Below are 53,153 nucleotides of genomic sequence, written 5' to 3'. Positions count from 1 at the left end.
GTTTTTCACGGCTGATTGCGTTTATGAATTACTTTCCCGGTGCAGTTCCTATACTTCTACAAACGCAAGATTTCCTATTTTCTGTTACCTAGAGTGACAGAAGAGCGCTAGAGTGACAGAAGAGCGATAGGAAGACAACAAGCTGGGGCTTATGCGTAATGCATCGTTCAGAACATCGTTCTGAACAAAGGCGGCGGAAGTTGTGAGAGCTTTTATCAAAACAAAGCCAGCGGAGGCAGGCTAAATTGAGTTTCTGAAGCGCGAAGCGATTCCCAAAGAGTTGGGTGGACTTGGTTGGGAAAGCCTTATTCAAGCCTGTAGGCAATTTACTCTCATTGGGAAGCGTCTACAGAAACCTTTCGACGCTTTTAGACAAATCCAAGCTGAGTATTTATACTTGGCAGATAGCCGAAGGGGGGCTAACCAAGGATCGATACAATCGTCTGTTAGGCTGCAAGATATCAGAATAGTTTAAGGGCGAAAATCCGACAATGGAAAGAGGTCTGTTGTGGCTGCCCCTACTGGCAGCGTTTATCTGGCTGGCTTGGCAAGGCTGGAATGAGTATCAAAAAGTTGAAGCTTATCGCGTCTGGGCACAGCAGTTTAAGCGATCTAAGTACGATATCTATGCAGTGTTGGCTGAAAATGACAGCACTTTAACCTGGGGAAAACCGACGCGCAAAGGGCCTGTGGAGGTGCAAACGTTGTCTTTAAAAGATGTAAAAGCGATTCGGCTGCTAGTAGATGACAAGCCCGTTGATTTAGAAGCACTGCCCAGTAAAGGTCGTGTCGCTTCGCTGGAATTTGTCTTTGCACCAGCCGTTTCGGTGAAAATCCCTTTTACTGAAATCCCCCTCGCAGCGGAATGGGGAAAGTTTCTACAGCAGGAATTACAAAACTTGGTAGAGGGGAAAGTGTAAGAATTCTCTGATAAAGAGGAAACGCAGGTTTTGGACTTGTATCGGAAGGCGATCGCTTATTTCTACGATGTATGGAATACTACCGAAAAAAAACCCGTGTTAACGGGTTAATCAGCGATCGCACTATTTAAAAGGGAAAAACTAAACGATTAAAGAACTCTTTTTATGGACTTGAAATCATAGACGGGTTGCGATGCATAGATTTTTCTTGAGAAATTTGCTTTTTCAGCTTCTGGCAACCCGTCAAACAGAAGCGTGCTAGTAAAGGAGAAATAAAAAAATTGGCTATTTAACTTTCAGATTGTTGCAGCGTCCTCGTTCTTCTTTTTGTATTTTAAATTACAATTGCTTCAGCTCGTTTCTGCAAATCTTCTTGCGAACATTCGTAGGGAATTTTAAACCGAGGAATTCCCAGTTGACAACCTTGCCATCCACTTTGAACAGTTACGCCAAGAGTTTGACAACAGCCGCCACGTCGTCCCGTTGGGTTATAAAATTGACAATAGCGACAGGCTGAAACTGGTGAATTTAAGGGTTGCATAAAGTATTTCCTTTGAGGAACCATTTCAAAAGCAAGATTTATCTGTCTTTATAAAGTATGCGATCTGATTTTTACAATGAGCTATAACTTGTACGATATCCACTTAAAACATTGCATTTCATCATAAAAAGTTATGAAGTCGCTTAACATAAACAAGAGTGTCAACTATCCATAGATTAAGCAATTGCAACATTGCTCAAAACTATCGGCTGTCAAGCGTTTTAGAAACTAGATGAAATCCTTCCGTTCCCAAACAAACGGTTATCGATGGGTGAGAGGACATTTATCAAGGAAATTTCAATCCCTCAACCTACATTTTTGGTAGGGACAGCCAGATTTCAGGTTCTTTTTTTAAGGGGGACTAGGGGGAAAATGCGTCTAGAGTAAAGATTTTCACAATTAATATTTATTTAATAAATTACCTGTTATAAAAATCCTAAATTATGAGTGAAGGCGAAATCCCAGCTAAGAAGTGTGTGATTCTGAACCGTCGGCATCACACAACTCAAATAGGACTGCTATAGGTGTCACTTTATAGAGCGGTGCTTACTCTCGCGTGCAATATACTTGTAACCTTGCCGCTCTCTGCTTTTCGATGAGGTGCAGGGGTGGTGTTCAATAGTGCATCAAAACGAGAATCGCGATAAATCAGCTCTAACAGCTTCTTTCCTCTAATTCTTGTGACTCCTCTGCACGTCAGGAGTTCGTTTTTTATCGATTCTTCTTTTCAACAGCAACACGAGCATTGCACCCATCGCTAACCCGACACCATGCGCCCAATACCCGACGCCCACAGGATTAACGCCACCCGAAATATTTAAGCTGCCAATTCCATAAAACATCTGCTGAATAAACCACCAGAATAGATAAAACAAAGCTGGTAGTTCAATCGGAATAAACACAATTACCAGAGGCAGAATGGTATCAATTTTTGCCTGGGGAAAACTCAGAAAATAGGCTCCCAGGACAGATGCGATCGCGCCATTCGCTCCAATTAATGGCATCGTCAAAGTAGAGTCTAACCAAACTTGTACGATGCCCGTCAAAATGCCGCCCAGCAAGTAAAGTAGCAGAAACCGCCAATGTCCGAGAAGATTCTCCACACTCTTACCAAAAACAAATAAGAATAGGAGATTCCCTAAAATTTGACCAAAGCTGCTGTGGAGAAACATCGCCCACAGCAAGGAACTGGAAAACATTAGCAAGGCAACCCAGGCGGCTGGATTTTCCCCACTGAGGGCATCTGAAATCACCGCACTGATTCGGGCAGGAACGATACCCCAGTGTTGGATAAAATCGCTCAGTTTACCTGCAAACTCTAGTCTTAGCTCCCACAGAAACAAAGCAACATTGATTCCGATCAGGGCGTAATTAACAATCGGCTTGCTGCGACTGGGGATGTTATCAGCAATAGGAATCATGAGGGTTTTAGATTTTAGATTTTAGGTGAATCATCAATCCACACGCTATGCCCTCAAACTTATCCTAGTTCGCTAAACAGATCCGCCAAAATTACATTGGAAAATAAAAACCCTTCCGGATCGGTTAATCTTAATCGTCCCTTTGGTGGGAGTTTCTGGGCGTCAAGCGCGATCGCTTCCCCGCTTTCTCCAACAATTTCTACCCAACCTTGCTGGTAGTAGGGTTGCAAACACGTCCAAATTTGTTGCAGCGTTTGTTTGCCAAATTGCTCAGCTAAGGTTGATAAACGGAGACCTTCTGCTAGACGTAACCCCAGCATCAATGTTTCTAACAACACTTCAGATGCCAATGTTTGAGGACAATCCCACTCACCCCCAGCTTTGACTATCTGTTGTTGTACCCATTCGTAATATTCCCGTGTTTTGCGGGGACGGGTGAACCGGCACCCTTGCAAATGACTGGCGGCACCCATGCCAAAGGCATAGTAGGGGCGATTTTCCCAGTAAACTCGGTTGTGGCGGCATTGATGACCGGGTTTGGCATAATTAGAAATCTCATAATGCTCGTAACCGGCACTGGTGAGAACTTGCTGCGCCAGTCGGTACATCTCGGCAGCCATTTCATCAGTGGGAAGAGGTTTGGCACCAGGTTGATATTGACGCCCAAAGGCAGTAACGGGTTCGACTTGGAGATCGTAAATCGAAATATGAGTGGGCGCGATCGCAACTGCTGCTTCTAGAGATTCCTGCCACTGTTCCAAGGTCTGATGTGGCAAACCAGAAATCAAATCTAAGCTAAATTCGGGAACCCCCACTTTGCGGACTAGCTCCACAGCTGCAAAAATATCAGAGACAGAGTGCGATCGCCCGCACACTTCCAACAGTTCCGGCTGAAACGCCTGTACCCCCAGACTGATTCGATTCACTCCCGCTGAGCGGTAGCCTTGAAGTTGTTCCGTGTCAAAGGTGCCGGGGTCCATCTCCATCGAAATCTCAGCATCGGTGGCAATGCCAAAGCAAGCATCAAGTTGAGCCAAAATTTGATTGAGTTGTTGCACCGATAACAGCGAAGGAGTGCCGCCTCCAAAAAAAACTGTTTTTAGGGGATTTCCCTGTGCTGGTGTAACTTCAATTTCTTGGCACAATACCTCAACATACTGTCCGATTGTGCCAGAGTTCTTTCCAGTCTTGTGATCCCCAACCACGGACACTGGAAAATCACAGTAAAAGCAGCGGCGTCTACAAAATGGAATGTGGAGATAAGCCGAGCTGGGAATCCCCAAATCAATATTTTTAGTGTCCGGGATTAAATAATTCAATACCATGTTTGTATCAATACTCAATATAGCGATGAAATACTTAAATATTTGATTAACAGTTGTTACTTTACTGAAGGGTTGCCAGGTCTTTTTTGTCTTAGCAAGAATCTGTTAAGCCTATACCTATTATAGGTTTAAGCCTTCTAGAAGCAATACAGTTTGCTGATTTTTTGAGGTTGTTCTTTTTAATAAAAAAGAAGTGGCTTCATCAAAATAACTCAAATTGGATTGAATGGTGATGTTCAATCAATTGTCATTCGCAAGGGTGAAGGCAATAACACAAAAGATATAATAAAACAAATGTAAATTTGTATCAGTTCCAGAGAGCCGCTTTCAGGAATTGAAGCAATCATCCCAAACAACTGGAAACAATGCTTGACGCAATCATTATTCTTTTATTCATCCTAGCAGCGGCGGGAATTGGGTTCGACGCCATCGAATTACTGCCCAGCGGTGCCCTACATCAAGTCAGCAATCAGGAAGCTTTACGCTGGGTGTTCGCTGGGTTTGCCGCTCTGCTCGGAGGTGCCGCTGGTTTATTCGTGCAGACGGCTTATCGACGCTTGGAAAAGCGAGTCCGGGAAATGCCGATCGAGGTCATTTTGACTAGAGCCGTTGGCTTGGTGATTGGCTTATTAGTCGCCAACTTGATGCTGGCACCCGTTTTCTTGCTACCAATGCCCTTCGATTTTGCTTTTATTAAGCCTCTGGTTGCCATTTTAGGCAGTGTCATGTTTTCCTACTTGGGAGTGACTTTAGCGGATACCCACGGTCGTTCTTTCTTGAGGCTGATTAGCCCCCACAGCGTAGAAACAATGTTGGTGGCGGAAGGAACCCTCAAACCTGCTTCAACCAAGGTTTTAGACACCAGCTGCATCATCGATGGTCGCATTGAAGAACTTCTAAACACTGGCTTTATCGAAGGTCAAATCCTCGTACCCCAGTTTGTCTTGCAGGAACTGCAACAACTGGCAGATGGTTCCAACGATCTGAAGCGAGTCCGGGGACGGAGAGGGCTAGATATCCTGAACCAGATGAAGGATGCTTACTCAGAGCGGATCGTGATTCACTCCGCCGACTACGACGAAATTCCCAAGGTGGATGCGAAGTTAGTCCGGTTGACCCAAGAAATCAATGGCACTTTGCTAACTAACGACTACAACTTGAGTAAGGTTGCCACTTTGCAGAAAGTGCCGGTGCTGAATATTAATGATTTGGCTCAGGCAATTCGGGCAATTTATCTGCCTGGTGATAGCCTAGACATCAAAATTCTCAAGGGTGGCAAGGAACCGGCTCAGGGCGTCGGCTACCTGGACGATGGCACAATGGTGGTGGTGGAAGACGGGCGTGAGTACATGGGTGGTGAAATCCGAGTGGTCGTAACCAGCGCCTTGCAGACTTCGGCGGGAAGAATGATTTTTGCTCGTCCTCAAGCGTCCTTTGTGGCTTGAGTGGCTTGAAGTTGCGATCGCTACTGGTAACACCTGGAAAGCCACAAAGCTGCACTCTTGGCTGCACGCTTAAAATTTCAACGTCAAAACCCACAGGCAAAAACACAAAGGTACGCAGAGGTCAATGTTTCCTCTGCGTACCTTTGCGTTAATCTTGGCGTAACTTTGCGTTAAAAAATCCTACTCCTGCAAAATAGTTTTAGACACAATCCGTGTCTTCTTCCTATCTGCTTCTGAAAGTTCTTCCCCCGATTGCAGGCGAGTGGCGCTAGTTTGGAGAACCGTCGCGGCTCCCTTGTCTCCCATTTGCAGGGCAGTTTTGGCAGCAGTTTGTAACATCGTCGCGGCACCCACGCGATCGCCTTGTTGCAATTTTGCCTCTGCTAATTGAGTTTGTCGGTATTTCGCCAACGCCAAAATAGACTGTTGCACCTGAGGATTAGGTGCGGGTTGGTAACTCCGGACAACATTCGCCTCGACTAAGACCCGTTGAGAAATTAGCCCCATTTTATCCTGGGCGGGATCGTCGTAACGGACTTGCACCTCAGCGAGCGCTTGACGCCCTTCCGCTAGCTGGCTGACGTAAAGATTCGCCAAAATGACTCGCGGCGCATCTTTCATCAAGTCTCCCAACCGTACCGTATAGCGATCGCCTTCTTGTTGCACCGGCAGTTCAATGGTGTCTGGAGCAACTTGGGCGATGGGTTTGAGTTCCGCTAACCGTACCTTCGGCATTAAAGAAAGTGACAGGTAGGCATTTGTCAACCCCACCGCAGAGATCCGATTAAACAAACGTCCAAACTCATTGACTGCTTGTTCGGGACGCTCAATATAGGACAGCGAACCGCCACCTGCATCAGCAATTTTTTCCAAAACATCCTGGTTCCAGTGAGCGCCAAATCCCAATGTATTCAACGTCAGGTTGTAGCCAGTCGCCACTTGGGCAAATTTCAGACAGCGGTTGTTGTCGCCATGCTCATTTTCGCCATCTGTTAACAGAAAAGCTTGAGAAACCGTTTCCCTTTTGCCCTTCGCCAGTTCTTCAATTCCGAGTTTTAAACCCTCATCAATCGCCGTACCCCCGTCCGCGCTGAGCCGATTTATCTGTTTCTTAATGTTTTCTGGGTTGTCAATGACTTGGTTGGGGACAAGCACTTTGGCTTTGTGATCGAAGGCGACAATCGAGATGCGATCGCCCCGTGTAAGCCGATCCACCAGACCGATTGCTGCCTGTTTCACCGTTTCCAGGGGGCGTCCATTCATCGAGCCACTGTGGTCGAGAATTATGCATAAATTGAGCGGGGCACGATCTTCAAGATCCCCAGCGATCGCAGAAATAGAAATTTCTAGTTGACGCTGGCTACTCGCTTGAGTCGCGTCAATATTCATATCATTCAAAGCAGGCTGTAAACCAACTCTCATAGCACGCTCATTCCTGGCAGAACAAGAAGGGATTCGGAGTAACCACAAGACTAAATGCTGACGCTCCGGAAAGGGAACCGTAAAATTACCCTAACCGCGACCGGGCTTATTTCTTACAATAGCTTGCAGTCCAACACGGCGGAAGCACTCAGCCAAAAGATCGCAATTCTTTGCAGAGGAAAATGCGATCGCGGGGGTGGATTTCACCCCTCTCCTTTCGCAAAAACCGATACTTAAACTCCGGTTTCTCTGCTGAAAAACCTAAAAATTAGAAGACTTGAAGACCCACTTTCTGGCGTTGCCTCCCAGAAAGCCCACCTACAGCCGCTAAAGCGACACCAAGCCACCCTCAACCTTACTAAAAGCGGTAAGGGGAGTAAAACTGCTAGAATCCAGTCAGTACGGTGGGGTACACCGGAATTTAATCTCAAATTAAAGATAGCACCACTATTGCAGCTTTCCGATACGCCATGAACTCACCCATCCAGGCTGTTCAAGCTCCCTACGGCGGCGATAGCTTCTACCGGACACCGCCTCCAGACTTACCCTCCCTGATCTTAAAGGAGCGGATTGTCTATCTGGGAACGCCCTTGGTGCCAGAGGTAACGAAACTAATCATCGCCCAACTGCTGTTTTTGCAGTACGAAGATCCGGAAAAACCGATCAAAATCTACATCAATTCCACCGGCACCTCGCGTTATGACGGCGAACCTGTGGGCTTTGAAACCGAAGCCTTCGCCATCTGTGACACGATGAACTACATCAAGCCGCCCATTCATACCATCTGTATCGGTTCGGCAATGGGAATGGCGGCAATGTTACTCTCTGCTGGGACTAAAGGCTATCGTGCTAGTCTGCGCCATGCCACGATTATCTTGAACCAGACTAAGAGCTATGCTCGCGGTCAGGCGACGGATATCCAAATCCGAGCTAAAGAAGTGCTGGCTAATAAGACAACGATGCTGGATATCCTATCGCGCAATACAGGTCAGACCCCTGAAAAAATTGCCAAGGATATGGATCGACTTTTCTATATGACACCGGAGCAAGCTGTGGAATATGGCTTGATCGATCGGGTTTTAGAGTCAAAATCAGATTTACCAACACCACTTCCCGCTGGTGTCATCTGAAGAATTAAAAATTAAAAATTAAAAATGAAGACAATTCAAATTTTTAATTTTTAATTTTGCATTTTTAATTCTTTCGATACCAATTTTCACTTTTTACGAACGGAGTTCTACATTATGCCTATTGGCTACCCTAGAGTTCCCTACCGGATGCCAGGGGGACAATATACCGAGTGGATTAACATCTACGATCGCCTATACCGGGAACGGATTATTTTCATGGGCGAAGATGTTGATGATGAAATGGCTAACCAGATAATTGCCGTGATGCTTTATCTGGATTCGGAAGATCCGGGCAAGGACATCTATCTCTATATCAACTCTCCGGGTGGCGTAGTCACGTCTGGCATGGCGATTTATGACACCATGCAGCACATCAAATCAGAGGTGGTGACGATTTGTGTAGGCTTAGCGGCATCAATGGGTTCATTCCTGCTGACCGCTGGGACAAAAGGCAAACGTCTCGCTTTGCCTCACTCGCGGATTATGATCCACCAACCTTCTGGTGGTACGCGGGGACAAGCCACAGACATTGAGATTGAGGCAAGAGAGATTCTGCGGATTCGTCGCCAGCTGAATGAGATTTATGCTCACCGGACGGGTCAGCCGATTGAGAAAATTGAGAAGGACATGGATCGTGACTTTTTCATGTCTGCTCAAGAAGCGAAGGAATACGGTCTAATTGACCGCGTTATCGAAGAACGTCCGAAGTAATCAGTGATTAGCTATTAGCGGTTAGGGATTAGCTGCTTGACGGTTGGGTAGCCCCAATTGTAAACTTGGGCTTCCGACAAGACTCTCAAAAGCTAATCGCTAACCGCTGAAAGCGAATGGCTAGACATAAACTCCCGGCTATCAACAAAGATTAAAGACTAATTGATTAGATGATTCCTCTGATGAACCTCGCAGATTGTTACCGGGTGTTGGGGTTGAGATCAGGGGCATCTTTTTCAGAAATTAAAGCGTCTTACCGACGTTTGGCACGACAGTATCATCCCGACGCTAATCCTGGCGATCGCCAAGCGCAGGATAAATTTATCGAGTTGACAGAGGCTTACAAGTTCCTCCTCAGCGTGGTAGATAAGAGCGGCGTAGATAAGTCTGAAACGGTTGAGAAAGTCTCCAATCCAGAACAGACCGGGGCTGTATCGCCTCCTCAACCTTCCGTCACAAAGGTGACTCGCAAAGAGACGCCAAAAGACACGCCCATTCAAAAACTCCCAGACTTGTCGATAACTGAGCAACAGCTGAAGTGGAGTTCTTATCAGCAGTTGCAGCAGTTACTAAAAAATCGCCGATTTCCCCGCGCGATCGCCCTCATCGAAGGACTCGCCCAACGCCTGCCCGAAGATCCCGAAGTGCGACAGTGGCAAGCGATCGCTTATCAACGTTGGGGGCGTCAGCTGATCGCTGAAAAGCAACTCGAAAAAGCAAGAATTTATCTAAAAAAAGCCCTGAAAACCGACCCCCACAATCGCTCTCTCTGGGCAGAAGTCGAAAGAGATTTTCGCCGATTAGAGCAAATATTTTGAGGGTTTAGTGCCGTGGAAATATCAAATTATTTTTCCGGCTGGCAATTCTCTAAATCCTTAACTTTCTCTGGGGGATAGTCTACAGGTATAAACCTGAAACCATAACGCGCGCAGTTAGACGGGACGACTTTGACCAATGTAAAAATCGGCTCATTAGGCTCGCCGCCGCGAAAACTAATCATCCCCATCGCACCATTGGCTCGAAAGTCGGAAGCCGATAAAGCCCGCCGCACGTCAGAACGATTCGGTTGAGGTTTTTTTGCTAAAGCCGCGATCAACGCACGAGTTGCATCATAAGTTGTAGCGGTCAGCCCACTCACTTCCGCATTCCATAGCTGCTCAGATTCTTTGGGAAACGTTGGATTGGGGCTGCTCAAGGAATGCCAAGGGACTGTCACTACTAGGCGATCGACTACATATTTAGAGTCGATTTGTAGAATCTCAGAACTGTAAACAGCCCATGCTCCCACCATCGGATAACGACCCTGATTTGCCTTAATCACTGCTAAAACATTCTGAAAGGAAAAAGGGCAGGTCTGACCATCCGGAAGGAAGACAAGCGTAGTCGCACCTTTTGCTTGTGCTTGGTTAATCGCCTCAACAGCATTGAAGTCCTTTTTGCACAGTTCAAAATCTGCCCTTATCCGTCCTCCACTTGCGGGGAAGCTAACGTGAAATTGATCTCGGATAGATTTGCTGTAATTACTCGTGCCAGAGTAGAAGACTGCTGCTGTTCGCTGATTGGCTTGGATCATGTAGCTAGCCAAAGCCTGGGCATTCACTCGATTACTGGGTACAGTGCGAAAGAAAACGTGTTCGCTCTTGCTGCTCCACTCTGAGAGGTCTTCCGAGGTGCTACCCGGAGAAATTAATACTAACCCGTGCTGTTGATAAATTGCGATCGCTCCCGGCTTCGCTTCACTGGTAGAGTGACCGACTCCCAGTGTCACTTCGCTGGCATAGTGACCGACGACCGCTAAAATGTCCTTTTTCAACACGAATGACTCGGCAATTTGTTTAGCTTTGACAGGATTATTAGCATCATCTGCAATTACCACTTTCAGCCCTTTACCATTAATCCTTTGACCCTGATTGATTTCATTTTGGGCTTGGGCAGCTCCTTGCAGAATTTCCAGCGCTCTGTTGGGATTGTTGGTTATCGGAGCAGCAACAGCAATCGTGTAAGCTTTTTCCTTTTTATCCATCAATCGGGCATTATTCAGGTAAATCAAAGTTTCCGGGTCATTTGGCTGTTCGCTTCGTGCCTTCTCTAATAAACCAACCGCCTCAGCATATTGACCACTGGCAAATTTTTGCACGCCTTTTTGCTTGAGAGAGCCTTTAAAACCGGGAACTAAAACTTCTTCTCCACAACTTAAATCGTCTGCAAGATTTGCATCACAAGCCCTTGGCTGTTTCACGATGACATAGATGATTATTCCGATTACTGATAGGAGAATTGCACTCACGGCCCCAATGAGTACAAGCCTTAAATTGCCTGAATAGATAATCCTGGTAAGTTCTTCGTCTGGACGATTGCCGCCAGGAAGCAAAGTCAGTGTGTCGTCGGGAGGGTGCCTCCGCCGATGGCTGTGGATTGACGTCTCAATTTCCTCTAAGCGTTGCAGGATTTCTTGGGCATTTTGAGGTCGATTCCCTGAGAAAGGAGCCATCAGGTCATTAATTAAAGTTGCTAACTCTGGTGAAATCTGTGGGGCACTATTTCGCCAATTCAACTGACCTGTTTGAGGGTTTTCTGGCAGATCGTGGGGATGTATGCCTGTCAACAAATGAACGAAGGTGCGTCCCAAAGCATAGAAATCAGATTTAGAAACCGCTCTACCATCGGCTTGTTCTGGGGGTGTATACCCGTGGGAAATAATTGCTGTGCCATCCCTTCCGGCTAACTTGTGCAGGTAGGTTTCTGTAGCTTCCCGAACTGCGCCAAAATCAATCAACACCAGTTGATCATCCGGTCGCAGCATAATGTTAGACGGCTTAATATCCCGGTGAAAATAGTTGCTTTGATGAACTTGCTGTAATATTTCTGCCAGTTGTTTCAACCAAGCGATCGCTTGCTTTCCGCTGATAGATTCATAGTTGCGGCTGCTCAACCATTCTTTTAAGTTGATCCCCTCAATTTTCTCCATCACCAAGCAGTGCAAGGGCTTTTCGCTCTTTAGGTGGCATAACTGGAAGTATCCATCTGCCTCTACTTTGGGAATTCCCTGATGATTCAACTTCTTTAGAACTTCGGCTTCTCGCTGAAATAGGCAGATTGCCTTTTCATAGTCGGTGAGCAAAATTTTCAGGACTTTTTTTGTGCCTTCCTGGCGCACGTCCTCCACCTCAAAGGTTTGACCAAAGCCTCCTTTGCCCAAACGTCGGATGACCCGATAGCGTCCTTCTACTAAACTTTCACAGCCACAGTCAGGACAAGTGCTTTGATTACCAGGCTCGTTGAAATTGCGGCAGTTGGGATTGATGCAATAACTCACGGCAAATACACCATCCCGATTTGAGTGGGAATGTTATAGAATTATAACTTCTCGCGCAAAATAACTTTATTGTTTAACCGTCAGTTAATTAATTTTTCTTTTAACATACCTTCTTACAACCGGCTGAAGCGTATAAATAACTTCATTGGATTCGATTTGCTTTTCTATCAGCGAACGACGTTCTAATGCTTGAATCGCTTCCATGATTTCTGAAGTTGAAACAGTTTGATTAATTTCCTCTTTTAATTTAAAGATTGAGCTAGGGTTGAGATGAGCTGCTAAATTAAACATAATTTCTTTTTGAAAATTTGATAGTCGTTGCCAGGAAGTATCTAAAATCAGATGGATGTCGCCCAAAAAAATTGTTTCTAGTTTTAGGAAATCAGAAACTTTGCCAGCAAAGGAGTCTTTTATATAACTGGCAATAATATTTAGGATTAAGGGATTCCCCCGATAGATTTGAAAAAGGCTTCTCCAGTGATTCTCGTCTGACAAACCTTTGGCTCTAAATATTTGCCAAGCGTCTGTATCCTTGAGATCGGATAGGAGTAATGAACGAACGATGGGAGTTTCTCCTTGCATTAATCCAACTTCATTCGGTTGCTCCCGACCGATTAGGATTAAGCAGCTATTGTGGCGCTCTCTCCCCACTCGTCTGAATAGCTCGCTGTAGCCTTCATATCCTTCTCGATAATATCCAGTTGCTTGACCAGCACCTAGAATCGTTTCGACTTCATCCAAAATCAGCAGACATCGGTGCGAACCTGTGGAAGGGTTCGTCCCTTTGGGAAATCGCAGAGACTCAATTAACTGGGAGATTAACTGGGGGATTCGGCGACCAATATCTTTTGGGAAATCGATGGATTGCTCGTTGCAGAGGAGTCGGAGTAAGTCTGCTAAAAGGTCTTCGACTGATGGGGCAGAACGGAGCGATCGCCAGATGAAATAATCAAATTCATTCTGAATTTGCTCGGCTAGCATCACGGATAGCGCTGTTTTACCAATTCCCCCCATGCCGGACAGCGTTACTAGGTGGCAACTATCAGCGACAATCCATTTCTCAAGCACAGCCAGTTCTTCTGTGCGCCCATAGAACCCAGAGACATCAGGCGCTTCACCCCAATCAAGTATGGGCATTTCAGGCGCTTCTGCTTCTTCAACTGCACCTGAATCAACGATTTCCTTCCAGTTGCCAATCCCGACAGCTTGGCAAATATGAATGAACGTCTCTTGCTGAATCGGTTTTTTTTGCCAAAACCGTTTCAAGGTTGCCTGGGTCGTTAGGGCAGCCTGCCACCAAGAAACGGTCATGGTTTTTGTCCAGCCTTTCCTTTTTCGGGCTTTATCAACGCTTTCTAGCCCCCGTGCAGATGCCCTGAGAGAACCCGCCATAGTTAAGCTCCTTACCACAATTCTCGCTTATTCTGGCTCACCTTTTGGTGTAGCGATCGCAGTCGTACCCGGAAAACTGAGCCAAAGAGTCAGCAAAAAAGTGAGCCGTCAAGCGAAAGCGTCTTTGGCAATCTGAGAGGATAACGCGATCGCTCGCCTTCTTTAACGTCTGTCCATTATCAACAGCGATCGTCAGTCCAGTCTTTAAGAAGATTATGCAACCTAATCAAGTCCTAACCTATTGCAATGTCATGGAACTGTTAGTTGTTCAGGAAGTAAACCGGCAACTCCAGCAGCTACCGCCAAAGTTGGTCAACTATATCAATCCAGCCCATGCGATCGCTTACGCCCTGAATCGTCTGCCAGCCCTGTATGCGACCAGTCCCAGAGGTTGGTATCTACAACAGCAACGGGCTAAAGCTAAGTTAGCACCTCAGATTATCGTGGCGGTGGGTCAAGCATTGGCGGCTGTGCAACAAGATTCCTTGAACGTGGTAAATTCCCTGCCTTGTGCAGAAAACGCCGAGAACCTCGAAGAGTGTGCATCTGATGCGGATGTTGAAGAAGCCAAAAACCCCGTCTCCCTTTCATGGGTGCGATCGCTTTTTGGATTAGGGGGCATTTATAAAGCGGATGGTCGGCGATCGCGCTAATCTAATGCCAGCACCCTCTAGTATCAGTTCCTATGTCCACTGAAGCGATCGCGATTACCGTTAAATTATTCGCTGCCTATCAAGAAGCTTACGGCGTTTCGGAACTGGTGCTGAAAATCCCTTCAAATACAGCCGTTTCCGCAATACTTGATAAATTTGCTTCCGAACATCCAGCGCTTGAAAAATGGCGTCAAGTTACTCGCTTTGGCGTTAATTTTCAATTTGTCGAGCCAGACACGATTCTGCATGATGGCGATGAAGTGGTGCTGATTCCCCCCGTTAGTGGTGGATAGGAAACACAAAAGTTAAAAGCCAGAAATTCGGTCTTTTCATCCCAAATCCGCTTCAATTCCCTCTTTTTCCCAAATCCGCGACCTCGGACTTGGAATGTAATCAACCCCAGTCTGCCGACTGAGGGCTAAATTTTGTATCGTAGACAACATTTAATCCCGACTAAAAGAGTCGGATATATTTGACGGGTATTTTTGCCTGTGTTAGTATCAACCGAACGATGACGGACGATTAGAGTGTAAATACCCATGACCCAGGCAACCCAGTCAACAACGGCAACCTTTACGGCACTGAAGTGTAAAGAGTGCGGCACCGAATACGAACTCAAGGCAACTCATGTCTGTGAGTTTTGTTTTGGCCCTCTGGAAGTAACCTACGATTACGATGCTCTGCGCCGCACCGTCACTCGTGAAAGCATTCAGGCAGGGCCTAACTCAATTTGGCGCTATCGTTCCTTCTTGCCCGTCGCCACAGAAACGCCGATTGACGTGGGAACTGGCATGACACCACTGGTAAAAGCCAATCGCTTAGCTCGTCGTCTGGGTATTAAAAATCTTTATATTAAAAACGATGCCGTCAATATGCCCACCCTGAGCTTTAAAGATCGGGTGGTATCGGTCGCTTTAACAAGAGCGAAGGAATTAGGATTTACGACGGTATCCTGCGCCAGTACGGGTAATTTAGCGAATTCTACCGCAGCGATCGCTGCCTACGCCGGTTTAGACTGCTGCGTTTTCATCCCCGCCGACCTGGAAGCTGGTAAAGTTCTGGGTACACTCATCTACGATCCTACGGTCATGGCAGTTCAGGGCAACTACGACCAAGTGAACCGCCTCTGCTGCGAAGTTGCTAATACACAAGGTTGGGGATTTGTCAATATTAACCTCCGTCCTTACTACTCGGAAGGTTCCAAAACTCTTGGCTACGAAGTAGCAGAACAACTAGGCTGGAAACTGCCAGATCATATTGTCGCTCCACTGGCATCTGGCTCGCTGTTCACCAAAATCTACAAAGGATTCCAAGAATTTATCAACGTTGGACTGGTAGCTGATAAGAGCGTCCGTTTCAGCGGTGCCCAAGCCGAAGGGTGTTCCCCCATTGCCCAAGCTCATCGGGAAGGGCGTGACTTCGTAACCCCTGTGAAGCCGAATACAATTGCTAAATCAATTGCAATTGGCAACCCAGCGGACGGAGTTTATGCGCTGGAAGTTGCGAAGAAAACTGGCGGCAATATTGAATCAGTCAACGATACTGAAATTGTTGAAGGCATCAAGCTATTAGCTGAAACCGAAGGCATCTTTACCGAAACCGCTGGCGGCACCACAGTTGCTGTGCTGAAAAAATTGGTAGAAGCGGGTAAAATTGATCCCGAAGAAACCACCGTTGTTTACATTACCGGCAACGGGCTGAAAACCCAAGAAGCGGTGCAAGGATACATCGGGGAACCCCTGACAATTGAGGCGAAGCTGGACAGTTTCGAGCGGGCATTAGAGCGCTCTCGGACACTCGAACGTCTCGACTGGCAGCAAGTTCTGGTTTAATAATCGCTATCAGCTTTTTGTGATGAGTCATTAGTCCTTCCGGGGTTGCTAATGACTCATCGCTCGTGACTACGTATGAATGACTACTGAATAATCTTTAACTATGACAGTCAAAGTTCTCGTTCCGACTCCTCTCCAGAAGCTTACAAACAATCAAGCCACCATTGAAGGCAGCGGCAGTACGATTGGTGAATTGCTCGAATCCTTAGAGCAAAGCTATCCTGGCATCAAAGTGCGTTTGTGCGATGAAAAGGGCGAACCCCGCAGATTTGTGAATTTCTACGTCAACAGCGAAGACATCCGCTTTTTGGATGGAACTCAGACACCGCTGAGCGAAGGTGATGAGGTAAGTATTGTGGCAGCGCAGGCGGGAGGCTGATTCCAAGCTAGGATGAGCAGTAAAGGATTTCAATCTCGAATCGGGGTTGTTAATCCTACCTTCATCCACGCTGCATACATTCAAAAAAATCACCAACTTGCGGATAAGTCCAATGGCAGAAGAAACCAATCACAATGACGCCGGAGAGGTGGCTCCTAGCACTGTTGACAAGCAGGCTCCTAGTGTTTCTGAAGAAAATGCTCCCAGTACGGATTCTGACGTAGCAACCGACATTCCTACAGCAAACGCACCCGCTCCAGAAGCTGTGAATCCGGAGGTGAATCCGAATGCGGCTGGAGAAAAATCTTCGACAGAGGCATCAACCCCAGATGACTCGGCTCAGGTTCAACCAGATGTTAAAAAAACCGCTCAAGCATCTAAAGAGGATAAGCCAACGGGTGCCAAAGCTGCTAAAGCAGATAAGCCAGCAGGTGCCAAAGCTGCTAAAAACGACGAGTCGCCAGAAGGGGATAAGCCAGCTGCTAAAGCGGCTAAAAAAGAGAAGGCACCTGCGGTAGAAGACAAGCCTTTTGTTGAGTTTATTCAACAAGACTATTTACCAGCTTTGAAAACAGCACTTGAAAAAAAGGGCGTTCAAAATTTAGAGCTGAAATTTGACAAGAAACCGCTTCAAGAAATCTCAGAATGCTGGCAAGTCAACGGGAGCTGGCAAGGGGGAAAGCGGAACTTTAACCTTTATTTTCCCGAAGAAGACATCCAAAAACAAAGAGCTTTTTCCTGTTTTGAAGGCGCTAGACCCAGTATCATTGAGCCTTTCTTGTGCGATGAGCGCAAGATCACGCTGGATTTAATGGTGTTTGGCGTGACGCAGCGGTTGAATGCTCAAAAGTGGCTGGAAAGAAATTAGTTGGGAAAAGTGATGAGTCATTAGTCATTAGATAATTACTAATGGCTAATGACCTATGACAACTCAATAAATTCATAAACGACAACGCCAGTTTCTGGGTGATTGTCAACCATGACGTAGCCACTTTTGAGCATTTCTTTCAAGGTAGCTTCTGCTTTGGCAAAGCTTACACCTGTATCCATCACCGCTTGGGTAACGGAAAGTTTGCCACCTCTAGCAGCAGCGGCTTTTACAAGCTTAACCATCAGTTGATCGCGGGTAAGCTCCTGTTTGGTAAGTGCGATCGCCGGTGGCGATAGAGGCACGCCCGTGGAGGATACCCCCAAGCGGTCTTGAATCTTGGCGTTATGTTCTTCTACCATACCGGGAATCAGGAATAAATCCACGAACTGCCCGACGCCAAACAGACCCCACGTAAACAGCCACAGCAGCCCCGTGCCAATCTTGCCATTGTATAGGCGATGCATCCCCGCTATCGGTGGAGACAATAAACAGGCTAGCCAAAGAACATAGGCAGTCGAGACGTTCTTCATAAGATTCCTAGCGCTTCAGAAGTCCTAACTTCAATCATAGGATTTTGTTCTTCACTCTTGCACCTAGAAATTGAGCAGCGAGAACCCTGAAGATGTCACAAAACTTGACAGCGTGTAGTAAGTCTTAACGTAACAAGTGCGATCGCTCTCGTGTAGATTGGTAGACTGGAACGCAAGCCTTTGAGTGAAAGCGACGGAATCATAATAATAAGAGAAACAAGAGAGACAAAGAATATGGTGGATTCCCTCAAAAAACCCAGCTTTGAAGAATTAAGACCTGGGGTGAAAGTACCTGCGAAAGAAACCCTACTGACGCCCCGGTTCTACACCACCGACTTTGATGAAATGGCGAAGATGGATCTGTCGCCAAATGAAGATGAACTCAAGGCGCTGATGGAAGAATTCCGCGCTGACTACAACCGTCACCACTTCGTGCGGGATGCCGAGTTTGACCAATCCTGGGATCATATTGATGGGGAGACGCGCCAGTTATTTATTGAATTTCTAGAGCGTTCCTGCACGGCAGAATTCTCCGGATTCCTACTCTACAAAGAACTCGGACGCCGATTGAAGGACAAAAACCCGCTTCTGGCAGAAGGCTTTAACTTGATGTCGCGGGATGAAGCTCGTCATGCTGGCTTCCTGAATAAGGCAATGTCAGACTTCAATCTGTCACTAGATTTAGGGTTTTTGACCAAGAATCACAAATACACCTTCTTTAAGCCGAAATTCATCTTCTACGCGACCTATCTGTCCGAGAAGATTGGTTACTGGCGGTATATCACCATTTACCGGCACCTAGAAGCCCATCCCGAAAACCGCGTTTATCCCATCTTCCGGTTCTTTGAAAACTGGTGCCAGGATGAAAACCGGCACGGAGACTTCTTCGATGCCGTAATGAGAGCGCAACCCCAATTCTTGAATGATTGGAAAGCAAAGCTGTGGTGTCGCTTCTTCCTGCTGTCAGTGTTTGCGACGATGTATCTCAACGACATCCAGCGTTCCAAATTCTATGCCACACTCGGTCTGGATGCACGGGAATATGACATTCACGTGATTCAGAAGACCAACGAAACCGCAGGACGGGTGTTCCCAGTGATTCTGGATGTAGAGAAGCCAGAATTTTACGAGCGCCTAGAAGTGTGCATCAAAAATAATGAGAAGCTGGGTGCGATCGCAACCTCCAACACCCCCAAATTCCTGCAATTGTTCCAGAAGCTACCCCTTTATGCTTCTAATGCTTGGCAGCTGCTGCGCCTGTACCTAATCAAGCCGATTGATATGACTGCCGTGCAAGGTAAAGCCCGCTAATTTTGAGCATCTTCCCTCAACTAAAGTGGTTCTGCACTAAGCAGAGCCACTTTTTTTATCCTTATCAAAATTCCTCATAAATATAGAACTGACGCAACCCCCATGACGAAGACCTTTAGCATCTCGCGCCTCAGCACGCTAGACGCACAGACACGAACCAATTGCCTTTCTTTGCGCCTTTTTGCCTTTGCGCGATCTATACCGCTCGCAATCGGCACTTCTTTCATTTTGGGGATCTCCCCTGCCCAGGCTCAAACCCAAACTCAAACCCAAACTCAAACCCAGCCGCCAGGAACGCCCAAGCCAGAGGCTAGCGAGTTGGAGTTAAGCCCAGAAATTATTGAAAATAGTCCGGTTTTACAGCGTTGGCGGCGAGACGTGCCGAATGTGCTAGAAGAAATTCGCAATGACCCCAGCTTTCGGACTAGGGTGCGTCTCGGCTACTCCCAGTTTCCTTCATCTGGGCAAGCCGGGGGTGTCAATATTGGTGTGGAGGACGTGTTTATTGGTCGCACCGGCTTAACCATTAGTGGGGATTATCAAACTGCATTCAAAGGTCAACGCGAGGCTTATGGAGCAGATTTACGGTACTATGTACTTCCCTTGGGCAGCTACATCAACATCGCACCCCTTGTGGGCTATCGGCATTTAGAAACTGACCGATACTCGACAGATGGCTTACATGTGGGTGCGAGGCTGATGTTCGTTTTATCTCGCACTGGTGCAGCCGATATCTCCTTAACTCAGAGTTGGGTTGCTCCAGCAACGAATGAAGAAGTCGGAATTACAAAGCTTTCTGTCGGCTATGCCTTTACCCGCAACCTGCGCTTATCGACAGACATTGAGAAGCAAAATGCAAGACAACGCAAAGATAGCCGGGTTGGCATCGTACTAGAGTGGATGCCTTAAATTAAATGTTTAGATAATTGAATATTGCAATGTTTACAGCATTTAACCCTAAAAACCTCTAAATTTGAATGCTATTACAAAAAGAGCCTTTGCCGACCTATGAACGCCTCAGACAATTTAGAGCTGTTTGGGCTATTTTTGCAACATACTCCCGCTGCCGTAGCGATGTGCGATCGCCAGATGCGTTACTTGCTCGCTTCTCGTCAGTGGCTGATTGATTACGGGCTAGATGAGCAAAATCTAATTGGGCGATCGCATTACGAAGTTTTTCCTCACCTTTCCGATCAATGGCGGCACAAGGCTGAGCTAGTTTTATCTGGGGCGAGTTTAGGGGAGTCCCAAGAAAGTAGCTTTGTTTGCCCTGACGGTTCCTCGGTGCCGGTAAAGTGGAGCCTGCATCCTTGGAAGTACCCCAGCGGTGAAAGGGGTGGATTGATTTTGTCGGCAGAGAGGATACAGAGTGAAGATTTTTTCCATTCCATCTACGAGGGTGTGGAAAACGCCATCTTTGTTTTAGATGTGGACGCACAAGGAGTTTTCCGCTACCTTAGCTGGAATCCACCGATTGCGATGGTTACTGGCATCAGTAGTGCCCAAGCGATGGGCAAAACTCCTCAAGAACTATTTGGGTCAGATTTGGGGAATTCTTTGCATCAGAGATATACAAAATGTCTCGTTGCTGGGGAATGTACTTTCTATGAGGATTGCATTCCCTTACAGGGTGTAGACACTTATTGGCTAACGACTTTAACTCCACTGCGGAATGCTACGGGTCGCATCTATCGAATTATCGGCACCGCAAGTAATATCAGCGCTCTCAAGCAGGTGGAGGAAGCCTTACGGCAATCAGAAGCTCGGTTCCGAGAACTCGCGCAGCGAGAAGAACTACTCAATCGTCTTGCTAGCCAAATTCGCAGTTCGCTGGATCTCACGACTATCTTGGAAACAGCCGTGCAGGAAATTCGTAGGCTGCTGCAAATTGAGCAGTGCCTTTTCATGTGGTATCGTCCCAAGGGTGAGTCGGCAAGTTGGGATATATTGCATGAAGCGAAGGTAGACAATTTGCCTAGCTTTCTAAGTTCCTATTCGGCGGAACCTACCTGTTGCCTAACAAAACAACTCTTAAACCGAGAAATCATCCATTGGGATAATGTTGAAGCTTTAACCGACCCAGAGTTACGGGAATTCTTCCAATCGCTGGGGTACGCTTCGATACTGACTTTTCCGATAATGACTCGCACAGGCGAACTCGGTGTAGTTGTCTGCGGTCAATTTACCAGTCCCCGGACTTGGCATGACGATGAAGTGGAACTGCTCTCGGCAGTTTGTGACCAAGTTGCGATCGCGATTAACCAAGCAGAACTTTATAATCAAACTTGTGAAGCGGCTGCGATCGCTCAAGCGCACGCCACCCGTCTCGAAACCACACTTGAGGAACTCCAACGTACCCAGTCTCAACTCGTTCAAAGTGAAAAGATGTCCAGTTTGGGTCAGCTAGTGGCTGGAGTCGCCCATGAAATCAATAATTCCGTCAACTTCATCTACGGGAATTTAGCCCCAGCGAGCGAATACACGCGAGACATTCTTGGTTTACTGCAACTATATCAACAGCAATATCCCCATCCAACGCCAGAAATTCAAGATGAAATTGCCGCAATTGACCTAGATTTTCTCATCAAGGACTTGCCTAAATTACTTTCTTCTATGAATGTGGGGGCAGAGCGCATTTGTGAGATTGTGCGTAGCTTACGCAATTTCTCTCGTCTTGACGAAGCTGAGAAGAAACTGGTAGATATTCATGAAGGCATCGAAAGTACGCTCCTAATTCTGCAAAACCGCTTCAAATCCAAACTGGATCATCCCCCTATCCAGCTAATCAAAGAATATGGCAACCTGCCCATAGTCGAGTGCTATCCTGGGCAACTCAACCAAGTATTTATGAATCTTCTCACCAATGCAATTGATGCTTTGGATGAGTACAACAGAAAGCGATCGCTTGAACAAATCCAAGCCGAAGCTAGCATCATTTGGATTCGTACCGAGGTGCTTACCAGTAACCGAGTCGTAATCAAAATTTCCGACAATGGGCCAGGAATGACAGAGGAAGTCAGAAAGCGACTTTTCGATCCTTTCTTTACAACTAAGCCAGTTGGTATCGGCACCGGGCTTGGGTTGTCGATTAGCTACCAAATTGTGGTCGAAAAACACGGCGGTCAACTCAAATGTATTTCAGCACCCGGTCAGGGGGCAGAATTTGTGATAGAAATTCCCCTAAATCCGCCATCACAAATTTGATATAATCGTTTATTAATTATTAACAAAAAGGGCGGACACTTGATTCCGCCCCAAAAAGGATGATTGATTAGGAAAACTTAGCAAGCTGAAAATTCAAAAATCAAGAAAATTTTTGCGATTTTTTTACCTTTGAATTCTCTAGGGATTGCCGATTTCTGGTGCCCGTAACGACAACAGGGGAATCTCCGCCTCCGCCTGTGCTTGGGTCGGAACCTGTCGCCCACTCGCTAGGGTTGGGACTGAATCTCGCAGTCGCTCCGTCAGCTGCAAAGTGGTTGCATCGTAAATTTGAGTCAGGATTTTGGGATACAAGCCAATGCCAATAATCGGCACCAACAGACAGGCGATGATAAACACCTCTCGCGGTTCCGCATCGATCAAGGCTTCGTGTTCCACTAATTCCTTGTTCTCCGGGCCGTAGCAAATTTCCCGCAGCATCGAGAGTAGGTAGATAGGCGTCAGAATCACGCCAACTGCGGCTAGAAAGACCACCACGACCTTAAAAGTGGGGTTATAGGCATCGCTGGTCGCAAAGCCGACAAACACCATCAACTCTGCCACAAATCCGCTCATCCCTGGCAATGCTAATGACGCCAGGGCACAAGTCGTCCACATGGCAAACATCTTTTTCATCCTCAGCCCGACGCCGCCCATTTCATCCAGCATCAGGGTGTGGGTACGATCGTAAGTGGCTCCCACTAGGAAGAACAAGCTTGCCCCAATCAAACCGTGGGAAACCATTTGCAGCACCGCGCCGCTCAAACCCAAGTCAGTAAACGTGGCAATTCCAATTAGCACAAATCCCATGTGGGAAATCGAGGAATAAGCGATTTTCCGTTTCAGGTTACGCTGGGCAAACGAGGTCAGGGCGGCGTAGATGATGTTGGTAACGCCCAAAATCACCAAAACCGGAGCGAACACCGCATGAGCGTCCGGTAGCATCTGGGCATTCATCCGAATCAGAGCATAACCGCCCATCTTCAGAAGAATTCCGGCTAGCAACATATGCACTGGTGCAGTTGCTTCGCCGTGAGCATCTGGTAGCCAGGTATGCAGGGGAATAATGGGCAACTTGACGCCGTAGGCAATCAGAAACCCTGCATAGATCCAGAGTTGGAAGGTGAGTGGGTAATCCTTGGCAGCGATCGCCCTCATATCGAACGTCACGGTATCGCCGTAGAACGCCATCGCCAAGGCGGCTACTAAAATGAACAGCGATCCGCCCGCTGTATAAAGAATGAACTTGGTAGCCGCGTACAAACGCTTCTTACCGCCCCAAATTGCCAGCAGCAGGTACACCGGAATCAGTTCCAGTTCCCACACTAGGAAAAACAACAGCATATCCTGGACGGCAAACACAGCAATCTGACCGCCGTACATCGCCAGGAGCAAAAAGTAAAACAGCTTTGGCTTAAACGTCACGGGCCACGCCGCCAAAGCTGCCAGTGTGGTGATGAAGCCAGTGAGCAATACCAGTGGCATTGATAAGCCATCTACGCCCACCGACCACCTTAAGTCGATTTGGGGTACCCAGGAGTAACTTTCTACCAGTTGCAGACCGGGATTAGAAAAGTCGTACTGAGTATAGAAGGCATAAACCATCACCATGAAATCAATCAGCCCAATAATTAGGGCGTACCAGCGTACCGTCTTACCCTCTTTATCTGGTATAAACGGCAGCAACAGGGATGCCGCGATGGGGAACAGGATGATAAAAGTCAGCCAAGGAAAATTAGCTGTATTCATGAGATATCAAATCGTGAGCAGTAAGGTTTAGCTGTCAGCTATGAGTAAGTGTACTTAAAAAGGAAAAAGGAAAAAGTTTTCAGCTTTTTCCTTTTATCTTTTGTTGACAGCGGGTAGAAACACGCAGCGAGCGGTTTCTAAATTTAAGTCACACCAAAGACAATCACGCCCACTAACACCGCCCCAAAGACAATCAGGGCATAGAATTGGACGCGACCAGTTTCAAAGTATTTCAGGCTTTCACCACTGAACAACGTCGCCAAGCCGGTGAAATTGACTGCGCCATCAACCACTCGGAAATCCACTTCCATGACTTGCCGCGCTAGGCGGCGGCACCCTTGAACGAAGAGAGTGTCATAGATTTCGTCAAAATACCACTTGTTGAGCGACAGCTTGTAAAGGAAGGGGATTTTGGCAGCGATCGCAGCGGGATCGATCTTGCCTCTCAAGTACATCAGAGAAGCCAGCGTAATCCCAATCAAGGCAATTCCGACCGAATTCCCCCCCATGATCAGAAATTCTGTCAAATCAAACTCAGTGGCTTTTTCCAGCACCTCGGTCATTGGTTCGCCGGGGGCGTGAATGAATTCCTCAAAATAATTGTGGAAAGGCGTCCCAACCAAACCAATCAGCATCGACGGCACCGCCAGAACGATCAGGGGCAGCGTCATCGTCAGGGGCGACTCGTGGGGATACTCGCTATGACCGTGGTCATCATGGCTGTCATGGGCTTTGGAGGATAACTCTCTGGTATCCATCGCCCCAGGGCCAAAAGCAAATTCGACTTGGGGAGATTTCGTCGCCCCTAGGAGTTCCTGCTTAATGCCGGATTCATGCCCCCGGAATTTGCCCTCAAACGTCCGGAAGTACATCCGGAACATATAGAAAGCAGTCATCCCAGCCGTCAGCCAACCGACAAGCCACAGCGCCGGATTTGCCCCAAAAGCACTCCCTAAGATTTCGTCTTTCGACCAAAACCCAGCAAAAGGCGGAATCCCACTGATCGCCAGAGTTCCAACCAAAAAGGTGAGGGAGGTGATCGGCATATACTTCCGCAGTCCTCCCATCATCCGCATATCCTGCGCCAAGGCAGGATCGTGACCCACGACTGATTCCATGCCGTGAATCACAGAACCAGAACCCAAAAACAGCATCGCCTTGAAGTAGGCGTGTGTCATCAGGTGAAATAGACCGGCAGTATAGGCACCGACGCCCATTGCCATCACCATGTAACCCAATTGGGACATGGTGGAATAAGCTAGACCCTTCTTGATGTCATTTTGGGTAATGGCAATCGTTGCCCCCAAAAATGCGGTCAGGGCACCCGTCCAGGCAATTACATTCATTGCTGCTGGGATGCCTTCAAACACGGGATACATCCGCGCAATTAGGAAGACGCCTGCGGCTACCATTGTTGCCGCATGAATTAGGGCGCTGATGGGGGTAGGGCCTTCCATCGCGTCTGGTAGCCAGACGTGCAACGGGAACTGGGCAGATTTTGCCGCCGGTCCCATAAACACTAAGATGGCGAACAGAGCGGCAAGGGTGGTACTCAGGTAGCCTGAGGCGACAAATTCTTGCAGGCGCTCGCCGATCGTGTTGAATTCAAAGCTGCCCGTTGCCCAGTACAGCCCCAGCATCCCTAACAACAGCCCGAAGTCGCCAACGCGGTTGACGACAAAAGCCTTTTGGCAAGCATCCGCTGCTGCCTTCCGGTCATACCAGAATCCAATCAGTAAGTAAGAACACATACCGACCAGTTCCCAGAAAATATAAACCTGTACCAAGTTTGGGCTGACCACCAGACCCAACATGGAGGAACTAAACAGGCTTAGATAGGCATAGAAGCGCACATACCCCGGATCGTGAGCCATGTAGCCATCGGTGTAGATCATCACCAGGAAGGCAACTGTCGTCACGATGACCAGCATCAAAGCAGTCAAGTGGTCAATCGTGTAGCCCATATTCAGGTGAAAATTCCCCGCGGCTGCCCACTCTAGGGTACGGGTATAGGGAGCATGACCTTGAATTTGACTCCAGAGCAACGCTAAGGAGAAACCCATTGCCACCCCTACTAGGGAGACTATAACTACGGCGTTTAACTGCCGTAGACTGTTGGTAAATCGATTAATCGAGATTAGTCCCAGACCAACCAGCATCGCCCCAGCTAGCGGCAGGACTGGGATGATCCAGGCATACTGATAGAGCAGTTCCATCACTGACGCCTACTTTATATTTCTTAACTAACTTGGTAAGACCGTTTACATTGTGACACAGACGGTCTCTAAAGTATTTATAACTAACAGTTTAGACAGAGCGGAACCTGTCAGCAAAAAATTAAACCCACCGATAGAGAGGATCGGTGGGATCAAGAAGGGGTCAGGCGTTGCATTCAGGTTGAAAGGTCACAAAGAGCGCAAAAATTTATCACGACTTACGTACCGAAAGCTTGAAACCGATATCCCCCTAACCCCCGATAAATTGTGAGAACCGGAAAATCCCCCCAATTGCTCGGGGGATCTCTGAGTTAGTCCTATTTATCTTGGATGGGACATCGGCCTCCAACCCTCAGGCAGAATTTGGCAAATAACTGACCATAATTTTTTCTACCGCGATGCGTAAATCATCCCGTCCTTGAAAGCTATCAATGCGGTGAACCACCTTGCCGTTTTCAAACAGGATGATCGTAGGTAGAGTCTGGAGGCGATAAGTATTCGCCAGTTTTAAATTTTGATCGGCATTAATTCCGACTAATTTGACTTGTTCGCCCCATTCGGATTGAACTCTGGTCAGGAGGGGGTTAATCAACCGACATAATCCACACCAGGGTGCCCAAAAATGAACCAGAACTGGAGTGGAAGATTCTAAAACTTCTTGTGTAAACGTCCGTTCGCTAACAGAAAGCACCATGATCCCTCTAGTTTTATTCGCTTTTACTATGGAAGGTCAGCCAAAAGGAGGAAGTGGAACAATCAAAAATTAAGTAAAATCCTTCAGCCTACTCTAGCGCAACTGGGATTATTCATGTGCATATCTACACGTCTAGGCATCTATGGGGACGCTAAGGCGGTAGAACCAGAGCGTAATTAGGCTGAAAGTTATTTGGAATCATGCTACATCCATTTGGGATCGCGTGGCTCAGCATAATTGCGGAACTCACACTACCATCTGACAAGACCTGTCGCCTGGATCAACCAGGGATGCGCCCACCACAACAACAGAATAAAAGCAGTGACCCCCAGATAGGCAGGACGGAGAAACTCCTGCCATTTCAGGGTTTGACGCCCTTGCAGGAGCGCCTGGAAGGGGATAACGGAGGTGCGAGCTTTAACCGCCTCAAAAGCTTCCCCATAGCGAGCCAAAAGACGGCGATCGCCATGCCAAACGGCAAATAAATGATGCAGCACCAGTCCGACGGAAGTGAGGAGAGTAAAAGTCGTGCCAATCCACAGCGTATGACCAATACACCAAATCACCTGTCCAACCATTTGGGGATGCCTGGTGATGCGGATAATGCCAGTTTCGTAAAGATGCACTTGAGGCTTTTCGATAGCGGCAATTTCCAGCAAATTGAAAGTCGCTGGATAAAGAAATAGAAACGAGATAGCCGAAAGTACCCACACCACCGACTGAACGCCAGGGACGCCCTGAACTTGCCACAGTTGTAGCCCATCATAACGATGATTAATGAAGTAAACGATCAACACCACCGCTAGAGGAAGACTGACAAGGGCAAATAGGATGCGGTAGAGTCGGGGGCCGATTTTTTTTTCGCCCCAAGGACGCAGTGCAGCGAGACCACTGTGAGCGATCGCAAATCCAAAAAGCAGTCCCAGCATTATGTAGTGGCTAGGAGTCAGAACGCGAAAGAAATTCATAAACTTTTACGTAATTTCCAGTAGAAAATAGACCCCCCAAGTATTCCCTGAGAGACTTGATCTCGTGTTGTGTTACTGTCGATGACTGAGAGGCTTTACAACGAAGTGGGCTATCAATCGCTTGAGTCCAGCCCCATCTCTCGCAAGAGAGCGCTTAGCGATCCTTCGGTCATTGGTGATGGGTCATCGGTCAAATGTCAGCAGCAACCAATAACTGACAACTGACAACCGACAAAAAGCTAACAGATCGCCGAGCTTTATGCCTCAGTCGCTCCTTTCCCTTTTCAGGTAAAGCCTGTATGTCTGACCTTCCTTTCACTTTAGACCAACTCCGCATTCTTAAAGCGATCGCCGCCGAGGGAAGCTTCAAGCGTGCCGCCGATAGCCTGTACGTCTCGCAACCCGCCGTCAGCCTCCAAGTCCAAAACTTAGAGCGGCAGTTGGATGTGCCGTTGTTTGACCGGGGAGGACGCAGGGCACAACTGACGGAAGCAGGGCACCTACTTCTTAGCTACGGCGAAAAAATCTTGACGCTTTGTCAAGAAACCTGCCGCGCCATTGAAGACTTGCAAAATCTCCAGGGTGGCACCCTGATTATAGGAGCTTCGCAGACGACAGGAACCTACCTACTGCCCCGAATGATTGGGATGTTCCGCCAGCAATATCCAGATGTAGCAGTACAATTACACGTTCACTCGACGCGCCGCACGGCATGGAGTGTCGCCAATGGACAAGTTGACCTAGCAATCATTGGCGGAGAGGTTCCATCCGAACTACAAGAAGCATTAAAAATTATTCCTTATGCTGAAGATGAACTAGCGCTGATCTTGCCAGCCTTACATCCCCTCTCCAAAATTGGGACTATCCAAAAAGACGACCTTTACAAATTGCAGTTCATTGCCTTAGACTCGCAATCCACCATCCGCAAGGTGATTGACCAAGTGCTAACTCGCTGCGGCATCGATACCCGCCGCCTCAAAATAGAGATGGAACTCAACTCGATTGAGGCAATTAAAAATGCTGTGCAGGCAGGACTTGGGGCGTCCTTTGTCTCCCTATCGGCAATCGAAAAAGAGTTGCAAATGGGCATCCTCCACTACGCAAAAATTGAAGAGGTCGTGGTCAAACGGATGCTATGGGTAATTGTGAACCCAAATCGCTACCGCTCTAAAGCAGCAGAAGCGTTTAGCCAAGAAATTTTACCCGCCTTTGCCTCCCCCGGATGGGGAAGGGAAATGGAGGCATCCACTCCCATAGAAGCCGATGGGTTCAAGGCAGCTGCTCCTAACTCGGCAAGCAGTTAATTTCAGTTTTAGCCAGTTGTTTGTTGCTACTCGCTCTTGAACAATTACCGATTAGCAACAATCGATTAGGATTTGACCAGTCACTGAATGGTACTGACACAAGAGCCTTGAGAGAAATCTCTCACCTGAAAGCTCGCAACCTGTTTTCACAGGTTAAAAGTCTTTGCCCATCGGTATTTCAGTCAGTTGAAACTGACTTTAGCTCTTAGCCAGAACTTTAGTTCAGGGTAAAAATTAAGTGCCATTCACCAGTAACTCCTCATGGAAATTTACTGCACCCGTCCCGGCTGCCCCCGCCCCCTGAATTTTTTTGCCGATCTTGATGACAATAACCTTGTCAAAACGGTGCAGCAGAAGTATTGCACCGCCTGTGGAATGCAGCTGATTTTAGATGGTCGGTATCTACCGGCAAAGCTGTTAGGACGTGGGGGATTTGGAGCGGCGTTTTTGGCACGCGATCGCCGCACACCTGGAATGCGTCGATGCGTCGTCAAACAATTTCAGCCTGCGGGAGATTTAACGCCGCCGCAGCTACAAACTGCCCAAAATTTATTTGCACGGGAAGGAGAAGTTTTAGAAGAACTCGGTAGCCATCCTCAAATTCCCGACTTGTTTGCTTTTTTTGACATCACAGTTCCCAGCATCCAACCGGGAAAACAAGACAAGTTCTTCTACCTGGTGCAGGAATTCATCGATGGGCATAACTTGGAAGAGGAACTGGCACGCAAGGGGAAGTTCTCCCTAGAAGAGGTGTTATTCGTGCTGCGAGAAATCCTCCCGGTACTAAAATTTGTCCATGATAGCGGCTCGATCCACCGAGATATCAAGCTTTCCAACATTATGCACCATCGCAACGGTCGGCTTTATCTCTTAGATTTTGGTGCTGTTAAGCAGGTAACGAAGGCAACGTCTGGTGGATCGTCAACCGGAATTTATTCAATGGGATTTGCACCGCCAGAGCAAATGGCTGGGGGTCAAGTGTACCCCTCAACGGATTTGTATGCCCTGGCGGTGACTTGCATTATCTTACTCACGGGGAAGCAGCCAACCGAGTTATTTGATGCCTACACAAACCAGTGGAATTGGAGACCTCATGTGGGTGCGATCGCGAGCGCTGCGGTAGCCAGTGAGTGGAATCGCTTCGCCGATATTTTAGACCAGATGCTCTTGAGTGCGCCGAATCAACGGTTTCAGTCTGCGGATGAAGTGCTGCACGCCCTGACTCCTTCATCACCGCCCTCTGCGCCTCCGGCACCACCGACTCAGATGCCTATGCCTACTCGCGCCGCGGCTCCAACTCCAGCCCCGACTCCCCAGCCACCCGCCCCCATTTCTCAACCCGCCTCTCGACCGAGATTTTCTCTGCTGGAGGTTTTAGGAGGTGCAGCTTTTACCGGGTTTGAAGGTGGATTATTATTTATTGCTTTGGGCAGTTTCCTGTCATCCCCAGGGCTGAGCGTTGGATTGTTGGGGATGATGATTGGGGGTTTGCTATTTGCTCAATACCGCCGCTTCATTGAAAAATTTGATTTATTGATTATCGCGGGAATAACCCTGGCGATTATGCTGTTTTTTCCCGTTTTGCGAAACGGATTTCCCCTTCAGATAGTCGTCTTTGTGGCTATGTTGGCTGGAGCAGGCGCGATCGCAGTGACGGCTCTATTTCGCCTAATTTATAAATTACTGGCTAATTTTCTCTAAGCTAATCGTGAGCTTCCTGAGTAACCATCATGTCTCAAAAAAACGAAACCACGGTTCTCGTCTTAGCCCTCCTGCTCACTGCTGCCTTACTAGGCGGTGGCTTTTGGTGGTTTACTAAGCGATCTGGTGTTGACCTCGGTCGTTTAAACCAAACCACCAACCCCAGTGATTCTGCTACCAATAACCCGGAAAATCAGCCGGAAAATCAGTCCGCTCGTTCTACTCCCTCCACAGGTGAAGGCTTTCCCCAAGTCCAGAAGGTTCCTACTGGGCTGTTTAGCTACGGTGGTAGCACCTCTTGGGCACCGATTCGGCTCTCCGTAGACTCTCGGATGCAAGCGGCGCGACCTGAGTTTCGGCTGCGCTATGTTGAGCCAAATACGGGCCCTGCTAGCTCTGGTGCTGGCATCAGAATGTTACTAGACGGGAAAATTGACTTCGCCCAATCCTCGCGACCGATTCTGCCGAGCGAGTATAACCAGGCACAGCAGCGAGGGTTCGGTCTTAAAGAGATTGCGATCGCAATTGATGGATTGGCAGTCGCGGTTAACCCAAATCTGAATATCCCAGGTTTGACCTTAGATCAGTTGAAATCTATCTATACGGGCAAGATTACTAACTGGAAAGAATTAGGCGGTTCGGATATCCCAATTAAGCCGTATTCTCGTTCTCCGAATGCTGGGGGGACGGTGGAACTATTTGTGGAAGAAGTCTTAAACGCTCAACCTTTTAGTGCCAATGTTGAATTTGTCTCTACCACGACTCAAGCACTGCAAAAACTTGGTAGTAGCCCAGGAGGAATTTACTTTGCCTCTGCGCCTGAAGTAGTGCCACAATGTAGCATCAAGCCTTTGCCGGTTGGGCGGAGAGCGGGTGAATTTGTAGCGCCTTACCAAGAGCCTTTCGTGCCGCTGCAAACGTGCCCTAATCAACGCAATCAGCTAAATATTCAGGCTTTTCAAACGGGTCAGTATCCCCTGACTCGGAAGCTATTTGTGATTATTAAACAGAATGGTCAGAGAGAACAGCAAGCGGGTGAAGCTTATGCGAATTTGTTGCAGGTAGAACAAGGACAGCAACTGATTTCTGAAGCTGGATTTGTCAGGCTCCGCTAAATACTCTCGTTTAAGAGGTGATTTAAACTAAATATTTCAACGCGAAAAAGAATTTAATTAGACTTATCAATAAGCCCTATTTCTTCCTGCTTAACCATCCATGTCCCATAAAAATGAAACAACGGTTCTTGTTCTGTCCCTATTGATTACAGCAGGTCTGTTGGGGGCTGGTTATTGGTGGTTTAAGAGCAATTCCAGTACCCCAAATACTCCGGAAAATCCGGATTCGGTGCAATCAAGTCCAGTTCCTATCGCACCAAGTCCTATCAGCCCTCGAATTAGTATAGGAGAAAAATCTTTAGTAACGGCGAATGCTAACTCCGAGAAACAAGCAGGAGTGCAAGCATTTGCAAGCGGGGATTTTGCTAGCGCGATCGCTAACTTCCAATCATCCCTCCAAGCGAACCGCAACAATCCAGAGGCTTTAATTTATCTCAATAATGCCCGGATCGGCAAGCAAATTAGCTATACCATTGCCGCATCCGTGCCAATTGGCACGGATGTCAATGGAGCTTTAGAAATGTTGCGGGGCGTCGCTCAAGCTCAAACTGAAATTAATCAAGCTGGGGGAATTAAAGGAATTCCGGTGAAAGTAGCGATCGCGAATGACGACAATAATCCAGAAATTGCTAAACAAATTGCTACCGCCTTAGTCAATAATCCAGACGTGTTGGGTGTTGTCGGCCCTTATGCCAGCGATGTCACTTTGGCGGCAGGAACTACTTATAATGATGGGAAATTAGTCGTCATTTCCCCTACTAGCACTTCAATTAAACTTTCCGGTTTTAGCCGCTACGTTTTTCGGACGGTTCCCAGTGACTATGTGGCAGCAAGAGCATTATCTGACTATATGCTCAACAAATTGCAACGGAAAAATGCAGCGGTTTTCTTTAATTCCCGGAGTGCCTATAGCCAATCGTTGAAATCGGAATTTGTCACTGCCGTATCTTTGGGAGGCGGACAAGTATCGAATGAGTTTGACTTATCCGAACCCGGTTTTAGTGCTGCCAGAAGTATCGATCTCGCGATCGCTCAAGGTGCCGAAGTGCTAATGTTAGCAGCGAATACAGACACTTTAGACAAAGCCCTGCAAGTCGTGCAGCTAAACCGCAAACGATTAAAGCTCTTGGGGGGAGATGATGTTTACACACCCAAGACTTTGGAGGTGGGCGGTGAGGCAGCAGTTGAGATGGTGCTGGCAGTGCCTTGGCATATCAATAACGATCCGACTTCTAACTTTCCCCGCCAATCCAGACAACTTTGGGGTGGCGATGTCAGTTGGCGTACCGCTTTATCTTATGACGCCACCCAGGCTTTGATTGCAGCCTTGCAACGCAATCCTACCCGAACCGGAGTGCAAAAAGCCCTCATTTCATCGGATTTCTCGCCCAGCGGGGCATCTGGCGTCATCCGGTTTTTACCGTCAGGCGATCGCAATGCTGCCGTCATTTTAGTCCGCATTCAACGGGGCACCATCTCAGGAACCGGCTATGATTTTGTACCCGTTCGTCCTTAATCCGCTGCTACCTATAAAAGAGGAATCGTCAGGACAACAAACTGATGGCAATCCATCCAAAAAGCTAATTATTGTTAACACTCAAAGCGGATGCCGGTAAACACAGCAAATTATCCCCTTGAGTTCTAATTAATCCTTTTTGACGTAACTTACCCATTAACCGAGTCACGGTGACGCGGGTAGAACCAATGGCACTACCAATTTGGGCATGAGTCAGGGGAAAGGGCAGGCAGTAACCGCTATCTTGAGGTTCGCCAAATTCTTCGATCAACAGCGTCAGGAAGCCCAACAGCCGATCGATTGTCCGTCGCTGTCCTAGAGTACTCAGCCACAGTAGCTTGCGCTGGTGCTGATACCGAAACGCATCAAAGACCTCGCGACGGAAGTGAGGCCAGTTGTCTAGGTCATGCCAGTACATCCAAACTACAGAAGTTTGATCGACGTGGGCATAAGCCTGAAGGGTAAACGGTGACTGGGCAACAATTTCAAATGGTTGTCCTGCACCCACAAAGCCTAAAAAAGCTTCTTCTGGACTCAAACGTAGGGCTTTAGCAGCGGAAGAACTGGTGTTGGCACTAACTTGAGCTGTGCCGACTAGGCGGACGGCACCTCGTTGGACTAGATACAAAAGTCCTGGTCTCGCTGGAATCCGCTCATCTTTACTGAAAGTTCGATAACGGTAGTGTTCCTGCGCCCAGTCTAGAATCCGTTGCCAGGTTAAAAACGGTCGAGATACCTCTGATGTGGAGGATGGTGAATGCATAAGTGGCAGCGATGATCTTTTATAAATTTTACCAGGCTTACAAGGTAGCAAAAAATACTTCCTTACGCGCCTGCTGGAGTTAGATATTATTCTGGGAAAGTTCTAACCTTAGGTAGAGGGCAGAAAAGTAGACTAGATAAGCGGAATACGCTTTTGAAAGGGAGGGAGTGAGAAGGTGAATTTACCGGCTGTTGATTGCCCATCGCTGAAGCAGCAGGTGCTTATTCAGCTACAAGCAGCTATCGGTTTGTACAGAGAAAGGTACATTTTCGACAAGGACGCGATCGCTTCACATCTGCCAGAGAAAAATCTGCTGTTGAGTGCTAAGCCAATCGGGGGTGCCGAAATCCCTCTCCAGAGATTTCAGGAAGATACGAGCCTCCGATACAGGTCAAGTGTCGCTCTCAAACTTGCGGCTCTCTGGCACCTGCCCGCCCTGGACATTGCAACGGAGCTAGCTGCCTATCTCTGTACTAGCGTTGATGACGCTCAGAAAAAGGCGGGTTTACAAAATTTGACAATTCAAGTGATTCCTCCTGGTTTCATTGATTTCCAACTCACCGATGCGGAAATAGCCCGTTGGTTGCAGCTTTTAGTAGCAGACGAACTGATTAGCACTCACCGAATTCCCGATGCCCAAGTCTCAATTCCCAATTCCCAATTCCCGATTACTTGCCCCCAACCTCTATCAAGTCTTTCAAAAGTGCAGTACATCCATGCCCGTTGCTGCTCTTTGCTGCGCTTAGGGCATCGGGAGAAGATAATCCAGCTCAAGGACTCGCCCGCGCTGAGGCTGATCTACCCAGAGCCAATTCCTTGGCTGACTGCGGACAGCAAACTCCAGTTGGTTCATCCAGCAGAACGCCGCTTAATCGCCCAGTTGCTGGGGCTGCTAGATGAACTGAGGGACATGAATCAACCAAAGTGGGGAAAACGGGCGTTTGATGCTGCTCAGGCTTTTGAAACCTTTTACAGTGAATGTCGCATTTTTGGCGAAGTGAAGACTCAGACGCCTCATCTGGCGCAGGCAAGATTGGGATTAGTGGGGGGAACTCGCACAATTTTGAAATTCCTCTTGCAACACAGGCTGGGCATCTTGGCACCCATCGAACTTTAGTTTCACCACTAGTTTCACCACTGCCTATCCCTAGTTAGAAAATTTTGTAAAAAGCACTAGACAAATGGAATGATGTCGAATATGATTGCTCTTGTGTGAGGAGCGAACCAGTGAGGGGACCGAGACGAAACACGGCCAGTCGTCGGTCCTCTTTCTGATCTAAAGGGTTTTAAAGTAGAAACGTTTCAATGGCAGCGGCGGCACCATCTTTCTCTACACTAGGAGCCACCCACTGCGCGATCGCTTGAACATCTACGGGCGCATCCCCCATCGCGACACCAATCCCAGCGTATTCAAGCATTTCCAAATCATTAAAGTTATCCCCAATCGCCATGACATTAGTGGCATCTAACCCTAATATCTCTTCGGCTAAGTAACGCACTGCCGTTCCTTTATTCACACTGGGGTGAGTCGCTTCAAAGAAAGTTGCGACAGAGGTGGTTAGGTAAAGTTCGGCTGGGGTGTAACGCTTTCGTAACGTTCCGAGCAAATTTTCAATTACAGTCGTGTCGTCACAGAGCGCTAAAACTTTTGTCGGTTCAGCAATCGAAAGAGTGTTCCGCAGGTCGCCAACAACGATAGGCTGGATGCCGGAGCGTTCTGAATAAGCTTTGGTTGCCGATGTCAGTTCTCTAACATATAACTGGTCATTGATGTAGAAGTGGACAGAAAGGAGCGATCGCAATTCCGGCTCCTCAAAGTGTTCCAACAATTGCAATACCATTGGCTCAGAAACGGGCGAGTGACGCAGAACTTGCTGGGTGACGGGGTCTTGAATCCAAGCACCTTGATAAGCCATCACCGGCAACGTCGAGCCAACATCTTGATGGAAGCGCACAGCAGAACGATACATCCGACCTGTAGCGATCGCAACGTGAATCCCTTTTGCTTGAACGGCACGAATTGCCCGAAGTACAGGTTCTCTGATAGTGTTGGAGACACCGGCAATCGTGCCATCAATATCTAAAACTAATAATCGAATCGCCTTGGCATCTAAACTGGGAGTGCTGACCTCAACTACCTGGTTAGAAAAAGAAGAATTTGACATGAGTTGTTCGTTGTTCGTTGTTCGTTGCTAGAGTAACCAAACTTCTAAACACTAACAACCAAAAACTAATAACTCCTTAAAATGCTATGACTGAGGCAAAGAATCGCTATCGCGCCAGTCGTCGGGTTCTATTTACGACGCTTTGGCTCACCTTGTTCGTTTTATCAATTAAAGTTTCAGCAGGTTGGACAACGCGATCGCTCAGTCTGCTAGCGGAGTCGCTGCACACTGTGATTACTAGCTTTAGTATCTTGTTGAGTTTGCTGGTCACTGCCGCACCCGACCGCCTAGCAGGGCGCGAGGTGCATGGTCATAGCAAACTGGAAAGCGTGGCAACGCTTCTACTCGTAGCTTTTTTGGGCTTTGCCTGCTTAAATTTGCTGGGGATGTCTGCTCAACAGCTAGCCGCTGCGACGAGGGTTGTCGATCTGCCGTTTCCTACCGAAGTGAGTCTACCCCTGATTCAATTGCTGGGAGTAGTTGTCACCGCTACCCTGGCTCTCGCGCTCATCGGCGTGTACCAAGCCAGAGTTTTAAATAGCCCTGCTGTACGGTTTAATGCCATTCAGTTGTTAAAAGATGTGGGACTGACCCTCTTAGTGCTAGCAGGCTTGGTAGGAGTGATGTGGGGTCTATTCTGGCTCGATGTAATGCTGGCAGTTGTGTTAGTTCTTCTAGCCGTGAGAAGTTGTTGGTACGTGGTGAATTGGCAGTTACCGCTGATGATGCAGCAGACTGCGATCGCTCCTGAAGTTTTGGCGCAAATTGCCCGTCAGGTTGGAGGCGTCACCCACTGTTACCAGATTGAATCGCGAGGAATTGTCGGGCGTTTGGTATTGGTGCAGATGCATCTAATTCTGCATCCAGAGTTTATGGGGATTGCTTCTTTAATTGCCGAGCGCATTGAGTTAGCAATTCGAGAGCGTTACGGCCCCATTCAAGCCATTTTCTATATTGATGATGATGTTCGAGAGCTAGAAAACTACAGCTTCTCTAACCCAAATTTAGACGTGAATGGGATTCGTTATCGACGAGATGAAACACACAGCCAAAATTAATCTTAAGGGACGCTTCCGGTCGTTGAACTAGCACTTCATCCCAATTCCCGCTTGTTGATGCTTCACTTGCAATTCGTTTTTTATCCCCCAATTGATCGGGGGTTGGCGGATTAAAATGTCAACCAAATTTTGCCAGATTTGCCTTGACTGCCCACTCCCCTTAGTAATTTTTCATCGCCCGTTCCATATCGCGTCTATCATCGCGCCGCTTGATGTCTTCGCGCTTGTCGTGTAGCTTTTTACCCTTGCCAAGACCCAAACTGATTTTAATCCAACCCCCCTTCAAATACATTTTCAGAGGGATTAACGTTAAGCCTTGCTGTTCCACCTTGCCAATCAGCTTGCGAATTTCCTGACGGTGTAGTAGCAATTTGCGAGTGCGGCGGGGGTCATGGTTGAAAAACGCACCGATGCCTTTGTAGGGGGAAATGTGGACATTCAGCAGCCATATCTCACCATCGCGAATCAGGGCATAGCCATCTCGTAAATTGGCCTGACCCATACGAATCGATTTGACCTCGGTACCCGTTAACTCGATTCCCGCCTCATAGGTTTCCAAAATTTCATAAAGGAAACGGGCTTGCCGATTATCGCTAAGAATTTTTATCCCTTCGTTCTTTTCACTCATTACAGCCCAGATGTGGAAAACCTTCCCTTAACGTAGCCTTAAAATAGAACCCGTTGCAATAGACTCCAGAGGGAGCCGGGAAGCAGATCGTCGATCAATTCCCCCTTCTGGGAATGAGTCTTAGGGTAACTTCTTGAAGGCGGCTACCAGGATTGATATCTCGATACCTCGCCCCCGTTTCCCTGCTTCTAAATATATCTGGGCGCTCTACTGCAATCTGAGCAGCGGATTGGGCAGCTTTTTCAGCTTCCGCCTTTTTTTCGGCTTCCGCTTGGAGATACTGCTTTTCGGCATACTCCGTACTCTTGGCTAAAGCTCTGGTGTAGGTAGGGGTGTCTTGGGGAATCTGTTGGAGATAATTTAACGCACCTGCAAAGTCCGTTACGAATGCCCGCTCGTAGGCTTGTTGTAACAAATAATCAGCTTTGATATGTTGCTTTTTTGTATATTCTGCAATTTTCGGTTGAATTTTTGCTCCGGCAGGCGTTTCTTGAGGAATTAATTTGAGATAGTTTAGGGCGCTGGTAAAGTCTTTTTCGGCTGCTCGCTCGTAGGCTTTTTTTAATAATTTTTGAGATTCTTCTTCCATCTTGGGTTGAGTTTTCTGCACAAGTGGCTCTATCTTTTTTTGCCAGTAGGCAATTTTTGGCATCTTACGAGCTGCCTCTAGCACATCTAACCACCGGCTTTCCTTAAATGCTTGTTCGGCGGCTTGAAATTGAGCGGCAGCGGTATGCCATTCTTGGCTCCACTCGCGTGCGGTAGCTTGAGCTTCTGGATAGATGGGACTTTTTTCGGGAATAGATTTTGCCAGAGCGATCGCGCTTTGGAAATCTCCCTTCTGATATTTGTCCTGTGCTGTAACTAAAATGTCTGATGAAGACTCTGACGGAAAAGCATTTAGCAGAGAATAAAGTCCGCCGGTTATCACTAAACTATTCGCCGCAATTCCGATTCCAAGTCCAGTCAGAATCGGAGAATGTTGAGGTTTGTAAGAGCGAGTATTTCCCTCTGTTTTACTTGAGTTTTGAGGGGAAATTTCTTTAATTGTGGCTTTTTGAGGTTCTTTTTTGTGACGATGAACGACTGCCTTCTGTACGGGTGGCTGGTTGGTTGTCTTGACGACAGGCTTCTGGCTTCCATCCAACGACTGGAGGGCTTGCAATACCTCCGAAGCTGACTGGTAGCGGCTTTTGAAGTGGTAGCGTACCATTTTGTTCAGGACAGGAACTAAGCGATCGCTCAGGACACGCATTGAGGGTCTGCTGATAAAAAGGTGCTGCCAGATCAGCTCACCCGTCTCAGGATCTTCTTTTAATTGTGCAGGTTCCACGCCGGTTAATGCTTGGATAGCGATCGCTCCCAACGCATAGATATCACTATTCCGGCGGGGATGTCCGATGAGTTGCTCTGAGGGAATGTAGCCTAAGCCACCGACGGCTAGGGTCGTTTTGCTCTGTGCTAGATCGGGCTGTGCTAGATCGGGCTGTGTTAAATCGGGAATTGAATGCTGTGACTGTGCTGCACCAAAATCTACTAGAAATAATTGGCTATCCTCTGCGCGTCTGACTAAATTATTCGGGTTGAGGTCGCCATGAATGATGCCGTGGCTGTGAACAAATGCCAGAATATGCAAGACTTGTTGCAGCATTTCTACAACTTCGGTTTCTGTCCAGCGTTTGACGCAGCCTTGACTCATCGGCAGTTCTGCACTCAGCGGATGTCCTTGAATAAATTCTTGTACTAAATAAAATTCTTGGTTTTCTTCAAAGAATTCCAACAGATGGGGAATTCGGGTATACTTGCCAAGTTTTGTCAGGATTTCTGTTTCGCTACGGAACCGACGCCTTGCACTTTCCAAACTGTTGGGTTCTGAACTTGCATGGCTAAAGTGCTTGACAACGTATTTTGGGTTGCCTACTTGGTCAATGTCTTCAGCAATATAGGTCTGTCCAAAAACTCCAGACATCAGGAGTTGGACAATTTGGTAACGCCCTTTTATTAATTTCCCGATCATGGAGTAAATTGCTAGCTCGTTATCCAGTGAATTTTCAAACCACATCTAGATAATTTTTCAGCAATTCACATCTATTTCCGGAACTCAGTGATATGTGTTACACACCTAGGTGCAAATAAATCTAAAATCGCGCCCAGATACCAGAACCCGACTTTCTCAAATAAAGAGTTATTTATAGTTTTGTTGTGCCCATACGCTCATGCTGAGACTCTTTACCTCGTTTAGAAGCCTACAGTGTTTAGAAGCTTACAGTTGAGGGTGTATTTCTCAACTTGCACCCCGATGATGGTTCAAAAAATCCAAGTTTATTGCTGTGCCAAGAATGTTTTTAGGGTTTGTAGAGGCTTTCGGGTCGGAAAGCCTCTACTTTTTACATCAATGTTGACAGACCACTCTCTAGATACCAATCGTTACAGTTCACTGTAGTGGCGTCGCGGGTGGTATGGCTGGTGTAATCGATGGGGTCGTTGGTGTTACGCCTGGTGTGGTCGGCGGTATAACGGGTGTTACGGGCGAAATCCCTGGTGTGGTCGGCGGTATAACGGGGGTCACGGGCGGAATCCCTGGTGTGGTTGGCGGTATCACGGGTGTCACGGGCGGAATCCCTGGTGTGATTGGCGGGATTACGCCTGGTGTGGTTGGCGGGGTTACGCCTGGTGTGATTGGCGGGGTTACGCCTGGTGTGGTTGGTGGGATTGCGGGAGTTACGCCTGGTGTGGTTGGCGGGGTTACGCCTGGTGTGGTTGGTGTACCTGGGGCGCTAGATTGGGCAAGACCTAACGTAGAGAGAGCGAGAGGCGCTGAAAAGGCTAGAAGCGTAGCAAAGACAAACTTTTTTATCATTGGTGTGGATATGGTTAACTTTTATCAAAAGAGCCTGGTTGCATATTGACAAAAGTATGTTTCAGCTCACCAGCAATCCCCTTGCTATGGGTAGAGTCAATCGCCTACCCTGAGAAAGACGTTTGAGCTGAGAGCGAGCGCGCGATGGGGGGTTGACTGGAAGCGGCGGCGTGTCCAGTGAAGCGATCGCATCAAATCACCTGATGGATTGCTTTCACCCATGTAGGTGGAGTTAGGCAAGTTCTTCTGTGCCAAAATCGATTTCAATGATTGCGCGATTTTTCTGCGAAGACGCTTTCCCAACGGTAACTGCTACGAAACCACATGAACTTAACGATCGGACAAACACTGGGAGGACACTACCAAATCATGAACTCCTTGGGGGGAGGAGGGTTTGGTCAAACATATCTTGCCCAAGATATGTATCTTCCTGGCACGCCTCGATGCGTTGTTAAGCTACTCAAGCCTCAAGCAACCGATCCCCAGACGTTGCAAACCGCGAGACGCCTCTTCGAGACGGAAGCAAAAGTTCTGCACCAGTTAGGGAATCACGATCGGATTCCTCGGCTTTTTGCTTACTTCGAGGAAAATCAAGAGTTTTATCTGGTTCAAGAATTCATTGAAGGTGGCGATCTTAGCCAGGAACTCCCCACAGGTGGTAGCAGTGGAGTCATCCCGCCGCTATCTGAAGATGAAGTGATTTCTCTATTACAAGAAATTTTAGAAATATTAGAATTTGTTCATCAACAAAATGTTATTCACCGCGATATTAACCCGCGAAATTTAATTAGACGCAAACAAGATAATAAATTAGTTTTAATTGATTTTGGTGCAGTTAAACGAATTAGCACTCAAATAATTAATGGAGCTAAAAGTAGCTTGACTGTTGCCATTGGCACTCCCGGCTACTTGCCCAGCGAACAAGCGAACGGAAACCCCAAGTTAAGCAGTGATATCTATGCGGTAGGCATGATAGGAATTCAGGCTCTCACCGGCTTATTTCCTAACGAATTACCAGAAGATCCTAATACGGGTGAAATTATTTGGCGCAACCATTCCTCAGTCAGCAACTCCCTGGCAAATGTGTTAGACAAAATGGTGCGTTATGATTTTCGGCAGCGCTACCGATCTGCTGCTGAAGCATTGCAAGCTCTGAAAGATTTGAAGATACCAACGGGTGTCACAATGATGGTTTCACCCTCTGTCAAATCACCTGTTCGTCCGACAAGCCAGAAAAAAAACAAAAAATCGCGTTCCCTTCCCTGGAAAATTTTAATTTCAACAATTGCCCTAGGATTGGGAACGGGGGCAGCCATTTTCATGGTTAATTTTATTAACTCTTCTAATGCGACTGACTTGTATAACCAAGGCAAGACATTTTCAGAATTAAATCGAAATGAAGAAGCGCTTAATGCTTATGACAAAGCCCTTAAAATTAGACCAGACTATCTAGAAGCGTGGAATGGTCGCGGTCAAATCCTCTTCAACCTGAATAAATACAAAGAAGCGATCGAAGCTTACGACAAAGCCATTCAGATTAGCCCAGAATCCTTTGAAGCTTGGGCGGGTCGGGGCTATGCGCTAGATAAATTGGAGCAATACAAAGAGGGGATTGATTCTTTTGAGAAAGCTTTAAGCATTAATCCCAATTCACCAGAAGTTTGGAATGGTCGCGGTGAAGCAATGACGAATTTGCAGCAATATCAAGAAGCGATTGAATCTTTTGATAAGGCGGTGCAATTTAAGCCGGACTACTATCAAGCTTGGTACAGTAGGGGCTGGACGCTGCACAATTTGCAAAAATACGAGGAAGCGATCGCGTCTTATGACAAAGCTGTAGAATCCAAATCCGACTACTCCCAAGCTTGGTACAATCGGGGTAACTCGCTAATGAGCTTACAACGTTATCAAGACGCGATTGAATCTTATGACAAGGCGGTAAGATTTCAACCGAATCACTTCAAAGCTTGGTATAGCCGGGGGAATGCGTTAGTGAATTTGCAGCAATATAAAGATGCAATTGACTCGTATACACAAGTTACTAAAATTCAGCCAAATTACTCTAAAGGCTGGTACGGGATTGGTTGGTCGCTGCATCAATTACAACGATATGAAGAAGCGATCGCTTCCTATAACCAAGCCTTAAAATTTAATCGGGGCGATTACCTCATTTGGTACAATCGAGGCAATTTACTTTATAACTTGAAACAATATCAAGAAGCGATCGCGTCTTATAATCGAGCCGTTGCCATCAAGCCAGATCACTACGAAAGCTGGTTCAGCCGAGGGAATGCGTTGTTTAACGTAAAGCGGTACGAAGAAGCGATCGCTTCTTATGACAAAGCGATTCGATACAAGTCAGATTACCAGCAAGCCATAGAAGCCAAACAGCGATCGCAGGATCAACTGAAGCAGGAAAAAGAAAAGCTAACTCAAAAATCAGGTGCAGAGTCAGATAAACCAGAAAAGCCGAAGCGTGAGAAAAAGAAATAAGCTGCTGTGCGTTTAAAATAGATAGCGATCGCGCTCTTGATTTAATTACAGGCGCGATCGCATTCAAGATGATATCTTCTTAAGCTGACACGAAACTTTTTGCTTTTACAGATGCCTCGCCATTCAAAACTTTGTAATAGCAAATAGTTACAATCCGCTGTAACTAAGCAATGCTAGACTTTACAAGTCTCAATGCGGAGAACAAGACATACCCAATCATATACAACACACAACGTCAATTCGGGTGCAACACTTTCCCAAGGGTGCAAGGGTGCAGACGGGAGATGCCCCTCTACGGCATTGAGGGTAAAGGTCAGGTTACTTCGGGGGAGCCATTCGTCTTCTTGTTTCACGTACCAGCCGATGCGATCGCCAAACTTCTCATATATTTCATAGTCACACGAACCCGGTTTCCCACCGACGCTTTCCCAGATGCGCTTTTGCACGCTAAAGCCAAAGCGCCCATTGCTGTATTTTATCCAGAGAGTGTCAATCGTGCCGAGGTCGGCACAGGGAAATTTATCTATATCGTTTGATGTGACATCCCACCAGTCTTCTTGACCGATTGCCTCTAGTATCCTGTCTCCTGTTTCTTGATCTGCTTCTTCCCAGTTCCTAGATGCTAGTAACTTTCGCAGTTTGTTGTAATCTATTCCCCTCTCAGAACTCAAATCGTCACCAGTAACCTCTGGAACCAACATCTGCAACCACTCCTCCATTGATTGAGGGCGGTTTTCCGGTTCTAATGCCATCCCTGCCAGAATTGCCTGATTCAACTCTTTGCTAATCCTGGGATTGTGTTGCTGTGGTGCCACTAAATCAGCGCTGTGATACCTGCGATCCCAAGCAGTTGCCGGATATTCACGAGTAACGGCATAGTACAGTGAGGCAGCGAGACAGTACACATCTACGGTAGGCGCTACACTACCCTTCATTTGCTCGTAGGGAGCAAAATCTTTATTGGCAAAATGTCTTGAAGTAGGGCTTTTAGGAAGAATTTCTCCAGCCAACCCAAAATCTATCAAAATAGCTTGAGACAGACGGGATAAATCAGCATCTCTACCTGGACGCAGCATGATGTTACCCGGATGGGTATCTCGATGTACCAGCTTCGCTTGATGTATGAATGCCAAAGCATCCCCAACCTGACGAATATACTCCACCGCCTCAGTTTCAGGTAACGCCCCCTTGCACTCTACTGCGTGAGATAAGTTTTCCCCTGGAATATACTCCATCACCAAGCAAGGCATATCGCCTTCCTCAAATAAGTCGCTAACCCGCACAATATGGGGATGAGGATTGGCACACAGTTGGGCTAGCAGTTGGGCTTCTTTGATAAACCGCTCTACATACCGGGCATATTCTCGATCTTTTCTCAAAAACGGGTTGGGAGTTTTGATCACAAATGTTAGATGATTCAGCCTCCCATGCCTTGCTTTGTAAGTAACCCCAAATCCTCCTTGCCCTAGAATGCTGTCAATGACGTACTTGCCATTGTCCAACTGTTGCCCTGCCGTCCAAAACATAATTAAAATTTCTCTAGGACTACATTCATTTTTACACAGGCTTTTTAGTCCATTACATCTCAGTTAACGATGTTAAGTGCCAGGAAAATTACCCTAGTTGTGAGATGCCAGTGGTTCAGATACCCGACTTCTTTAAGAAGTCGGGTATCTCGCCTTCACGAATTATTGGTGGAATATATCTGGGGCATAGAAATGCAATACCCCTAGTTTTTTGGCAGCGATTTAATAGGCGAACTTTGTGTTTTTGAAGTGGTAGCTGGCGATGGTTCTGAAGAGGGTGGCGAGGAAGGATTGACGAAAATAGATTTCAATTGATCGCCATATACTGTTAACAACACCCCCACCAAAATTGATACTACCCCAATCACCACTGCTATCCACAAATTTGCGACTCCTAACTTAACTTGTTGCTCTGCTAATCGTGTCTGTCTATCTGATTCCGCTTCAATCTGCGAATTAGGGATACCAGTCGCCTCACGCTTCCATCCCAAATCGTCCAGCCATTCCTCTACTGACTTAGGGCGCTCTTTAGCATCTAGTTCCATTCCCCGAAGAATAGCGCGATTTACTTTATCACTTATCTGAGGATTGATTTCTTTTGGTGGCTTCAAAGGAGTATTGTTAAGCTGACGCTCCTTTGCACTGGTGGGCAGTTGTCCTGTTAATAAGTTGTATAGCGTTGCGGCTAGGGAATAAATATCGGTATAAGCTCCTAATTCAGCAGTTCGGGAATAAAGTTCAGGCGCAGCAAAATTTGGTTCAGCCTCCGTATCAAGAACGCTTGCACTCAACTTGCGGTCAAAATCCCGCGCTAACCCAAAATCAATTAAAACAGCCTCACTCTTACCCGACCTAATCATAATATTGGCTGGTTTCACATCCCGATGCACCATCTGCTTCTGATGCACCACCATTAAAGCTTCACCAATCTGCTGAATATAACAGCGAGCTTCTTCAATTGATAAAATAGCGCTTTGTCGATGGGCTAGATCAATTCCAGCAACATACTCCATCGCAATACACCACAGTTCTTTGTTTTGGGATGGCTCCTGTTCTAGAAACGGTTCCTCAAGCATCCGCACAATATGAGGATGTTGGCATTTAGCCAGTTTGAATGCTTCTTTAACAAAGTTTTGCTGAAACCTGTTAAAGTCCGAGTTATTCAGCAGAGCATCACCCAGGGTTTTTATGACAACCCTTTCACCTTTGGCATTAGCGAGATAGGTAATACCAAAGCGACCCCCTCCAAGCACTTTCTCGATAGTGTACTTGCCGTTCTGTAACGAATGTCCAGCCGCCCAAGCCATTGCTCACAAATTTAAAACGATTGGGTTAATTCTGGCACAAAGCTCCTGAGAAAGCTGGCGCTGAATTTTCGTAACTGCTTACTGCTCCTAATTCCGGTGATTATTACTGTACCGAATTCTGGCTCCTGCCCATTGCAACTTTTCGCGGAGGGTCTGGTAATAAGAATAGTTTTCCCGCAAAATAATGAACTTAGCAAGACAATTTGCCATGCGAATATCAACGCGCTGTCCGGGCCAAATGGCAGTTGCCAAGACGCCATCCATCCATAGTTTAGTGTTTAGCTCGTAGTCAGCCAAAGGCCAAACGCTGACGACAGAACCAGAAGGGATGACAATTGGGCGACTCGCCAGACTTAGCGGGCAGATGGGCGTAACGGTAATCGCTTCCATGCCAGAGTGGACAATCGGGCCATTGGCAGAGATGGTGTAGCAAGTGGAGCCAGTGGGAGTAGAAACAATCAGTCCATCTCCCTGATATTGATCGACCACCTCGCCATCAATTTCCATTTCTAATATCGAGGTAATCATGCGGTCGGCAGAGGCAGGTTTGATGCACATTTCATTGAGTGCAAGGTAGCGATCGCTCACAGGTTCTAAATTCGTGCGATTTCCCTCAAATAACGCCGCCTGCAACATCATCCGCCGCTCGATTGCATAGCGATATTCACTAAGTCTGTCCCAAAGTTGCTCCGTATCTTGAAAATCCTCAAACGGCTGGGTTAAAAATCCCAGGTGTCCCCCCACATTTACCGCCAAAATCGGGATTTTCTCTGGAGATAGATGCCGCGCCGCAGCCAAAGCCGTACCATCGCCGCCCAATACTATCGCCACGTCGATGGGATGCATTGCAGAAGCCAAAAACACTGGGTAGGGGTTATCCTTTGCCCCACTTGGCCCCATCAGTACGTGGCAATTGCGTTTTTCCAGTTGTTTGGCGCACTTTTCTGCCCAGCTACGGCTGAGGGGATCTCCCGCCTTGTGTGCAATAATGACGTTTTTTAGCTCCAATTTGCCTTTACTCAATCGAAGTTAGCTATTTTTCAAGATACCTATCGCTTTGCATTTGGGCTACCTTTCCGTTTTTTAACCCTGTCCCTGCCCCTCCCCGTTCACGGGGAAGGGTTCCATATTCCCCTCTCCGTTCACGGAGAGAGGTTAGGGGTGAGGTTCCACTGTTTAGGCATCGCTATTCTGCCAAAGATAGGCAAGTTGTCTCTGCGGGCATTGAAGGCAGAAAATCGGCTAAACCCAAGTAGCGAATTCCTTCTGGGGTAACTTCAAAGCGACAGGGTAATACTTCCACCCCTTGGGCGATCGCATCGCGCAATAATTTTCCATACAGTGGATCGGTAGTGTCTCCAGGCGCAAAATGAGTACAGTCACCGCGATTCACAAAATAAAGCATTACCGCCCGCATCTGAGGAATTAACGCGGTCAGTTCCCGCAGATGCTTTTGTCCTCGTGTCGTGACTGTATCGGGAAATAGCACCAGTTTCCCTTGCGCCCAAGTCGTGCTTTTGACTTCCAAATAAATGGGTAAATCGGAGTCATTACCAGTCAGTAAAAAATCTACCCGGCTATTTTTTTCTACTCCATAGGGCACCTCAAAACGAACTTGGCTGTAATTGCCCAATGTTGGGAACAGGAACTTTTCTAGTGCTAACTTAACGACCCGATTAGGCAAAGCGGTATTCACTCCCACCCAAGTCGGTTCGGTATCGTAAACTTGAATCATTTCCCAGGTATAGGGCAATTTCCGCTTGGGATTGTCGCTATACGACACCTGCACGGGACTACCGGGCGTTGAAACCCCAGTCATTGGGCCGGTATTTGGACAATGGGCGGTAATAACCTCCCCGGACGCAAGTTCAATATCGGCAAAGAAACGCTTGTAGCGTTTGAGCAAAATTCCGGAGGAGAGAGTCGGGTAGCGGTAGAGCCAATCCATAGTATTTTTGGTAAGCCAGGGAAATCGTAAAGGAGCGCAAAGGAGATTTTAACTTGGCGTACCTTGGGGTTAACCTTTGCGTTTAAATAAGATGAGCCAATTGAGGGATTGTTAACCGTTCGTGACTGAAAAGCAGAAAACCGCTCGGACACTCGCTAGCATTGCCGGAATTGTGGCAATTGCTACGCTGATTAGTAAAATTTTTGGGTTGGTGCGTCAACAAGCGATCGCCGCCGCTTTTGGCGTGGGTGTCGTTGCCGATGCCTACAACTACGCTTATGTGATTCCTGGCTTTTTGCTGATCTTACTGGGCGGCATCAATGGCCCTTTTCACAGTGCGATTGTCAGCGTTTTAGCCAAGCAGCGCGACAAATCGGAAGCCGCGCCTTTAGTGGAGACGATTACAACGATGGTAGGCGGAATACTGCTACTCGTCACGATCGTCTTAATCCTGTTTGCGGGTGTTTTTATTAACCTGGTAGCACCCGGTTTAAGCGAGACGCCGCAAGGAATGGAAGTAAGAGCGATCGCGATCCAGCAGTTACAGATCATGGCTCCGATGGCACTGATGGCTGGGCTGATTGGGATTGGCTTTGGCACCCTCAATGCGGCGGATATGTACTGGCTACCCTCGGTTAGTCCCTTATTCTCCAGCATTACCGTAATTGGCGGGCTGGCAATCTTGGCGCTACAACTCGGCAACCAAATCAACCTACCCCAATACGCCCAACTGGGGGGGCTGGTTTTGGCGGGGGGAAGCCTTGCCGGTGCCGTGTTGCAGTGGCTAGTCCAACTCGTTGCCCAATGGCGGGCTGGCTTGGGTAAGTTACGCTTGCGGTTTGACTGGCATCAGCCAGGAGTCAAGGATGTCCTGAAGGTAATGGGACCGGCGACGCTTTCCTCTGGGATGCTGCAAATTAACCTCTACACCGATTTATTTTTCGCCTCGTATATCCCCACAGCCGCGGCTGCCATGACCTATGCGGGGCTTCTAGTTCAAACGCCCCTAGGAATTATCTCGAATGTAATTTTAGTCCCCCTGCTGCCGGTTTTTTCGCGACTCTCTGCCCCTGAAAATTGGCCCGAACTCAAGCAACGAATTCGTCAAGGATTACTCCTGACTGCGATTACCATGTTGCCTTTGAGTGCCCTGATGATAACGCTAGCAGTCCCCATCGTCCAAGTAATCTATCAACGCGGAGCCTTTAAGTCTGGGGCATCTGAGTTGGTGGCTTCATTGCTAATTGCTTATGGGATTGGGATGTTTGTCTACTTGGGGCGCGATGTACTGGTGCGGGTATTTTATGCCTTGGGCGATGGAGAGACGCCCTTTCGCATCAGTATCGTGAATATCTTCTTGAATGCTCTGCTAGATTTTATTCTTGTTCAACGTTTTGGCGCACCCGGTTTGATTTTAGCCACAGTGACGGTGAATACCATTTCAGTCGTGGCACTCGTTTGGATTTTGAATCGCAAGCTTAACGGCTTGCCTTGGCAAGAGTGGAGTTTGCCAATTTTGGGTTTGACAGGTGCTAGCTTTGTGGCTGGTTTAGCGAGTTGGGGTGTCAGTACAGGTTTTCAACAAGTCTGGAATGCGAATGGGTTGCTGGTGCAGTTGTTGCAACTTAGTGTCGCTGGGTTAGTCGGCTTAGGCGTTTATGCTTTGTTGGCGACGCGGCTAAATTTGCCAGAAGTCGATATTTTTGTGTCGCGGATTCGCCAACGCTTTGCGAGGTAGCGATCGCACTTGAACCAGCTCAATCAGGTGTATGAAACAATACCAAACCTGAAGAGGAAGGTGTGATATCTAACAGTAAGCCCAGATGAGTATTGAGGATTGGCTCATCTAGCTTAGCGATCGCAACCCTTGATCATCATGAAGACACTTAAAGCATATCTTGTCAGCTTATTTGACAAAGAGTTTATCCCGACCGGATTGAAAACGGCTCTATTTGTCGGGACTCTTTTGTTTTTGATCAATCATGGGGTTGCCTTTTTCCGAGGCGGAATGACGCGCGATCGTTGGATTTCTGTATTACTAACCTACCTAATGCCTTATCTGGTTAGTGTTTACGGTCAATACGCTTATCGTCGCAAGTTAATCAAAACTTCTGCGTATCAAACTAAACATTTTTAGTAATGCAACTAACTCTTGCCAACCGGTTTCGGATCGGGCAGACGTAATCCTCTTCCCCTTCCCTAGGGAAGGGGAAGGGAAAAGCTACAGCTTGTTTATAGGTTGCGCTGGAATTCTTCCAGAAGCTCCATCAGGTTTGCCTGACACTGCGTAGGCAACAAATCCACTAGAGGAACTTCCCGCTTCCCGCCGCCTAACTTGACGGGAATATTTTGCAGGACTTTCGACACCTGATTTTCATCTAGAGACTTATCAGCCAATAGGGGATACAACTTTTCTGCCACAACCGTATGCAGCTTGGCATCTTGCAAATAGAGGTGCCATTTAGCCACATCGATGTAAACGTTTTCGCCGATTTCGGCGGCGAGGGATTCAATTGCTTCAGAAGTGTTGGTTCTAGCCATAGGATTTACTTTGGTTATGCGGATAGGGAATCTAATGCTTTCATTGCAATTGATCCCCGTCCGAGTTTTAATCCACGAAAAGCAAGAGACAGCGATCTATCTTTAGGTAGTTTTTTTGGATTTCTCTTTGGTTTTGGGCTGGAATCCTAAACCAGCACTAGTATTTGCAGATTCGGCTACTGGGTCGGAATAATCTGCGAGTGCAAAGATATACAGAGCGTGGGTAGCTAAGACTAACGCCCATCCGCCTGTCACCCAGGTTGCCCAAGGCCATGTAGCATTCTGCAAGTTGTGGAAAAACCACAAGCCAGAATTACAGGCACCAAAAATCGCCACATGGATGGCAAAATTCATTCTATCGTCGAGGCGACGATAGGCGGGGTCATTACGGTCTGGTTTTCGAGGCCAACGAGGAGGCATGGAAGTGATGAATTATAAGTTATGAGTTATGAGTTGTTAGCGCTAACAACTAAATTCATTCTAAGCCGCTAACTGCCCTGTCCCTGGCGCAGGTAATCTCCCGACTTGCCACCCGTCTTACTCACCAAGCGAATCGATTCAATCACCATCCCTTTTTCCAACGCTTTCGCCATGTCGTAGAGGGTAAGTGCAGCGACAGAAACGGCTGTTAGCGCTTCCATTTCCACGCCAGTTTCCGCCTTGGTGACGACTTCCGCTTGAATCTGATATCCCGGCAACTGGGCGTCAGGCACGATATGAACTTCTACTTTATGAATTGGCAAGGGATGACACAGGGGAATTAGCTCAGAAGTCTGCTTTGCTGCCATAATCCCAGCCAATCTCGCAGTTCCCAGTACATCTCCTTTCGGCGCGTTCCCCGCCTGAATCGCCTCAAATGTCTCTAGCAACATCCGCACTTGTGCCGCAGCAACAGCATGGCGTCGAGTTTGTTCTTTGCCGGAAACATCTACCATCTGAGCCTCACCGTGGGCATCCAGATGAGTGAGCGGTTGATTTTGAGAAAAATTTTGCGTCATACGGTTAGGCTATGCTATTATAAGTTTCTGGCAAGGGCTTGTAGCTCAGTGGACTAGAGCACGTGGCTACGGACCACGGTGTCGGGGGTTCGAATCCCTCCTAGCCCGTTAAACAAGGCAAAAGTTAAAACTTTTGCCTTGTTTTTTTATATCAACTTATTATTGCGCTAACCTGAGCGATCGCATCCTCCCAAGCAAAGCGAGATCGCTAGCAATGAATGCTCATCCAACCAGGCAACTCAATATAATTGGTTGGGTTGCTTAATATCTCAGTGGAAGCAGCATTTCAATTTTTATCTGTCCGTGTTTTGGCGTTAAGATACCGTAAAGTTATGAATGGGAGAAATTAGTATTGTCACTTTGTTTTCATGTGCGAACACTACGAAATGGGCATATAAAATGAGGCTCTTTTATGAAACCTGTTCCGCATAAGGGTCAACTGAAAACATGGAAGGACGATCGGGGTTTCGGCTTTATACAACCTAGTGATGCAGGTAAAGAAGTTTTTCTTCATATCAGTGCGCTCAAAGGGGCAAGCCGCCGCCCAAAAGTAGGGGATACAATTTTTTACGAGTTAACAACTGAGGCAAATGGAAAAGTTCGTGCCTCCAATGCGTCAATTGAAGGGATTGCACCTCAATCTTTTCGTGATAAGAATAAGCGAAACGCGACAAAACACGGACTGCAAAAGGTTATTCGCATTGCTATAGTAGGTCTTATTGCGATTGTGGCAATGAAACTTAGCGACAGCCGTTCTCCGGAATATAGTGGTAGCCGTTCTTCATCTCCAAATACATTTGTTACATCTGTTACAAAACCAAGATGCAATATTAAAGGAAACATTTCCGTTGGAACGGGAAACAAGATTTACCACGTTCTGGGGGGTGAGGATTATGAGTCAACACGAATTGAGCCAGCAAGTGGGGAGAAGTGGTTTTGCACAGAGGCAGAGGCGATAGCAAATGGTTGGCGTAAATCGCCGAGGTAGTATTAGCAGTCCAACACTTTGCTACACCGAAGTGATAGAGAAAGCATTCAACTGAGTCCAAGTAGTTATAGCTGTCGCCAGTTCAGTTAGGACGTAGAGTGGTGATAGAAGTGACTGGAAACTCTGTGATGGCAAAAGCTTACAGTTATGACTTACGCCGGAAGGTCATCCAAGCAATCGAGTTAGATGGACTCAACAAGAGTGAAGTGAGCGAG

48 protein-coding genes, 1 tRNA gene and 1 pseudogene are annotated in these 53,153 nt (G+C 47.3%); 28 read left to right on the top strand and 22 right to left on the bottom strand.

Translation table 11 applies throughout. The annotated features are described in order from the left end of the window. Positions 1 to 491 precede the first annotated feature (491 nt). Complete coding sequence (locus H6H02_RS23135) at positions 492 to 920, top strand: hypothetical protein (protein ID WP_190822207.1); 429 nt, start codon at positions 492 to 494, stop codon at positions 918 to 920. Positions 921 to 1,254: 334 nt separating this feature from the next. Here H6H02_RS23135 and H6H02_RS23130 read toward each other — a convergent pair whose 3' ends face one another. The 3 genes from H6H02_RS23130 to hemW form a co-directional block, all read right to left on the bottom strand. Beyond that, entirely contained in the window at positions 1,255 to 1,461 is a 207-nt protein-coding gene (locus tag H6H02_RS23130; RefSeq protein ID WP_190822204.1) for a hypothetical protein, read from the bottom strand. Positions 1,462 to 2,132: 671 nt separating this feature from the next. Beyond that, positions 2,133 to 2,882, bottom strand: a complete 750-nt coding sequence (locus tag H6H02_RS23125; protein WP_190822202.1) for a rhomboid family intramembrane serine protease — start codon at positions 2,880 to 2,882, stop codon at positions 2,133 to 2,135. Positions 2,883 to 2,941: 59 nt separating this feature from the next. Beyond that, positions 2,942 to 4,207, bottom strand: a complete 1,266-nt coding sequence (gene hemW, locus H6H02_RS23120) for a radical SAM family heme chaperone HemW (protein WP_190822200.1) — start codon at positions 4,205 to 4,207, stop codon at positions 2,942 to 2,944. A 365-nt stretch (positions 4,208 to 4,572) separates the two neighbouring features. On the opposite strand from hemW, the gene H6H02_RS23115 reads away from it, so the two are divergent. Beyond that, a complete protein-coding gene (locus H6H02_RS23115; protein ID WP_190822198.1) occupies positions 4,573 to 5,652 on the top strand; it encodes a PIN/TRAM domain-containing protein in 1,080 nt (359 codons plus the stop codon). A 180-nt stretch (positions 5,653 to 5,832) separates the two neighbouring features. Here the strand turns inward: H6H02_RS23115 and H6H02_RS23110 are convergent, their stop codons facing one another. Further along, positions 5,833 to 7,074: a VWA domain-containing protein gene (locus H6H02_RS23110; protein WP_190822196.1), complete on the bottom strand. Its 1,242-nt coding sequence runs from the start codon at positions 7,072 to 7,074 to the stop codon at positions 5,833 to 5,835. A gap of 470 nt (positions 7,075 to 7,544) precedes the next feature. Here H6H02_RS23110 and H6H02_RS23105 point away from each other — a divergent pair, with 470 nt between their 5' ends. The 3 genes from H6H02_RS23105 (at position 7,545) to H6H02_RS23095 (ending at position 9,733) form a co-directional block, all read left to right on the top strand. After that, positions 7,545 to 8,204, top strand: a complete 660-nt coding sequence (locus H6H02_RS23105; RefSeq protein WP_190413108.1) for an ATP-dependent Clp protease proteolytic subunit — start codon at positions 7,545 to 7,547, stop codon at positions 8,202 to 8,204. Positions 8,205 to 8,318: 114 nt separating this feature from the next. Next, positions 8,319 to 8,915, top strand: coding sequence for an ATP-dependent Clp protease proteolytic subunit (locus H6H02_RS23100; protein WP_190822194.1), 597 nt, complete (start codon positions 8,319 to 8,321; stop codon positions 8,913 to 8,915). Between the two features lie 182 nt (positions 8,916 to 9,097). Next, positions 9,098 to 9,733 carry a J domain-containing protein gene (locus H6H02_RS23095; RefSeq protein WP_190822217.1) on the top strand — a complete coding sequence of 212 codons (636 nt, stop codon included), beginning with the start codon at positions 9,098 to 9,100 and terminating at the stop codon, positions 9,731 to 9,733. 26 nt (positions 9,734 to 9,759) lie between these two features. Here the strand turns inward: H6H02_RS23095 and H6H02_RS27975 are convergent, their stop codons facing one another. Beyond that, positions 9,760 to 12,231 (bottom strand): bifunctional serine/threonine-protein kinase/ABC transporter substrate-binding protein, encoded by a 2,472-nt coding sequence (locus H6H02_RS27975; RefSeq protein WP_190822192.1) that lies wholly within the window; start codon positions 12,229 to 12,231, stop codon positions 9,760 to 9,762. An 84-nt stretch (positions 12,232 to 12,315) separates the two neighbouring features. After that, entirely contained in the window at positions 12,316 to 13,542 is a 1,227-nt protein-coding gene (locus H6H02_RS23085; protein WP_190822190.1) for an NB-ARC domain-containing protein, read from the bottom strand. Here H6H02_RS23085 and H6H02_RS23080 point away from each other — a divergent pair. From H6H02_RS23080 to H6H02_RS23055, 6 genes are all read left to right on the top strand, one after another. Continuing rightward, positions 13,541 to 13,759 (top strand): hypothetical protein, encoded by a 219-nt coding sequence (locus tag H6H02_RS23080; RefSeq protein WP_190822188.1) that lies wholly within the window; start codon positions 13,541 to 13,543, stop codon positions 13,757 to 13,759. The two genes, H6H02_RS23085 and H6H02_RS23080, sit on opposite strands and share 2 nt — an antisense overlap. A 79-nt stretch (positions 13,760 to 13,838) precedes the next feature. Further along, positions 13,839 to 14,276, top strand: coding sequence for a late competence development ComFB family protein (locus tag H6H02_RS23075; protein ID WP_190822186.1), 438 nt, complete (start codon positions 13,839 to 13,841; stop codon positions 14,274 to 14,276). A 32-nt stretch (positions 14,277 to 14,308) separates the two neighbouring features. Continuing rightward, the gene (locus H6H02_RS23070; RefSeq protein WP_190822184.1) at positions 14,309 to 14,569 is read left to right on the top strand and encodes a MoaD/ThiS family protein; all 261 of its coding nucleotides are present in this window, start codon (positions 14,309 to 14,311) and stop codon (positions 14,567 to 14,569) included. Between the two features lie 246 nt (positions 14,570 to 14,815). After that, positions 14,816 to 16,108, top strand: a complete 1,293-nt coding sequence (gene thrC / locus H6H02_RS23065; protein ID WP_190822182.1) for a threonine synthase — start codon at positions 14,816 to 14,818, stop codon at positions 16,106 to 16,108. Between the two features lie 103 nt (positions 16,109 to 16,211). Next, positions 16,212 to 16,487 carry a MoaD/ThiS family protein gene (locus H6H02_RS23060; RefSeq protein ID WP_190413133.1) on the top strand — a complete coding sequence of 92 codons (276 nt, stop codon included), beginning with the start codon at positions 16,212 to 16,214 and terminating at the stop codon, positions 16,485 to 16,487. A gap of 112 nt (positions 16,488 to 16,599) precedes the next feature. Continuing rightward, complete coding sequence (locus H6H02_RS23055) at positions 16,600 to 17,355, top strand: DUF2996 domain-containing protein (protein ID WP_190822180.1); 756 nt, start codon at positions 16,600 to 16,602, stop codon at positions 17,353 to 17,355. A 53-nt stretch (positions 17,356 to 17,408) separates the two neighbouring features. Here the strand turns inward: H6H02_RS23055 and H6H02_RS23050 are convergent, their stop codons facing one another. Continuing rightward, a complete protein-coding gene (locus H6H02_RS23050; RefSeq protein WP_190822178.1) occupies positions 17,409 to 17,888 on the bottom strand; it encodes an NINE protein in 480 nt (159 codons plus the stop codon). A gap of 234 nt (positions 17,889 to 18,122) precedes the next feature. Here H6H02_RS23050 and acsF point away from each other — a divergent pair, with 234 nt between their 5' ends. The 3 genes from acsF (at position 18,123) to H6H02_RS23035 (ending at position 22,403) form a co-directional block, all read left to right on the top strand. Beyond that, the gene (acsF, locus tag H6H02_RS23045) at positions 18,123 to 19,199 is read left to right on the top strand and encodes a magnesium-protoporphyrin IX monomethyl ester (oxidative) cyclase (protein WP_190822176.1); all 1,077 of its coding nucleotides are present in this window, start codon (positions 18,123 to 18,125) and stop codon (positions 19,197 to 19,199) included. Between the two features lie 102 nt (positions 19,200 to 19,301). Beyond that, positions 19,302 to 20,108: a hypothetical protein gene (locus H6H02_RS23040; RefSeq protein ID WP_242040837.1), complete on the top strand. Its 807-nt coding sequence runs from the start codon at positions 19,302 to 19,304 to the stop codon at positions 20,106 to 20,108. A gap of 99 nt (positions 20,109 to 20,207) precedes the next feature. Then, positions 20,208 to 22,403, top strand: a complete 2,196-nt coding sequence (locus tag H6H02_RS23035; protein ID WP_190822174.1) for an ATP-binding protein — start codon at positions 20,208 to 20,210, stop codon at positions 22,401 to 22,403. A gap of 138 nt (positions 22,404 to 22,541) precedes the next feature. Here H6H02_RS23035 and H6H02_RS23030 read toward each other — a convergent pair whose 3' ends face one another. From H6H02_RS23030 to H6H02_RS23015, 4 genes are all read right to left on the bottom strand, one after another. Then, entirely contained in the window at positions 22,542 to 24,149 is a 1,608-nt protein-coding gene (locus H6H02_RS23030; RefSeq protein WP_190822172.1) for an NAD(P)H-quinone oxidoreductase subunit 4, read from the bottom strand. A gap of 143 nt (positions 24,150 to 24,292) precedes the next feature. Next, the gene (locus tag H6H02_RS23025; RefSeq protein WP_190822170.1) at positions 24,293 to 26,365 is read right to left on the bottom strand and encodes an NAD(P)H-quinone oxidoreductase subunit 5; all 2,073 of its coding nucleotides are present in this window, start codon (positions 26,363 to 26,365) and stop codon (positions 24,293 to 24,295) included. Between the two features lie 352 nt (positions 26,366 to 26,717). After that, a complete protein-coding gene (locus tag H6H02_RS23020) occupies positions 26,718 to 27,059 on the bottom strand; it encodes a thioredoxin domain-containing protein (RefSeq protein ID WP_190822168.1) in 342 nt (113 codons plus the stop codon). A 251-nt stretch (positions 27,060 to 27,310) separates the two neighbouring features. Further along, on the bottom strand, positions 27,311 to 28,027 hold the full coding sequence (locus H6H02_RS23015; RefSeq protein WP_190822166.1) for an NnrU family protein: 717 nt from the start codon (positions 28,025 to 28,027) through the stop codon (positions 27,311 to 27,313). An 81-nt stretch (positions 28,028 to 28,108) separates the two neighbouring features. On the opposite strand from H6H02_RS23015, the gene H6H02_RS23010 reads away from it, so the two are divergent. From H6H02_RS23010 to H6H02_RS22990, 5 genes are all read left to right on the top strand, one after another. Beyond that, on the top strand, positions 28,109 to 28,252 hold the full coding sequence (locus H6H02_RS23010; RefSeq protein WP_190822164.1) for a hypothetical protein: 144 nt from the start codon (positions 28,109 to 28,111) through the stop codon (positions 28,250 to 28,252). Between the two features lie 74 nt (positions 28,253 to 28,326). Continuing rightward, positions 28,327 to 29,331 carry a LysR family transcriptional regulator gene (locus tag H6H02_RS23005; protein ID WP_190822161.1) on the top strand — a complete coding sequence of 335 codons (1,005 nt, stop codon included), beginning with the start codon at positions 28,327 to 28,329 and terminating at the stop codon, positions 29,329 to 29,331. 261 nt (positions 29,332 to 29,592) lie between these two features. Next, entirely contained in the window at positions 29,593 to 31,032 is a 1,440-nt protein-coding gene (locus H6H02_RS23000; RefSeq protein WP_190822160.1) for a protein kinase, read from the top strand. A 29-nt stretch (positions 31,033 to 31,061) separates the two neighbouring features. Further along, a complete protein-coding gene (locus tag H6H02_RS22995; RefSeq protein WP_190822158.1) occupies positions 31,062 to 32,147 on the top strand; it encodes a PstS family phosphate ABC transporter substrate-binding protein in 1,086 nt (361 codons plus the stop codon). Between the two features lie 100 nt (positions 32,148 to 32,247). Continuing rightward, positions 32,248 to 33,663 carry an ABC transporter substrate-binding protein gene (locus tag H6H02_RS22990; protein ID WP_190822156.1) on the top strand — a complete coding sequence of 472 codons (1,416 nt, stop codon included), beginning with the start codon at positions 32,248 to 32,250 and terminating at the stop codon, positions 33,661 to 33,663. Positions 33,664 to 33,727: 64 nt separating this feature from the next. Here H6H02_RS22990 and H6H02_RS22985 read toward each other — a convergent pair whose 3' ends face one another. Next, positions 33,728 to 34,426: a Crp/Fnr family transcriptional regulator gene (locus H6H02_RS22985; protein WP_190822154.1), complete on the bottom strand. Its 699-nt coding sequence runs from the start codon at positions 34,424 to 34,426 to the stop codon at positions 33,728 to 33,730. Between the two features lie 175 nt (positions 34,427 to 34,601). Here H6H02_RS22985 and H6H02_RS27970 point away from each other — a divergent pair, with 175 nt between their 5' ends. Further along, positions 34,602 to 35,543, top strand: a complete 942-nt coding sequence (locus tag H6H02_RS27970; RefSeq protein ID WP_190822152.1) for a DALR anticodon-binding domain-containing protein — start codon at positions 34,602 to 34,604, stop codon at positions 35,541 to 35,543. A gap of 169 nt (positions 35,544 to 35,712) precedes the next feature. Here H6H02_RS27970 and H6H02_RS22975 read toward each other — a convergent pair whose 3' ends face one another. Beyond that, entirely contained in the window at positions 35,713 to 36,591 is an 879-nt protein-coding gene (locus H6H02_RS22975) for a Cof-type HAD-IIB family hydrolase (protein ID WP_190822150.1), read from the bottom strand. A gap of 86 nt (positions 36,592 to 36,677) precedes the next feature. On the opposite strand from H6H02_RS22975, the gene H6H02_RS22970 reads away from it, so the two are divergent. Then, positions 36,678 to 37,649, top strand: coding sequence for a cation transporter (locus H6H02_RS22970; protein WP_190822148.1), 972 nt, complete (start codon positions 36,678 to 36,680; stop codon positions 37,647 to 37,649). Positions 37,650 to 37,809: 160 nt separating this feature from the next. On the opposite strand, the gene smpB is transcribed toward H6H02_RS22970, so the two are convergent. Together smpB and H6H02_RS22960 are read right to left on the bottom strand one after the other, a co-directional pair. Beyond that, on the bottom strand, positions 37,810 to 38,277 hold the full coding sequence (gene smpB, locus H6H02_RS22965; protein ID WP_190822145.1) for an SsrA-binding protein SmpB: 468 nt from the start codon (positions 38,275 to 38,277) through the stop codon (positions 37,810 to 37,812). Between the two features lie 94 nt (positions 38,278 to 38,371). Beyond that, positions 38,372 to 40,294, bottom strand: a complete 1,923-nt coding sequence (locus H6H02_RS22960; RefSeq protein WP_190822143.1) for a serine/threonine-protein kinase — start codon at positions 40,292 to 40,294, stop codon at positions 38,372 to 38,374. Between the two features lie 442 nt (positions 40,295 to 40,736). Between H6H02_RS22960 and H6H02_RS22955 the strand changes: the two genes are divergently transcribed. Both H6H02_RS22955 and H6H02_RS22950 read left to right on the top strand, forming a co-directional pair. Beyond that, complete coding sequence (locus tag H6H02_RS22955) at positions 40,737 to 41,186, top strand: hypothetical protein (RefSeq protein WP_190822141.1); 450 nt, start codon at positions 40,737 to 40,739, stop codon at positions 41,184 to 41,186. A 275-nt stretch (positions 41,187 to 41,461) separates the two neighbouring features. Then, positions 41,462 to 43,630, top strand: a complete 2,169-nt coding sequence (locus H6H02_RS22950) for a serine/threonine-protein kinase (RefSeq protein WP_190822139.1) — start codon at positions 41,462 to 41,464, stop codon at positions 43,628 to 43,630. A 173-nt stretch (positions 43,631 to 43,803) separates the two neighbouring features. Here the strand turns inward: H6H02_RS22950 and H6H02_RS22945 are convergent, their stop codons facing one another. The 4 genes from H6H02_RS22945 to sfsA form a co-directional block, all read right to left on the bottom strand. Next, positions 43,804 to 45,156, bottom strand: coding sequence for a serine/threonine-protein kinase (locus H6H02_RS22945; protein ID WP_190822136.1), 1,353 nt, complete (start codon positions 45,154 to 45,156; stop codon positions 43,804 to 43,806). Positions 45,157 to 45,359: 203 nt separating this feature from the next. Then, the gene (locus H6H02_RS22940; protein WP_190822134.1) at positions 45,360 to 46,463 is read right to left on the bottom strand and encodes a serine/threonine-protein kinase; all 1,104 of its coding nucleotides are present in this window, start codon (positions 46,461 to 46,463) and stop codon (positions 45,360 to 45,362) included. An 87-nt stretch (positions 46,464 to 46,550) separates the two neighbouring features. Then, a complete protein-coding gene (locus tag H6H02_RS22935; protein WP_190822209.1) occupies positions 46,551 to 47,471 on the bottom strand; it encodes an NAD(+) kinase in 921 nt (306 codons plus the stop codon). 178 nt (positions 47,472 to 47,649) lie between these two features. Further along, complete coding sequence (gene sfsA, locus H6H02_RS22930; protein WP_190822132.1) at positions 47,650 to 48,411, bottom strand: DNA/RNA nuclease SfsA; 762 nt, start codon at positions 48,409 to 48,411, stop codon at positions 47,650 to 47,652. Between the two features lie 121 nt (positions 48,412 to 48,532). Between sfsA and murJ the strand changes: the two genes are divergently transcribed. Both murJ and nrtS read left to right on the top strand, forming a co-directional pair. Further along, positions 48,533 to 50,149, top strand: a complete 1,617-nt coding sequence (gene murJ, locus H6H02_RS22925) for a murein biosynthesis integral membrane protein MurJ (RefSeq protein ID WP_190822130.1) — start codon at positions 48,533 to 48,535, stop codon at positions 50,147 to 50,149. Positions 50,150 to 50,287: 138 nt separating this feature from the next. Beyond that, positions 50,288 to 50,548: a nitrate/nitrite transporter NrtS gene (gene nrtS, locus H6H02_RS22920; RefSeq protein ID WP_190822127.1), complete on the top strand. Its 261-nt coding sequence runs from the start codon at positions 50,288 to 50,290 to the stop codon at positions 50,546 to 50,548. Positions 50,549 to 50,643: 95 nt separating this feature from the next. Here the strand turns inward: nrtS and H6H02_RS22915 are convergent, their stop codons facing one another. The 3 genes from H6H02_RS22915 to moaC form a co-directional block, all read right to left on the bottom strand. Continuing rightward, complete coding sequence (locus H6H02_RS22915; protein ID WP_190822125.1) at positions 50,644 to 50,952, bottom strand: DUF3181 family protein; 309 nt, start codon at positions 50,950 to 50,952, stop codon at positions 50,644 to 50,646. A 102-nt stretch (positions 50,953 to 51,054) separates the two neighbouring features. Then, positions 51,055 to 51,372 (bottom strand): 2TM domain-containing protein, encoded by a 318-nt coding sequence (locus H6H02_RS22910; protein ID WP_190822123.1) that lies wholly within the window; start codon positions 51,370 to 51,372, stop codon positions 51,055 to 51,057. Positions 51,373 to 51,440: 68 nt separating this feature from the next. Next, entirely contained in the window at positions 51,441 to 51,950 is a 510-nt protein-coding gene (gene moaC, locus H6H02_RS22905) for a cyclic pyranopterin monophosphate synthase MoaC (protein ID WP_190822121.1), read from the bottom strand. A 34-nt stretch (positions 51,951 to 51,984) separates the two neighbouring features. Here moaC and H6H02_RS22900 point away from each other — a divergent pair. The 3 genes and pseudogenes from H6H02_RS22900 to H6H02_RS22890 form a co-directional block, all read left to right on the top strand. Further along, positions 51,985 to 52,058 (top strand) — tRNA-Arg (locus H6H02_RS22900). Positions 52,059 to 52,362: 304 nt separating this feature from the next. After that, positions 52,363 to 52,938, top strand: coding sequence for a cold shock domain-containing protein (locus H6H02_RS22895; protein WP_190822119.1), 576 nt, complete (start codon positions 52,363 to 52,365; stop codon positions 52,936 to 52,938). Between the two features lie 128 nt (positions 52,939 to 53,066). After that, positions 53,067 to 53,153 (top strand): annotated as a pseudogene (locus tag H6H02_RS22890) (IS630 family transposase); the annotation flags it as partial.

It is taken from the genome of Coleofasciculus sp. FACHB-1120 (assembly GCF_014698845.1).
Taxonomy (GTDB): domain Bacteria; phylum Cyanobacteriota; class Cyanobacteriia; order Cyanobacteriales; family FACHB-T130; genus FACHB-T130.
The sequence above is the reverse complement of the archived record's forward strand: the minus strand, read 5'-3'. Positions and strand labels throughout refer to the sequence as shown.

What these genes read in the sequence shown, in the direction of transcription:
- H6H02_RS23135 (WP_190822207.1), top strand. Translation starts at nt 492, where the DNA reads ATGGAAAGAGGTCTGTTGTGGCTGCCCCTACTGGCAGCGTTTATCTGG.
- H6H02_RS23130 (WP_190822204.1), bottom strand. Translation starts at nt 1,461, where the DNA reads ATGCAACCCTTAAATTCACCAGTTTCAGCCTGTCGCTATTGTCAATTT.
- H6H02_RS23125 (WP_190822202.1), bottom strand. Translation starts at nt 2,882, where the DNA reads ATGATTCCTATTGCTGATAACATCCCCAGTCGCAGCAAGCCGATTGTT.
- hemW (WP_190822200.1), bottom strand. Translation starts at nt 4,207, where the DNA reads ATGGTATTGAATTATTTAATCCCGGACACTAAAAATATTGATTTGGGG.
- H6H02_RS23115 (WP_190822198.1), top strand. Translation starts at nt 4,573, where the DNA reads ATGCTTGACGCAATCATTATTCTTTTATTCATCCTAGCAGCGGCGGGA.
- H6H02_RS23110 (WP_190822196.1), bottom strand. Translation starts at nt 7,074, where the DNA reads ATGAGAGTTGGTTTACAGCCTGCTTTGAATGATATGAATATTGACGCG.
- H6H02_RS23105 (WP_190413108.1), top strand. Translation starts at nt 7,545, where the DNA reads ATGAACTCACCCATCCAGGCTGTTCAAGCTCCCTACGGCGGCGATAGC.
- H6H02_RS23100 (WP_190822194.1), top strand. Translation starts at nt 8,319, where the DNA reads ATGCCTATTGGCTACCCTAGAGTTCCCTACCGGATGCCAGGGGGACAA.
- H6H02_RS23095 (WP_190822217.1), top strand. Translation starts at nt 9,098, where the DNA reads ATGAACCTCGCAGATTGTTACCGGGTGTTGGGGTTGAGATCAGGGGCA.
- H6H02_RS23080 (WP_190822188.1), top strand. Translation starts at nt 13,541, where the DNA reads ATGGTTTTTGTCCAGCCTTTCCTTTTTCGGGCTTTATCAACGCTTTCT.
- H6H02_RS23085 (WP_190822190.1), bottom strand. Translation starts at nt 13,542, where the DNA reads ATGACCGTTTCTTGGTGGCAGGCTGCCCTAACGACCCAGGCAACCTTG.
- H6H02_RS23075 (WP_190822186.1), top strand. Translation starts at nt 13,839, where the DNA reads ATGCAACCTAATCAAGTCCTAACCTATTGCAATGTCATGGAACTGTTA.
- H6H02_RS23070 (WP_190822184.1), top strand. Translation starts at nt 14,309, where the DNA reads ATGTCCACTGAAGCGATCGCGATTACCGTTAAATTATTCGCTGCCTAT.
- thrC (WP_190822182.1), top strand. Translation starts at nt 14,816, where the DNA reads ATGACCCAGGCAACCCAGTCAACAACGGCAACCTTTACGGCACTGAAG.
- H6H02_RS23060 (WP_190413133.1), top strand. Translation starts at nt 16,212, where the DNA reads ATGACAGTCAAAGTTCTCGTTCCGACTCCTCTCCAGAAGCTTACAAAC.
- H6H02_RS23055 (WP_190822180.1), top strand. Translation starts at nt 16,600, where the DNA reads ATGGCAGAAGAAACCAATCACAATGACGCCGGAGAGGTGGCTCCTAGC.
- H6H02_RS23050 (WP_190822178.1), bottom strand. Translation starts at nt 17,888, where the DNA reads ATGAAGAACGTCTCGACTGCCTATGTTCTTTGGCTAGCCTGTTTATTG.
- acsF (WP_190822176.1), top strand. Translation starts at nt 18,123, where the DNA reads ATGGTGGATTCCCTCAAAAAACCCAGCTTTGAAGAATTAAGACCTGGG.
- H6H02_RS23040 (WP_242040837.1), top strand. Translation starts at nt 19,302, where the DNA reads ATGACGAAGACCTTTAGCATCTCGCGCCTCAGCACGCTAGACGCACAG.
- H6H02_RS23035 (WP_190822174.1), top strand. Translation starts at nt 20,208, where the DNA reads ATGAACGCCTCAGACAATTTAGAGCTGTTTGGGCTATTTTTGCAACAT.
- H6H02_RS23030 (WP_190822172.1), bottom strand. Translation starts at nt 24,149, where the DNA reads ATGAATACAGCTAATTTTCCTTGGCTGACTTTTATCATCCTGTTCCCC.
- H6H02_RS23025 (WP_190822170.1), bottom strand. Translation starts at nt 26,365, where the DNA reads ATGGAACTGCTCTATCAGTATGCCTGGATCATCCCAGTCCTGCCGCTA.
- H6H02_RS23020 (WP_190822168.1), bottom strand. Translation starts at nt 27,059, where the DNA reads ATGGTGCTTTCTGTTAGCGAACGGACGTTTACACAAGAAGTTTTAGAA.
- H6H02_RS23015 (WP_190822166.1), bottom strand. Translation starts at nt 28,027, where the DNA reads ATGAATTTCTTTCGCGTTCTGACTCCTAGCCACTACATAATGCTGGGA.
- H6H02_RS23010 (WP_190822164.1), top strand. Translation starts at nt 28,109, where the DNA reads ATGACTGAGAGGCTTTACAACGAAGTGGGCTATCAATCGCTTGAGTCC.
- H6H02_RS23005 (WP_190822161.1), top strand. Translation starts at nt 28,327, where the DNA reads ATGTCTGACCTTCCTTTCACTTTAGACCAACTCCGCATTCTTAAAGCG.
- H6H02_RS23000 (WP_190822160.1), top strand. Translation starts at nt 29,593, where the DNA reads ATGGAAATTTACTGCACCCGTCCCGGCTGCCCCCGCCCCCTGAATTTT.
- H6H02_RS22995 (WP_190822158.1), top strand. Translation starts at nt 31,062, where the DNA reads ATGTCTCAAAAAAACGAAACCACGGTTCTCGTCTTAGCCCTCCTGCTC.
- H6H02_RS22990 (WP_190822156.1), top strand. Translation starts at nt 32,248, where the DNA reads ATGTCCCATAAAAATGAAACAACGGTTCTTGTTCTGTCCCTATTGATT.
- H6H02_RS22985 (WP_190822154.1), bottom strand. Translation starts at nt 34,426, where the DNA reads ATGCATTCACCATCCTCCACATCAGAGGTATCTCGACCGTTTTTAACC.
- H6H02_RS22975 (WP_190822150.1), bottom strand. Translation starts at nt 36,591, where the DNA reads ATGTCAAATTCTTCTTTTTCTAACCAGGTAGTTGAGGTCAGCACTCCC.
- H6H02_RS22970 (WP_190822148.1), top strand. Translation starts at nt 36,678, where the DNA reads ATGACTGAGGCAAAGAATCGCTATCGCGCCAGTCGTCGGGTTCTATTT.
- smpB (WP_190822145.1), bottom strand. Translation starts at nt 38,277, where the DNA reads ATGAGTGAAAAGAACGAAGGGATAAAAATTCTTAGCGATAATCGGCAA.
- H6H02_RS22960 (WP_190822143.1), bottom strand. Translation starts at nt 40,294, where the DNA reads ATGATCGGGAAATTAATAAAAGGGCGTTACCAAATTGTCCAACTCCTG.
- H6H02_RS22955 (WP_190822141.1), top strand. Translation starts at nt 40,737, where the DNA reads ATGGCTGGTGTAATCGATGGGGTCGTTGGTGTTACGCCTGGTGTGGTC.
- H6H02_RS22950 (WP_190822139.1), top strand. Translation starts at nt 41,462, where the DNA reads ATGAACTTAACGATCGGACAAACACTGGGAGGACACTACCAAATCATG.
- H6H02_RS22945 (WP_190822136.1), bottom strand. Translation starts at nt 45,156, where the DNA reads ATGTTTTGGACGGCAGGGCAACAGTTGGACAATGGCAAGTACGTCATT.
- H6H02_RS22940 (WP_190822134.1), bottom strand. Translation starts at nt 46,463, where the DNA reads ATGGCTTGGGCGGCTGGACATTCGTTACAGAACGGCAAGTACACTATC.
- sfsA (WP_190822132.1), bottom strand. Translation starts at nt 48,411, where the DNA reads ATGGATTGGCTCTACCGCTACCCGACTCTCTCCTCCGGAATTTTGCTC.
- nrtS (WP_190822127.1), top strand. Translation starts at nt 50,288, where the DNA reads ATGAAGACACTTAAAGCATATCTTGTCAGCTTATTTGACAAAGAGTTT.
- H6H02_RS22915 (WP_190822125.1), bottom strand. Translation starts at nt 50,952, where the DNA reads ATGGCTAGAACCAACACTTCTGAAGCAATTGAATCCCTCGCCGCCGAA.
- H6H02_RS22910 (WP_190822123.1), bottom strand. Translation starts at nt 51,372, where the DNA reads ATGCCTCCTCGTTGGCCTCGAAAACCAGACCGTAATGACCCCGCCTAT.
- moaC (WP_190822121.1), bottom strand. Translation starts at nt 51,950, where the DNA reads ATGACGCAAAATTTTTCTCAAAATCAACCGCTCACTCATCTGGATGCC.
- H6H02_RS22895 (WP_190822119.1), top strand. Translation starts at nt 52,363, where the DNA reads ATGAAACCTGTTCCGCATAAGGGTCAACTGAAAACATGGAAGGACGAT.